This window comes from Natronococcus amylolyticus DSM 10524 (assembly GCF_000337675.1).
Taxonomy (GTDB): Archaea; Halobacteriota; Halobacteria; order Halobacteriales; family Natrialbaceae; genus Natronococcus; species Natronococcus amylolyticus.
Genome location: NZ_AOIB01000021.1, coordinates 1 through 54,628, shown reverse-complemented (window position 1 = coordinate 54,628; position 54,628 = coordinate 1). Strand labels below are relative to the sequence as shown.

The window sequence follows — 54,628 nt, the reverse complement described above, 5'->3', positions numbered from 1 at the left end:
TTGAGTTCGTTCAGGAAGACGACGTAGTCGTCCGGATTCGATCGCTCGAGGCGATCGGCCGTGTCGACGATCAGGAGCCGCTCCTCGTCCAGGTCGGCGACGGTTCGGGTCGCGTCCTCGAGTCGTTCGGCCGAGAGCCGCTCGACCTGCGTCTCGGAGACCGTTGCGGGGGCGGCCTCGAGCGACGACCGGACGGCCCGGATCGACCGTTCGGTGGAGAGGTACCGTGTCTCGCACGCAGCCGTCAGTTCGTACAGCAGGCGTTCGGACTGGCTGGCCGGCTCGGCGGTGTAGGCGACGAGCGCTCCCCTCGGAAGGCCGCCCTCGAGTCTGCGATCCAGCGCGTCGATTCCGGTCCGAAGCCGATCGACCATACGATCGGCGACGTTGTCACAGCCACGGCATAACTCTTTATCCGCTGACGAACCCACCTTCGGCGAACAGGGAGATTCAAGGGGGTTGCAGGCCCCGTATCCAACGAGATGCGCCACGACCACGTGATCACGAGCAAACACCTCTCGCGGGCGGACGTCGAGACCGTTCTCGACCGAGCGGCCGAGATCGCCGCCGATCCGTCGGCCGTCGCAGATCGCCACGCCGGGGCGTTGCTCGGCCTGCTCTTTTTCGAGCCGAGCACGCGAACGAAGCTGAGCTTCGAGACGGCGATGAAACGTCTGGGCGGGGACGTCGTCGACATGGGTTCGGTCGAGTCCTCGAGCGTCACGAAGGGCGAAACCCTCGCTGACACCGTTCGAGTGATCGAAGGCTACACAGACGCGCTCGTCCTGCGCCACCCCAAGGAGGGCGCCGCGACGATGGCCAGCGAGTTCGTCGACGTCCCGTTGCTGAACGCCGGCGACGGGGCCGGACAGCATCCGACACAGACCCTACTCGATCTGTACACGATCCGGGAGAACGCCGGCCTCGACGACCTCACGATCGGAATCATGGGCGATCTAAAGTATGGCCGAACCGTCCACTCGCTTGCCTACGCGCTGTCAAACTTCGACACCCGCCAGCACTTCATCAGTCCGGAGAGCCTGCAGCTTCCCCGGGAGGTCGTCTACGACCTCCACCAGCAACAGGGCGGTCGGACGGGAATCCGCGAACACCAGCGCCTCGAGGCGGTGCTCGGCGACCTGGACGTCCTCTACGTGACCCGGATCCAGCGCGAGCGGTTCCCCGACGAATCGGAGTACCGAAAGGTTGCAGGCGAGTATCAGATCGACAGGGAGACGCTCGAGGCCGCGAGCGACGACCTGACGGTGATGCACCCGCTGCCGCGGGTCGACGAGATCGCGCCCGAGGTCGACGACACGGAGTACGCGGCCTACTTCGAGCAGGCCCACAACGGGGTCCCGGTCCGGATGGCGCTGCTCGATCTCCTGCTGAGCGAGGGAGGTGTGAGCGATGAGTAACAGTGGTGACGACCGCAGCGAGCACGAACTGCGAGTCAGCAAGATTCACAATGGAACCGTCATCGACCACATCAACGGGGGACAGGCGCTGAACGTCCTCGCGATCCTCGGGATCGACGGCAGCCAGGGCGAGGAGATCTCGGTCGGGATGAACGTCCCCTCCGATCGGCTCGCGCGCAAGGACATCGTCAAGGTCGAGGGGCGGGAGCTGAGCCAGGACGAGGTCGACGTGCTCTCGCTGATCGCGCCCGACGCGACGATCAACATCGTCCGGGAGTACGACGTCGTCGAGAAACATCGGGTCGAGCGCCCCGAGGTCGTCGTGGGCGTCCTCTCCTGTCCGAACGACGGCTGTATCTCGACCGGCGACGAGCCCGTCGACTCGCGGTTCGAGGTCGTCGACGACGGCGTCCGGTGTTCGTACTGCGGAACGATCGTCCGCGAGGGGATCGCGTCCCTGATCGAACACTGAGACGGTCCGCTGTAACCGGTTACCGGCGCACCCGACGGACCGCTCCCGGGCGCGTCGGTACCGACTGATAGCAGGCCGGCCGAGACGGTTGATGGATCACGAGCCGAACGCCCGAAATCGATAAGTGAGCACCGTTCGACCCTTGGGGTGAACATGTCCCGCGTACGCACCATCCTGATTGCCACGTTCGTCGCCGCGCTCGTCTGGAAGGTCGCCCTCGGCGGCTCCTCGGACGTCGAGTACGAGTACGAACCGGAGCGGTAGTCGATCCGAACGGCTTACGGCCCCGTAGCCGTACACCGTTCGTATGCACGGCGTCGTCACCCGAAACAAGGAGGAGGTACGGTGGCCGGAGTTCGACCGCGGCTTCTACGAGGTCAAAGACGTCACCGGGAGGTCCGCCGAACCGATCGAAGACGCGGTGAACATGGTCTCCTGTTTCGGCGACAACGCCGCGGCCGACGCGGATCCCTCGCTCGTCCCCGTCGACGACCTCGGTCGGCCGGCCACACGCGACCGGAAGTACTTCGACTGGGCGTACGTCTGTCCCTCCCGCGAGGACTACCGCGAGGGGCTGCTCGAGATCATCGACGACTGCGCCGCGGCCAACGAGGACGTACGGTTAGACGACATCGGCTTCCCACGGGAGGAGTACTGTCGCTGTGGCGTCTGCGAACAGAACTTTCAGGAGAGCGAGTACGACGATCGCCTCGAGTGGCGCGCCAGCGTCATTACCGAGTTCGTCGCGGAGGCGGTCGAGCACGTCCCCGGTCGGGTCTACATGACGCTGTATCCGGATCCCTACCCAGGCCACCTCTACGAGCGGGCCGGGATCGACCTCGAGGCCCTCGAGGAGTACGTCGACGAGTTCGTCGTCCCCCTGTACGACACCGCCTACGGGACGACCTACTGGCTCGAGACGATCGCGAAGGGGTTCGAGAGCGCGCTCGAGACGCCGTTTAGCATCGAGCTGTACGCCGTCGACGTCGACGTCGACAACCTGATCCACGCGACGGAGGTCGCCGAGGCCTACGGAGAGAACGTCTTCTTCGGCTATCAGGCGTCGAACGCCCGGGCCGCGTTGCGCCGCCGCAGCGCGGACGAACGCGACGGCGTCACCCACGGGGATCCCGACGGCACCTGATCGGACTCCGGGGAATCGACACCCGGCGACGGAAGCCGACGTCCGATTTCGAGACCGTACAGTGATGACAACTAACACACGACTTTTGGTCCTGGGAATCGAACCCGAGTCTGTGTACGAGCGCGTGTTGTTCCCGACCGACGTCGGCGAACCCCCGGAGCGGGCGCTCGAGGCCGCACTCGACATCGCCGAACGGTACGACGCGGAACTCCACGTCCTCACCGTCGTCGGCACGACGAGGGTCTCCGCGGACGTCGAGACGGGACCCGCGCTCGAGCAGGCCGAGCGAACCGGGTCGGCAACCGTCGATACCCTCGTCGAGCGACTCCGCGAGCGGGGCCACGAACGGACCGTCGGCGCGGTCGTCCACGGCCGCCCCCACGACGGCATTCTTTCCTACGCGAAGAACCACGACATCGATCTGATCGTGATGGGGACGCACGGTCGAACGGGGCTGGACCGATACCTGGTCGGGAGTGTTACGGAGAAAGTCGTTCGGCTCTCTGACGTCCCGGTGTTGACGGTTCGACACCGCCTCGAGGCGTGAGACGGCTATCCGTCCCCGGAACGCGGTTCTCGAGTTCGAAACGTCCCCTCTACTACTGATCGATACTCCGAACGGCGAGAGATCGGGAAAGTCGAGTCTTCGCTCGAGCGAAGAGTCGGCCAGCGGCGCTATCGCGTGTCGCGGGCGCCATCATCGTCGTCGCCGATGAGGTCGTCGTCGTCATCATCGCCGATGAGGTCGTCGTCGTCATCATCGCCGATGAGGTCGTCATCGTCGTCGTCACCAATCAGATCGTCATCATCGTCGTCACCGATGAGGTCGTCGTCGTCATCATCGCCGATTAGGCCGTCATCGTCGTCGTCGCCGATGAGATCATCATCATCGTCGTCGCCAATCAGATCGTCATCGTCGTCGTCGCCGATGAGATCATCATCATCGTCGTCGCCAATCAGATCGTCATCGTCGTCGTCACCGATGAGGTCGTCATCGTCATCATCGCCGATGAGGTCGTCGTCATCATCGCCAACGAGGTCGTCGTCATCATCGCCAACGAGGTCGTCATCGTCGTCGTCACCGATGAGGTCGTCGTCGTCATCGCCAATCAGATCGTCATCGTCATCGACGAACTCGTCGTCGTCGTCGCCGATGAGGTCGTCGTCGCCTCGATCCGCCGTGTCGGTAGCGCCAGTCGTCGATTCGGCACCCGCCGTCGTCCCGGCACTGGCCGCGCCGGTGTCGGCTCCGGAGCTGGATTCGAGGTCGCGCTCGAGGTGAATCTCGTCGTCGGTTACCTCGGCGACCGCGGGCTCCTGGAGGGGGTAGGCGTTCTCGTCGGTGTCGCCCCAGCCAAGTTTCGCCTTGATCGTGTCCGTGATTCCGGGGTCCGGTTCGACGTGTGCGGTGCCGTGTTCGACGTCGGCGACGAGACCGACCTCCTCGCCGTCGGCGTTGATTACGGTCTTTCCGATGTCGTCGTCGGTAAACTCTGGGGACATTGCGATTTGAAACACGACGAAGAACCGTACAATGGTGTTGCTTGCGGTGGCTTGCGACTCGAGTGTTCTCGCGGGCGAAATCGGGCGTCGGTCAACTACCTGACTCAAGGAGAGAGTCCCGCCCTTTAGGTCGGGCGTGAATCCGACACTCCACTTCACAATCCACGCTCGACGATTACTCCGGGGTATCCTCTCGGACTTTCTTTTCGCCCTCAAGGAGCAATCCCTTCCACGTTAATCCACGGTGCGTCTTCAGTTCTTTCAACCGCTCGTACTGTTCATCGTCATCGAACTCGATGCGAACTTCGACCATACAGTAACACATAAACCACATTTTTATGTGTGTTCCGATACAAACAGTAGCCGATGAAGCGAGCCAACACGTTCGAGGTGATTCCGCAGTCCGACGAGGACGAGGAGTTTCTTCGACGCCTGTTGGACGCTTCTGCCGCTCTCTGGAACGAACTCAACTACGAGCGCCGCGAGAACTATGAAGACCCAGACGCCGACGTGTGGGAAATCAGCGAGTATCGCGGTCGCTATGGCGGGGTTCTCGGCGCGTCCACGGTTCAGCAAATCGAACGCAAGAACCGCGAAGCGTGGAAATCGTTCTTCAGCCTCAAGAAGACGGGTGAAGCCAACGGTAAGCCCGGATTCTGGGGTAACGCAGATGAGGGGCGAGAACTCCGCACGTATATCCGAAACACATCGTACTCTGTCGAATGGGGTGAATACTCCCGCCTCGAAATTCTCGTCGGTCAAGACCTGAAAGACGAATACGGGTTGGGACACCGCGAACGTCTCCGCCTTGAAGTTTGAGGCGACCCCAATTGGAAGGAGTACGAGAAGCAGGGCCGGTTGGAGTTGTTCTACGACGAGCAAGCACAGGCATTCAGGGCCTTTCAGCCAGTCACCGTCGATGATTCTCGACTGGCACAACCACTGGCTTCGGAAGAAGCCGCTCTGGACATCGGTGCAAACACCCTCGTCGCCTGCACAACCACAACCGGCCAGCAATACCTGTACGAAGGACGAGACCTGTTCAAACGATTCCGCGAAACCACGCGAGAAATTGCCCGCCTCCAATCACTCTTGGAAGACGGTCGATACAGCAGTCACCGAATCCGACGCCTGTACGACCGGCGCACCAAGCGACGTGACCACGCTCAAGACGCACTCGCGCGTGACCTCATCGAACGTCTGTACGACGAGGGTGTTTCGACAGTGTACGTCGGGGCGCTGACGGACGTGCTTGAGACGCACTGGTCGGTAGAGACGAACGCCAAGACGCACAATTTCTGGGCGTTTAGAGCGTTCGTGAATCGACTGGCGTGTACCGCTGAGGAATACGGTATCTCGGTAGAAGTACGGTCTGAGGCGTGGACGAGTCAGGAGTGTCCGAACTGCGGTTCGACAGAGGACACGACACGTCACAGAGACACTCTGACGTGTCCGTGTGGCTTCGAGGGGCACGCCGACCTCGTGGCGTCAGAGACGTTCTTGAGACGGCAGACAGCGGTAACACGGTCGATGGCACGGCCTGTATGCCTCAAGTGGGACAACCACGAATGGTTGGAGTCATCACGCTCCCCCCGTCCCAACGAGGAGCATACGAACCCGCAAGTTGCCTCCGTGGGCCGGTAGTCGATACCCCCCAGCGCGAGGAAACCCCGCCGTTCACGGCGGGGAGGATGTCATTCGTTGAACTCCGGTTCACGCCCCTCGAGGAAGGCCGCGACCCCCTCCTCGTGGGAGTCCGACCCCCGGGCCTGAACCTGGAGGGTGTTCTCGTAGTCGGCGGCCTCCCGCCAGTGGCGGGCCATGTTCTCGTGGAGGGCCTGCTTGGTCATCCCGATCACGTCGGTCGGTCGGCGCCCGAGTCGGTCCACCGTCTCCCGAACCCGCTCGTCGAGCTCGTCCGCGGGAACGGCCTCGTTGACCAGCTCGAGGTCGGCCGCTCTGTCGGCGTCGAAGAACTCCCCGGTGAACGCGAGCTTCTTGGCGGCTCGCAGGCCGACGATGTGGGGAAGTATGAACGTCCCGCCGGTGTCGGGGATGAGCCCGACCCTGACGAACGCACAGGAGAAGGTAGCGTCCTCGCTGGCGTAGGCGATATCCGAGAGGGCGACGACGGCCAGCCCGGCCCCGATGGCGTCGCCGTTTACCTTCGCGACGATCGGCACCGGCGACTCGAGCATCGCCTCGACGACCCGACCGAACGTCTCGGTGACCTCCTCGTAGGACTCACGAGGTGGGCTGGGCGGTTCGGCCATCGCCTCGATATCCCCGCCGGCGCTGAAGGCGTCGCCCTCGCCGGTGATAACGATCGCGTGGTAATCGTCGGGATCGGCCCGCTCGATCGTTTCGGCCAGTTCCGTGGCGACCGCCTGACTCATCGCGTTGAGGACGCCGGGTCGATCGAACCTGATCTCGAGGACGCCGTCGTCGGTATCGACGTGCATACGCCAACACGTCGCGGACGGCTAATAACAGTACGCGGTGTGGTCGGTTCGGTACGCGGCGTGGTCAGTTGCGCGGCCGTTAGACAAAACGCGAGGAGTAGAACTCGAGAGCGGGCCGGGGACGGTGCTGTCGTCAGTCGGACGGGACCGGCGGGGCGGTCGCCTCCTCCTCGGCGACGTTGAGTTCGGAGGTGACCAGTGCCCGGTAGGCCCGGCGCAGGCGCTCGGAGAGCGCCTGGTGGGAGATGCCGAGCTCCTCGGAGAGCTCCTGCATCGAGACCTCGCGGGGGATCTCGAAGTAGCCGTGGTCGATCGCCGCGACCAGTGTCTCGTACTGGCGCTGGGTGAGACCACACTGGGAGTGGCTCTCGTCGGCGACGTCGAACAGGCGGACGATCGTCGGCGTCACGTCGTTGTCGACGAGGCGATCGTACAGCGAGCTCACGTCCTCGCGTTCGAGGACGCGGACGCTCAGAAGCCAGGAGCCGCCCGAGGCCGACGCGCTGAGGACGGTGCCGTCCTCCTCGAGGACGAGCTCGAGGGGGTCGACCGTCTCGGGGTCGAACTCGATGTCGTACAGCCAGCGGTCGTCGTCGCTGCTGATCAGCGAGTAGTTCTCGATCGCGCCGGCGCCGGTCATCGCGGCTTCGATCTCCTCCTTCGAGGGACCGGACAGCCACAGTCCGTGGCCGCTCGAAGCGATGACCTGCTCCATCTCGCAGGTGAGCGATGGGACGGCGTCGAACAGCTCGGCCAGTCCGGTTCCGTCGCCCGGAATCTCGAGGTCCGCAATGGATGTCATTGTTCTCACTCACGAATACAGGAGGAAACACAATAACCGCACTTCCAAATTTATCAGCATCTACTGTAGTGAAAATCAACTATAAGGAAGAGTCTGATTTATCTATAGGTTGCAGGACAGAACGAACGAAGCCGATCGACGACGGCTGCGAGCATGGCGGTCCATGAAAGCCAACAGCGGCGTTGGGACGTGCCACAGTACCATTTTCGGGATCGACGACCAGGCGAATCAGGACTCGTCCGCGTCCGAGGACTCCACACGCGTCGCGAGGGGGTCGAGTCCCAGTATCGTCTCGACGAGATCGGCGAGATCCTCGCTTCCCCTGCCGACGACCTCACCGCCGACCGCTTCGGGATCCCGATCGCCGACGAGGATCGTCGGCAGCGGCGCCGCCGAGAACCCCTCAACGACGACGATGTCGTAGCCGCGGCGCTCGAGTCGGCCGAGGGTACTCGAGAGCGCCCGGAGTTCGGGGTCGTCCGTCCGAAAGTACTCCCCGTCGGGTTCGTCGGGCGGATCGCGTTTCCCTCGAGCGGTGATGTCGAAGGTGAGCTCGGGCGTCACGCCGACGACCGCCTCGGCGCCCGCGGTTCGATGGCGGTGGGTGTCGGCACCCGGCGTGTCGATCTCGACGTCGTGGTGGATCGACTTGACGGTCGCGACTCGACCTCCCTCGGCCAGTCGTGGAACGAGCTTCTCGACGAGCGTCGTCTTCCCCGAGTCGCTCGGTCCCGCGAGAGAGACGACTCTCATAGCCGTCTCCTCGGTGGGAGTCGTTCGTGGGTGACAGCGTTCACGCGCGGACGTGGTCACCGTTCGACAATAGCCGTTCGGGTTCGATCCTCCTCGATCGCGGTTCGGTCGAGGAGACGATCACGGGCGACACCCGGGTGCCGGCAGCGTCAGTACGAACGCCGATCCTTCGCCGGGCTCGGAGTCGACCCGAATCTCGCCGCCGTGGCGCTCGGCGATCCGTTCGCAGATCGCGAGCCCGATCCCCGTCCCCCGCCGTTCGTGGTAGCCGTGAAGACGCTCGAAGACGTCGAAGATCCGCTCCTGGTTCGTCGGTTCGATCCCGATCCCCTCGTCGCGAACGGCGACGAGCCACTCGGAGCCGTCGCGTTCGGCCTCAATGCGAACGATCGGTCGGTCGTCGCCGCTGTACTCGAGGGCGTTCGAGACGAGGTTCTGAAAGAGCTGGCGCAGCTGCGTCTCGTCGCCCTCGACGCGGGGCAACGATCCGATTGTCACGTCCGCGTCGGTCTCCTCGATTCGAACCTCCAGGTCCTTGCACACGTCCTCGAGCACCGCCTCGAGGGCGACCGGTTCGAACGCGGTTCCTTGCGTCTCGATCCTCGAGTACGCGAGCAGGCCGTCGATCATCTCGCGCATCCGATCGGCGCCGTCGACCGCGTACGCGAGGAACTCCTCGCCGTCGGCGTCGAGTTCGCCCTCGTAGCGCCCCTCGATCAGCTGCAGGTACCCCGAGACCATCCGCAGGGGCTCCTGGAGGTCGTGACTGGCGGCGTAGGCAAACTGCTCCAAGCGCTCGTTCGACGCCTCGAGCGCCCGCTCGCGAGCGTTCTTGTCGTCACCCATGGACGGGTTCGACTCGGAATCGCCGGACTGTCCCTCGGGCCGTCGCTCGAGCGAGAGCGTCTCACCGCGTCCGCAGTCGTGACACTCGAGTTCGAGGCCGGCGTCCACGCGACCGCGGGTCACGTTGCGGCGGCCGCAGCTCGGACAGCACAGCCACGCCCCGAGCCGGCGCCCGTCGCAGGACTGCCCGTGGTCTCGATCCGTGTCGTATCCGGTATCGTCGTTGCACTCTCGAGCGTCCGTCGCCCGGACCACCCGACGTTCGCGGTTCCACTCCACGAGCCCGGAATCCGCCAGCTTCGGGAGGTAAACGTGAACGAGGGCGACTCGCATCCGCTCGCATATCCTGTCCTCGAGTTCGCACGATGGAGTCCTCGTGGCGAGACGCGTTGCGAGATCGGTCACGGACAGCGGTTCGTCCCTCGAGCGAAGGAGTCGGAGTATCCGTCGGCGAGGGTGGGAGACGGGCGGTTCGACGCCGACATCGGCGGGGTGGGTACCACTCATTCCGTACGAACGCGTCCGGCACAAACCGAAATAGTACGAGGGGTAGTCCGAACAACGGAACTATAACCGGGGGGCTATCTCGGGGCCCGATCGACCGAATCGAGCAACACCGTCGTGAGAACCTGCCTGGTCCCACCCCGGATCCGTTTGGACATCGCCTGCTGGGTGATGCCGAGTTCGGCACCGAGCTCCGACAGGGAGGCCTCGCTCGGTGTGTCGAAGTACCCCCGGTTGAGTGCGAGCACGAGCGCGGTGCGCTGTTCGGGCGTCAGCCCCAGCTGTCGCCCCGAGTTGACGTGTTCGGACAGCGAGTACACGCGCTCGAGGTGAACCGAAATCTCGTGATCCGTACAGAAGTTGTAAAAGCCCGCGAGCGCGTCGTGGTTCGGGAACCGAAGGCGAAAGAACCAGCTATCGGTGCTGTAGGCCTCGAGGATCACCCCGTCGGCCTCGCCGATCCCGTACAGCAGGTCGTGGACGTCGCCGTCCCAGGTCGCCCGGTAGAGCGCGTAGTCGTCGACCGAATCCAGCCGCGTCAGATCGTGGACCGCCGGATGCGTTCTGATCGCCCGCTCGACCTCCTCCGGGTCGTCACACCGAACCCAGAAGTACGGCATCATCGACCCCGTCGCCGGGACGATGCGCTCGAGTTCGATGGTGGTGTCTGGCGCCTCGGTGAAGACGTCACCGAAGACGAACTCCGAGGACGGGACGGTAAACTCCGCGATGATACTCATTCGTCCGTTACTCCGCCGGAACCGATATCGCTCTTGCGGAGCGCTCGAGGGATGGGGCTCGAGGGATGGGGCTCGAGGGGAGGGGGTCGGACGCGATTGTGAACTACGCCGAGACGTTCCAGTTCGCTCGCTGCGTTCGCTCACGGGCTGCGACTCGTCTACTTCAAACCGCGCTGGCCGCTTTGCTCCTCATGACATTGTTCGCCGTAAAAGCGGGCCGGGCGCGATTATGAACTACGCCGAGACGTTCCAGTTCGCTCGCTGCGCTCGCTCACGGGCTGCGACTCGTCTACTTCAAATCGCTCTAGCCGCTTTGCTCCTCGCGTAATTGCTCGGAGCAAAAGCGGGCCGGGCGCGATTTGAACACGCGACCGTCTGATTAAGAGTCAGACGCTCTGCCGGACTGAGCTACCGGCCCTGTACCTCCGAGTTTCGGACCTGGATAAATATACGTTTCCCTTGGGAGGCGCCGTGTCAGGCGTCTCCAAACGGCTTCTTCTCGAGCGTGCGCCGACGTTCCAATCTTCGGGACCGTTAAGTACGGTCGGTTCGACCACACTCTCACATGAGCACGGGGGTTACTATTTCGTCGATCTCGGACTATGCGATTCTCGGCTGCGGGAGCGTCGGCTACGCCGTCGCCGAAGAACTCGTCGAGCAGGGGAAGGACGTCGTGATCATCGATCGCGACGAGAGCCGCGTCGAATCCCTGCGCGACCAGGATCTGGACGCCCGCACCGCCGACATCCGCGAACCCGAGGCCGCCGACCTCGTCGCCGAGCGAGACGTCGTCCTGATTCTCGCCTCCGACGTCGAGGCGAACAAGGAGGCCGTCGAGCATATCCGCACGAAAAACGATGAGAGTCAGTTCCTCGTCGCACGCGCGAGCGACCCCGTTTCGGGCGACGAGCTCTCCGAGCTCGGTGCCGACATCGTCATCAATCCCTCGTCGGTGATCGCCGAGTCCGCCCTGCGGGCGCTCGAGTCGGGCGAGCTCGAGTACAACGCGGGGAAACTCGCCCGGCTGGTCGAGGAGACCGACTCGCGGATGGCGATCCTCACGCAGGACAGCCCGGATCCGGATTCGATCGCCAGCGCCGCCGCCCTGCAGGCGATCGCCGACCACCTCGAGGTCGAGGCCGACATCGTCTATCTCGGCGACGTCGGCCACCAGGAGAACAGGGCGTTCGTCAACCTGCTGGGGATCGATCTGGTCCAGTGGGACGAGATCGACGACACCGGGGTGTACGACACGGTCGCGCTGGTCGATCACGCGACCTCCTCCGAGATGAACCTCGATATCGACATCGTCATCGACCACCACGAGGCCGAGGAGACCTACGACCCCGAGTTCGTCGACATCCGCCCGAACATGTCCTCGACGTCGACGATCATGACGAAGTACATCCAGGAGTTCGATATGAACGTCTCCGAGGAGGTCGCTACTGCCTTGCTGTACGGGATCCGCGCGGAGACCCTGGATTTCAAACGCGACACGACCCCCGCCGACCTCACCGCCGCCGCCTACCTCTACCCCTTCGCGAACCACGACACGTTAGAGCAGGTGGAGTCGCCGTCGATGTCTCCCGAGACGCTCGATGTCCTCGCGGAGGCGATCACCAACCGGGACGTCCAGGGCAGTCACCTCGTCTCGAACGCCGGCTTCGTTCGCGACCGCGAGGCGCTGACCCAGGCCGCGGGCCACCTGCTCGACCTCGAGGGCGTGACGACGACCGCCGTCTTCGGCATCGCCGACGAGACGATCTTCCTCGCGGGTCGCTCGAAGGACATCCGTATCAACATCGGAAAGGTCCTCGACGACGCCTACGGCGAAANGATGTGTATAAGAGACAGCCTCGACGCAGGCCAGCGCGGAGATTCCGCTGGGTATCTTTACCGGGATCGAAATTTCGGAGGGGACTCGAGACACCCTGCTCGAGCTCACCGAAGAAGCGGTCAAGCGGACGCTGTTCGACGCGATGGGCGTCGACGGAAGCGAAGGATCGAACGGAAACTGATCAGGCGACGATCTCGTCCTCTTCCTCGTCATCGGGGTCGCGGACGCGCTCGACGACGTCGTTGATCAGGATGACGTCGCCGACCGACCGGACCCAGCGGTAGGGGACGATGACGCCTTTTCTGGCGCGAGACTCCTCCGGGAACAGCTCCTCGTTCAGCTGGCCGAGCGCGAGTCCTTCGATCGTCTCCTCGCTGATGTTGAGCTGGAGATCCTCGACCTCGCCGACGAAAACGCCGTTGTTCGAGTACACCTCGCGGCCGACGAGCGAGGTGACCTCCTGGTGCGTGTCGTCCATGGTAGGTGGGATGCAGGGGTGACTCTTAACTCTTGGTCAGACGAGTTGAGTGGCGCCGACCGGGGGCCTTACTCCTCGAGGAGCTCGTCGACGGTCGCGTGATCGGCCAACAGCTCCGCCATCCGCTCGACCGTCTCGGCGTCGCGGGTGCGTCCGCTCCTGACGACGTCCTCTGCACGTTCAACCGTCGTCAGGGTGTCCGTCTGGACCGAGAGGATCGGCATCTCCTTCTCGGTCGCCTGGCCGACGATCGCTCCCGAGGGGCGGTGTCCGCCCGTGAGGATGAGACAGCGGACGCCGGGCGCCTCGAGGGCGGCCGTGTGGATCTCGGCGCGGTCGCCGCCGGTGATGACCGCGGCGTCTTTCGTCCGGCGGAAGTGTCGCAGGGCGCTGTCGGCGCCCATCGCCCCGACGGTAAAGCGCTCGACGTAGGCGTCGTCGCCCGCGTCGACCAGCGTCGACGCGCCGAGCTCGTTCGCCAGCTCGGCGACGGTGACGCCCGCGAGCGTCCGCTCGCTCGGAATTACGCCGTGAACCGGGATCCCGCGTCCCTCGAGGAAGGGGACGACGTCGGTTTCGAGCCCGTCGTAGGCCGCGTCGGAAACGTCGTTGAAGACGACGCCCGCGAGTCGGTCGCCGAACGTCCGGGCCGCCGCAAGCACGTCGTCGGCGTCGCCGGGGATCTCGTAGGACGCGACCAGCAGCACGCGGGCGTCGAGCAGCTCTGCGAGGTCGGCGTCGGCGAGTTCGACGATCTCGCCCACGTCGTAGCTCCCGCCGCCCTCGAGGATCATTCGGTCGTGGTCGGCCGCGAGCGCGTCGAACGCCTCCCGGACGCGCTCGCGGATCTCCGCGGGCTGTTCGCGGCCGCGGATCGCCTGCTCGACGAACGTCGGCGAGTAGACCACGGGTTCGAGATCGTGGATCCCGGCCTCGAGCTCGAGCAGCTCCTTTGCGAGCATCGGATCCTCGTCTAAGGTTTTGCCAACGTTGCTCTGCAGGCGGGNTTCGAGATCGTGGATCCCGGCCTCGAGCTCGAGCAGCTCCTTTGCGAGCATCGGATCCTCGTCTAAGGTTTTGCCAACGTTGCTCTGCAGGCGGGTGCCCTTGGGTTTCATGTAACCGACGCTCTCGCCGCGTTCGCGGGCGAGGCTGGCGAGCGCCAGCGCGATCGCCGTCTTCCCGGTGCTCTCCTCGAGCGAGGCGACGAGGATCGGCGGCTGTGAGCTGTCGGCGGTCGGTTCGCTGTCCGTGTCGGTGTCGGTGTCGGTGTCAGTCATAGTTCGTCGGTGTCGACGGTGAGTCGGAGGTCGATCGCCTGTACGCCATCGGGGCCGGCCACGAGCGGGTTCACGTCGAGTTCGAGGATCGACGGGAAATCGGTCACGAGCTGGGAGAGCCGCTGGATCGTCTCGACGACGCCGTCGACGTCGGCCGGCTCGCGCCCGCGGGCGCCGCGCAACAGCGGCGCCGCCCGAATCTCGTCGACCATCTCGCGGGCCTGGCCGTCGCCGATCGGGGCGACCCGGACCGAGGTGTCCTCCAGGATCTCGACGAAGATGCCGCCCAGGCCGAAGAGCAGCAGCGGGCCGAACTGCGGATCGCGGTTCATGCCGACGATCGTTTCGGTCGACTCCTCGAGATCGAGCAACTCCTGGACCTGGACGCCGAGAATCGTCGCGTCGGGCTGGTAGTTGCGCGCCCGCGCGACGACATCTTCGTAGGCGTCGTAGACGTCCTCGTCGCTGACCCCGACCTTGACGCCGCCGATGTCGCTCTTGTGGGAGATGTCGGGGCTGACGATCTTCATCACGACGTCGCCCTCGATCGACTCGGCGACGTCCCGGGCCCGGTCGGGGTCGTCGACGATCTCCCCCTCCGGCGTCGGGATCCCGTAGGCCTCGAGCAGGTCCATCGACTCCACGCCGAGGCGGTTGTCGTCGCGGTCGCGGGCCCGCTCCAGGATCTCCCGGGCGCGCTCGCGGTCGACGTCGAACTCGGTCGGCTCGTCGAACGGTCGGTCGCTGATGTCGCGGTGGCGCGCGAGGGCGTCGAGTCCCGCGACCGCGCGGGAGGGGTCGAAGTAGTTCGGGATGCCGAACTCCCGCAGGACCTCCTCGGCGGCCCGTGCGCGGTCGCCGCCCATCATACAGGTGACGACCGGCTTGCCGTGTTCCTCCCGTTTCTCGATGACGACCTCGGCGAGTTTGTCGTACTGCAGTACGGCGGTCGGCGCGCTGACGACGACCGCGCTCCCGACGTTCGGATCCTCGAGCGCGATGTCGAGCGCCTCGCGAAAGCGCTCGATGTCGGCGTCACCGATGGCGTCGATCGGGTTGTAGACGTTGGCCTCGTCGGGCATCGCCTCGGCGAGCGCGTCGATCGTCTCGTCGGTGAAGCCGGCCATCCGCAGCGAGGAGTCCCCGACCGCGTCGGTCGTGAGTACGCCTGGGCCGCCAGCGTTGGTGACGACGGCGACGCCGTCGGTTTCGGGTTCAGGCAGCCCCGACAGCGCCCGGGCGTAGTCGAACAACTCCTGGACCGACGTCGCCCGCACGACGCCCGCCTGCTCGAGGCCGGCCTCGTAGGCGCGCTCGCTGCCGGCGATCGCCCCCGTGTGCGAGGAGGCGGCCTGCGCCCCGGCGTCGGTTCGGCCGGACTTGACGAGCACGATCGGCGTGTCGTCGGTCACCTCACGGACCGCACGGACGAACCCCTGCCCGTCGTCGATGTCTTCGAGGTAGCCGATGATGACGTCCGTGTCGGGGTCGTTGCCCCACTCGCGGACGAAGTCGGTCTCGTCGAGCACGGTCTTGTTGCCGAGCGAGACGACGTCCTGGAAGCCGATCCCCTGCTCGTTGGCCCAGTCGAGCACCGCCGTGATGAACGCCCCCGACTGACTCATAAAGGAGATCGAGCCCTCGAGGGCACCTTCCGGACCGAACGTGGCGTTCATGCTCGACGGCGTCGACATCACGCCGAGGCTGTTCGGACCGACGACGTTGAGATCGTGCTTCGCGGCGAGTTCGCGGAGGCGCCGTTCGCGCTCGGCGCCCTCACCGCCGGTCTCCGAGAAGCCGGCGGTGATGACGACGACGTCGTCGGTGCCCGCCTCGGCGATGTCCTCAATGGCGTCGATCACGACCGTCGGCGGAACGACGACCACCGCCAAGTCGATCGGCGGCGCGGCCTGTACGTCGCAGTAGCACTCGAGCCCGAGGACCTCGTCGCGGTTGGGGTTGATCGGGATCACCTCGCCTGCGAACTCGTCTCGCAGGTTCTCGAGGATCGCCCGACCGACGGCGCCCTCGCGGTCGGTGGCGCCGACCACGGCGACGGTCTCGGGTGCAAAGAGGTCGGATAACCGTCCCATCGCCCGAGTGTTCGCCGGGCAGCGGGTTAAACGTGTAGCGTGCTCCCGCAGTCCGGGAACCTAATGCATCGAGATCGCGCTACCGGCCCGGCTCGAGGCGAGGATCGCCAGCCCGTAGATCGCGATCGCGACGACGACGATCGAACCGCCAGGTGGCAGCCCCTGCGAGATCGCGAAGCCAAAGCCACCGAGCACCGAGGCCTGCCCGAACAGGATCGATAGCGCCAGCGTCTCGCGGAACCCGTGGGCGACCTGGGAAGCGGCCGCGACCGGGATGACGAGCATCGCGGCGACGAGGATCACGCCCATGATCTGCATCGCGCCGACGACGACGACGGCGGTCATGACGATGAGCAGCGTGTTGTACCAGGTGACGTTGAGGCGGGCGACCCGGGCGGCCTGCTCGTCGAACGTAATAAAGAGCAGCTGCTTGTAGGTGAGCGCGACGACGGCGACGACCGCGACGGTCAGGATCGCGACCAGCCGTGCGCCCTCGGCAGGGATGACGGCCGCGCTCCCGAACAGGTAGTCCTCGATGCTCACGCCCGAGAAGCCGCCGCGGCCGTAGCTGATGATCAGCGTCCCGACGGCGAAGCTGCCGGTGAGCATGATCGCGATCGGCACGTCGCCGTAGGTGTTCGTCCGTTCGGACAGAAACTGGACGAGCAGGGCGCCGACCACGGCGACAACGAGCGCTGAGGCGAGCAGGGAGCCGTCCCAGTCGGTCGTCGCGCTAAAGAGCAGTCCGATGGCGACCCCCGCGAACGCGGTGTGAGCGAGGGTTTCGCCGATCAGGGCCATCTCCCGGTGGACGAGGTAGGTGCCGACCAGCGGGGCGGCGATCCCGACGAGCACGCCCGTCGCGATCGACCGCAGCATAAACGAGTAGCCGAAGACGCTCGTGCCGAGGTAGTAGTCGAGCCACATTCCGGCGACCGTATACTGGTCGTACAGCGTCCCCGCGTAGGGGTACTCCTGGAGCCACTCGAGGGCCAGAAAGAGCATCATCACGACCGCGAACAGCCCCGTGAGGGCGATTCCGACCCGCTCGAGGTGGCGTCTGGTTGTCCGCTCCATCAGTGGTGGTGGTGGACGACCTGTCCGGTCGATCCGTACGCCTGCTCCAAGGCGTCGCTTTCGACGAACGATTCGGTATCCCCGTGGTGGAACAGCTCCGTGTTGATGCAGGCGACCCGATCAGCCCGGTCGGTGACGACGCCGATGTCGTGTTCGATCAGGACGATCGTGATCCCGGCGTCGTTGAGCGAGTCCAGCAGCTTGTAGAACGCGTCGCGGGACTCGGCGTCGACGCCGACGGTGGGTTCGTCGAGCGCCAGCAGGTCGGCTTCGGAGGCCAACGCCCGCGCGATGTAAGCGCGCTGGCGCTGTCCGCCCGAGAGCTCGTTGATCCGTCGGTCGGAGAGGTCGGTGATGCCGACCGTCTCGAGGGCGTCGTCGACGATCTCGCGGTCGTCGTCGGTCAGCCGCGAGTGGCCCGCGTGGGCGAACCGCCCCATCGTGACCGCCTCGCGAACGGTGACGGGCATCGTCCCGCCGCGGCTGGTGGCCTTCTGGGAGACGTAGCCGATTCGCCCGCCCTGGTCGAACTCGTCGACCGGCTGGCCGAACAGCTCGATCCGCCCGCTGTCGGGGCTGTGCAGGCCGAGCATCAGGTGTAACAGCGTCGTCTTCCCCGATCCGTTCGGCCCGACCAGTCCGAGGAAGTCCCCCGCCTCGATCGTCAGCGAGACGTCTCTGATGGCGACGGTCTCGCCGTAGGAAAACGTCACGTGCTCCATCTCGACGATCGAACTCACGGGACTCTCACTCGCGTATCGAACGCGGATATGCTTATGTCTTCCATTTCGCCGGCCTACTCGGCGCCGAGTGCTTTCGCGAGCGCCGGGATCGTGATCTCCGCTAACTGCTCGACCCAGCCGTACCCCTGTTCGTTCCACTCCTCGGTCGTCCCCTCCGCCGGCGTGACCGGCTCGGCGTCGGTCGCGTCGGTCTCGTCGAGTAAGACCTCGACCATCTGTGGAACGTCGCCGTCGGTGCTCTCGAAGGGATCGTAGAGGATCGTATCGATGTCTTCGTCCTCGATCGCCTCGATCAGCTCCGAGACGTCCTCGCTCGACTCGACGGCGTCCGGCGAGACGCCGACGGGGGTTCGGATTTCGAAGTCGTAGCGCTCCTCGAGGTAGCCGAACGAGTCGTGACCCGCGAGGACCGCGACGTCCCGGCTCGCGTTCTCGGCGACCTCCTCGAGCTCCCGGTGGACGTCGTCCATCCGATCGGCGTAGTCGGCGGCGTTTTCCTCGTACTGCTCGGCGTTGTCCGGATCGATCTCGCCCAGTTCGGCGGCGATCGTCTCGACCATCTCCTGGGCGAGGACGGGGTCGACCCAGACGTGGGGGTCGGCGAACTCCGTCGCTTCCTCGTCGTCGTCCTCGGCGACCGCGACCGAGAGGTTGTCCGCGCTCGTGTCCCAGACGACCTTGCCGTCGGCGACGAGTTCGAAGACCACCATCGTTCGACCCTCCTCGAGACCGTGGAACTCGACGTGGTCGCCCTGCGACTCGATCTCGATGGCGTCTTCATCCGCGCCGTCGGGGATCGTGGCCTCGAGTGCGAACGGCTCGTCCTCGCCTAACGGGAGGACGCGTCCCTCCGCGTCCTCGAAGACGCCCTCGATCGCGAGCTGTCCGTCGAGCGGGACGTCTGGAACCCCACCGTGCCAGTGGTCGTCGTGCCAGTAGGCGACCTCCTCGCCGGTGCGTCCGTCGTAGAGTTCGAACTCGGCGACCTCGACGGCGGCCGGGTCGTCGTCGTACTCCTCGACGGGGTCGCGATCCTCGTCGGTCTCGCGGTCCATCGGGATCAGCTGGTCCTCGACGGTCTCGAGGGCGTCGATCAGCTCGACGTCCTCGTTCTCGAGGTCGGCCGCGACGTCCTGTGCCCAGGCGAACTCGGGCGAATCGAGGTAGACGAAAAACGCCGACTCCGTGATCTCGCGCTGGAGGTCGACCGGCGGCTCCCAGCCGTGGCCCATCTCTCCGGTTTCGACCGGGTTCTCGATCGTCAGTTCGTCGCCGACGATCTGTTCCGTCCAGTCGGCGAGCGTGAAGAAGGCGGCGTACCCCTCGTCCGCGTCCCCACCCTCGTCGTCGGGCTCGCTCAGACAGCCCGCGAGAACGCCGAGGGAGAGCGCACCGGCGCTCGAGCGCAACACTGCGCGGCGTGACCGTGTCATACAGGGAGATACGAGCGGGTGGGTAAAAGAGTTATTATGTGGTCGAGGATGGTTAATAACTCGTTGCAGCGACCGGCTGTACGATAACAACGGGCGGCGATCTCGAGCGCAGATTAAAAGGGGATCGTGGGCGGGCGAAACGGGAAAGACACGAGAGTCGGTTGCGGATGCGGAGGGCGGAGCCGAGTCGCTAGTCGTCGTCGTGATCGTGGTCGTCGTGGTCGTCGTCGTGATCGTCGTGGTCGTGATCGTCGTCGTGGTAGTCGCCGTCGGCGTGGTTCTCTTCGGCGTCAAAGTCCTCGACAACCTCGGCCTCGAGCTCCGGTGAATCCCAGTCGGAGTGGTCGTCGTGCCAGATCTGGAAGATAACCTCGGTGATTCCTTCCTCCTCGCCGGTTAGCTCGACGTGGTCGCCGTGGGACTCGATCTCGACGTTCTCCTCGGCACCCTCGGCCACCTCGGCCTCGAGCTGGTACTCCTCGTCCTCGCCGAAGGCGATCTCCTCGCCGTCGGCGTCCTCGGCGTGTGCCTCGACGGCGACGCCGTCCTCGAGCGGGACGTACAGCGGGCCGTGATCCCAGTGGCCGTCGTGGACGTACGCGAGCTGCTCGCCGGACTCGTGGTCGAGTAGCTCGAACTCCTCGACGTCCATGTGTTGATCGTCGTCATCATCGTCGTGATCGTGATCATCATCATGATCGTCGTCGTGATCGTCATCATGATCGTCGTCGTGGTCATCATCGCCGTCGTCAGCGCCTGCCTCGTCGTCCTCGTCGTCGTCGCCGACACAGCCGGCGAGACCGAGTACCGCGAGGGAACTGGACGCAGCGAGCAGCTTTCGACGGGTCGGGCTGGTGCGATCGATCGTCATTGTTAGATACCACTCGTAGAGTGAGAGAGGTTGATAATGAACCTGACGATATTATTAATCGACGGGACGGCGATCGAACGATAGTGGTAGCGCGTGACAGAAGACACAAAGATCCGTGGAGTGCGACAAGGCACCCCCAGTCGGGCTTAGGGGAGACAGCGCCGACGAGCCGAACCGCTACGCAACCGGCCCTTCGAAGTCGTCGACGACTTCTACCTCGAGCGGCGGGGAGTCCCACCCGAACCGATCGCCGTCCCAGAGCTCGACGGTGATCTCGGTCTTTCCCGCCGATCGACCGACCAGACCGACGCGGTCGCCGTCGGGTTCGATCGCGACAGTTTCGTCACCCTCCTCGACGGCGACGGCACCGACGTGGTAACTCTCGTCCTCGCCGAGTGGCAACTCCCCGTCCGCGTCCTCGACTCGAGCGCCGACCGGAAGCCGTCCCTCGAGCGGGACGAGAAGCGGTTCGACCTCCCATCCGTCCCCCTCTATCGCGGTGAGCGACTCTCCCGTCTCGGGATCCGTGAGGGTAAGCGCCTCGACGGCCACGTACTCCTCGTCGTCTCCGTCGTCGCCGAAACAGCCGGCGAGACCGAGCGTCGCGAGGGAGCCGGACGCCGCGAGCACCGCTCGCCGGGTCCGTTCAGTCGCCATCGCTCGGGGCGTCTCGGCGGGGGCGATCGAGGGGCCGATCAGCTGGCGACGAATCCAGATTCATTACTAGATGCCTGAATTACCACCAACTCAAGTGCTTTCGGGTACGGCAACTCCGAACGGGTCGTACGCTCCGCTGAAATGACGAGTGCCCGGAGTAACTGCAGACGACTCGCGATCGCTGCGGAGATCGCAGACGGAAGTCCGTCTCAGTCGCCGACTGCGGCCGGCTCGGCGTCGGCATGCCGACGCAGTCGGTCGGGATCGATCGGGAAGACCGCCGTCGGCGTCCCTGCTGCCGCCCAGACGGTGTCGAACTCGAGCAGCGTTTCGTCGATCACGACGGGAACCTCCCGGTCGTGGCAAAAGGGTGGAACGCCACCGATCGACCAGCCGAGGGTCTCCCTGATTCGGTCGGGGTCGGCCATCTCGATGTCCTCGGCTGACACGTCGAAAACGGCGCCGAGAGCCGACTCGTCGACGCGGTTCGCGCCGCTGGTAACACAGACGACCAGCGAGCCGTCGACGTCGAAGGCCAGCGAGCTGGCGATCTGGGCGACGTCGCAGCCGACGGCGTCGGCTGCGTCCTCCGCAGTCTTCGTCCCTTCCGGAAACTCCTCGACGTCGGGCTCGAACCCGTAATCCTCGTGGGCCCGTTCGGCGAACGTCGCTGCGCGCGGGTGCATGCGCTACACCACCGAGACGCGCGACAAAAAGTCGTCGGACGGGGACCCGCTACTCGAGCGAGACGTCGAGGCGAACGCCGTCGAGCCGTCGGTAGGCGGGACCCGGGTCGCGGACGACCTCGAAGGCGTCGAACCGGATCACGAGACGTCCGGGATCGATCGTCGCCCGGAGGATCGGTCCCCGACTGGTGACGGTGACGTACGGCGGGGCGGGAACCGGGCTCGCGCCGAGTTCGCAGCCGGCCGCGTCGACGGCGTCGACCAGCAGGGCCGACAGCTGCTCGAGCAGGCCGGCCGACTCGAGGGCCGCTCGCAGTGGGACGACGACCCGATCGGCGTTCGTCGTCCGGGAGGTATCCCAGGGCTCGGCGACCAGATCCGCACAGTCGTCGACGCCCTCGACGACGGCTCCCCACTCGCGCTGGATCCGGCGTCGGGTCGCCCGGACGGGGTGAGACACGACCGTCACTGCCACGGGCTCCCACTAAGCTCTCACGACTTTCGCGTGCTACCGTCGTCGGTCGCGAACCGTTCCAACGTTGATCGTCTCGATTTGGGACGCCGCCGCCCGAACCGCCTGCCTCCACTCGGGCTCCTCGCGCACCTCAAGTTCCGCCCGGAGCCGTTCGTTCTCGTCCTCGAGGGTTCGGGCCCGGTCCTCGAGGTCGTCGACCCGATCCTCGAGGTCGTACCGTCGGCTCCGGTGGGCCTCGAGATCCTGGCGAAGCTTGGTTCGTTCGCGACGGAGCTCCTCGAGTTCCGAACGGAGGCGCTCGTTAGTACGTTGACTCCGGTCGAACTTCCGCTTCTGAACGGTGAGCTCGTCGTCGTCTTCGGCGAGGGCGACCTCGTCCGATCGGGTCGCGTTGACGACGGCGCCCACGAGCAGGATCATGCCGCCGAAGTACAGCCAGGTGAGCAACAGCAGGATGGCGCCGATCGCGCCCGCCGACTCGGAGTCGGCCGCCAGCGAGACGTACACCTGGAACAGCGACTGGAGCGCGGCCCAGCCGACTGCGGCGACGGCGACTCCGGGGAGGATCTCGCGGACGGTGACCTCCATCTTGGGGAAGAAGTAGTACATCGGCATGAACGCGATCGAGAGCCCCACGATCAGCAGGAGCGGGTTTATCAGCCCGAGAAACGGCACGTCCGGCAGGATCGCGAAGGCGATCGTCGCCGCCGACGCGGCCACCAGCGCCAGGGCGATCGCACCGAGGACGATGATCCCGTCACGAACCTCACCGAGCAGGGAGCTCTCCGCGGTCGTTCCGTAGATCTCGGAGAACGCGGTGTCGATCCCACGGAAGATCTTCAGCGATCCCCAGACGAGCGTGACGAGCCCGATGATCGACGCGCCGGCCGTCGCCGGCGACTCCGCGAGAGCGTCCTCGAGCATAATCTGACCGCTCTCGGGGAGGACGCCCTCGGTCGTTGCGGCGACGTCGGCCGCGAGCTGTTCGTCGCCGAGCAGCGAGACGAGAAAGAACAGTAGGACGAGCAACGGAATCAACGAGATGAACGCGTGGTACGCGATGCTCGCGGCCATGAACGGAACGTTCTTCTCCTGAATCCCCGTCACGACCGATTTCGCAAACGGGACAGCACCCTGGGTATCGCCGGACATACGGTACGAATCCGCTCGAGGGGTGAAAGATCACCCGCTTGCACTGACCGCCCGCGCTGTACGTAAGGGCCTCGAGCATCCTTATCGGCTCGATCCGAATCGCCTGGACCCTCCGTATGGAGGGGAAACTGGAAAGTTATCTTTTCTCAACCGCAAAAAATATTTTTGCATGGGTAAGCTTTAAGAGCGAGGCGCCTGTATCGTGTAGTACGATGAGCACCCAGAAAACCGTCCGTCAGCAGGCAGACGTCGTCGAGGAGAACGAGCTTCGGCTCGACCAGGAGAAGGCCGAGCAGGTCGTCGAGGCGCTGAACACGGAGCTGGCGAACGCGTATGTACTGTACCACCAGCTCAAGAAACACCACTGGGTCGTCGAAGGTGCGGAGTTCCTCCCGCTTCACAAGTTCCTCGAGGAGGCCTACGAACACGTCGAGGAGGGCGCCGACGTCATCGCCGAGCGCGCCCAGGCGCTGGGCGGCGTTCCCGTCTCCGGGCCGTCGAACCAGGAGGCCCGCGCGACTGTCGAGTTCGAAGGCGAGGACGTCTACGACGTCCGGACGATGTTCCAGAACGACCTCGAGATGTACGGCGACATCATCGAATCGATGCGCGACAGCATCGAACTCGCCGAGAACCTCGGCGACTACGCAACTGCCGAGATCCTCCGTGAGATTCTCGTGACCCTGGAGGACGACGGCCACCACTTCGAGCACTACCTCGAGGACGACACGCTCGTCCTCGAAGAGGCGACGAAGTAACGGTCGAACGGCGGAACGGCGACGGTACTCGCACTCGCGTTTTTTGCGCCCGTTAGAAGGAGAGTGCCCGCTCTCGACAGCTCGAGCGACGAGAGAGCCGGGGCCGTTATGGTTCGAGGTCGACGGCGCAGTCGGTCGCGATCCAGCCCTCCTTGTTGTCGCGTTCGGTGATTACGAGCTTGCCTGGGCGGGGTTCGTGACTGGAAACGACTGCGGCCGGCTCTTCGGTCGGTTCCTCGGTGTCCGTCTCCTCCCTGCGGGCGGGTACGTCCATTACGAGGGATTAGGTAGACCTAAATATAAAAGGTTTTGGTCGGCCTAAGACCGTGGGAACGACGACATCTCGAGACGCGTTCTCCCGGTCGGGCGTACTTTCAAGCCTGGTACCGTCGTAATCTCGCGTATGGAGTTCGACGTCGTTCAGGGTGACATCGCCGAACAGTCCGCCGACGCGCTCGTCAACGCCGCCGGCACGAGCCTCGAGATGGGGTCGGGCGTCGCCGGCGCACTCCGACGAGGGGCCGGCGAGGAACTCAACGAGGCGGCCACCGAGAAGGGGCCGATCGACCTCGGAGAGGCCGTCGCGACCGACGCCTACGATCTCGACGCCGACTACGTCGTTCACGCCGCGGCGATGCCCCACTACGGCGAGGGACGGGCGAGCGAAGCGAGCATCCGCGAGGCGACCCGCAACGCCCTCGAGACGGCCGACGACCTTGGCTGTACGTCGCTCGTGCTGCCGGCGCTCGGCTGCGGCGTCGCCGGCTTCGACCTCGAGGACGGCGCCGGGGTTATCGGCGAGGAGATCGGCGGCTACGACCCCGACTCGCTCGAGGAGGTCCGGCTCATCGCCTACAGCGACGAGGAGTACGACGCGATCCGGGCGGCGACCGGGTAGGCGATCGAGTCACAGCAGGGTGTGAGCGAAACCGACCGGTGAGGGGATTCCCTCTCGCTGAGAACCGTTGTCAGTCTTTACCAGACAGGACGTCGAAGTAACACATGGGTGAACGAAGATGTACGATACGATCCTCGTCCCGACAGATGGTAGCGAACAGGCGTCCCGCGGCGTCGATCACGGGCTGAACCTCGCCGAGCAGTACGACGCGTCGGTAGTGTGTCTCTACGTCGTCGACGAACGGCGTCACGGACGACCGCCGGCGCTCGGCAGCGTCGAGGCCGAACACGAGAAAGTCGAGGACGAGGCCGTCGAGATGCTCGAGGGAATCGCCGACCGCGCCCGCGAGGTCGGTCTCGAAGCGGAGTGTGAGTGTTGCCGCGGGCTCCCCTGGGAGGAGATCATCGGCTACGCGGAGCGGGACGACGCCGACCTGATCGTGATGGGACGACGAGGGGCGACCAACGATCGTCGAACGCCGCTTGGCAGCGTCACCGAACGGGTCGTTCGCCAGACCGAGATTCCAGTACAGGCGGTCTGAACGGTCGACGCGATCGTATCGCGGTCGGCCCGAGGCCTCGAGCCTCGAACTGCCCCCTCGAGAGCGGTTGCGTTCAGGACAGCGAGAGGCCGCGGATCTCGACGGCGTCGCCCTCCTCGACGCGTCCGATGAGCTGCCCGTCGGTTTCGGCGACCAGCGACTCGGCTCGCTCTTCGGGGAGCGCAACGACGAACCCGGTCCCCATGTTGAACGTGCGGTGCATCTCCTCGTCGGAGACCGCTCCTTCCTCCTGGACGAACTCGAAGATCGGCTGGGCCGGCAGCGGATCGTCGATCACGTACCGGCGCTCGCCCATCCGCGAGAGGTTGGTCCAGCCGCCGCCGGTGACGTGGGCCGCCGCGCGGACGTCGTGGTCGTGCATCGGCTCGAGCAGGTCGGTGTAGATCCGGGTCGGCCGCAGCAGCTCCTCGCCGATCGATACCTCGGGGTTCAGCGGGAACGGCTCCGCGTACTCGTGGTCGCGGGTGACGGCCTCCCGAGCCAGCGTCAGCCCGTTCGAGTGAATCCCGTTCGAGGGGAAGCCGACGAGCGCGTCGCCGACCTCCGCTTCGCCGTCGAAGATCTCGTCTTTTCCGGCGAGGCCGGCACAGGTCCCCGCGAGGTCAAAGCCCGTGACGACCTCGGGCATCACGGCCGTCTCGCCGCCGAGCAGCGTGAGGTCGGCCTGCTCGAGCCCCACCGCCAGCCCCTCGCCGATCTCGTTGGTCAGGGCGTCGTCGGGTTCGTCGATCGCGAGGTAGTCGACGAAGGCGACGGGCTCGACCCCCGCCGCGACCAGATCGTTGACGTTCATCGCGATGCAGTCGATTCCGATCGTCGAGAAGTCCTCGATCGCCTCGGCGACGAGCAGCTTGGTGCCGACCCCGTCGGTCGCCAGCGCGAGGTACCGATCGCCGATGTCGAGCAGACCGGCGTACTCGGTCGTCAGGTCGCTGCCAAAGGCCTCGAGCAAGGCGGCGGTGGCGTCCTCGCTGGCCTCGATGTCGACGCCGGTGTCGGCGTAGGTAAGTTCGTCCCCCTCGTTCCCGTCCTCGTCGTGGTCCGTCATGGCTCAACGACTGCGTGGGGCGAGCAAAAGATCACCGGTCCCCGGAAGGAAGGAGACTCATCCGAACAGCGCCGGAAAGCCGAAGACGAGGTAAAAGCCCATCAACAGCAACAGGCTCAGCCCGAAGACGGCCCCGAAGATCGGTTTGTGCCACTCGAGGACGGACTTCCCGTCCAGCGGACCGAACGGGATCATGTTGAACGCGGCCAGGAAGAGGTTGATGAGAACCCCGAGATGACCGACGAGTCCGATAATGCCCGGAAACAGCATCAGCGGGAGGAACAACAGCGCGAGCAGGTGGTTGGTCACCGGTCCCGCGAGCGCGATGAGGCCGTTCTCCCGGACCGTGATCCGGCCGCGGTGGTAGACCGCACCCGGCGCGGCGAAGAGGAAACCGACCAGCGCGCTCATGATCGCCAGGAATAGCATCTGGTAGTCGGCGCGAAACTCCGCGGTCTGGCCGTGTTCGATCGCGACGACCTTGTGGGCCAGTTCGTGCAGCAGGAAGGCGACGCCGACGGTGACGAAGCTCAACCCGATCATCGTGAGGAACCAGCCGAGTTCGATGTCGAAGCGGTGGATCGGTGCCAGCAACAGCGCGAACGCGACGCTCAGGGCGACCCACGCCACGGCGAGGTCGAACAGCTCCTTGTCGCTGAACGTCAGCTCGGACGTTCGACTCGAGTAGCTCACGTCACCACCCCGCGGATGAGCTCGAGGCTGTTCTCGGCGCCCCGAATCAGCTCGTTCATCAGGGCGTCGACGCCGCCGATCTCGGGCGCGAGCCACGGGATGACCACGATGAAGAACAGGAACGTGGCGATCATGCTCCCGATGTTCGTCAGTGCGACGATCATGATCAGCCGGAACAGCGGCACGTCGAACATCTCCTCGATCGCCTCGCCCATCGGGCGGTCAGCGTCGCCGATGATCTCGTTGAGCTGCTGGACGTCCCGGACGTTGACCGGACGGTACTTGAGCTCGACGTAGCCGGCGAACCAGCCCGGCGCCAGCAGCGGGTTGATGCTGGTGAGCCAGGCGACCGACCCCCCGACGCCGGCGCTGATCCAGCGGGCGCCCGCCAACCGAGCCAGCGCGAACGCGAAGATCCCATTGAACGCGAACCACGCCAGGAACAGCTGAAGCAGGAAGGTGTTCTGAACCCCAGCCATGATCAACAGGAAGAAGAAGCCGACGAAGGCGAACATCACCAGGTAGCCGACGACCTTCACCGGCGAGAACCGCCGTCCCGAGGCAGTCCCGGTCAGCGACTCCATCGGCGGCAGCTCTCCGGGATGCTCGAGGTAGCGCTCGATGCCGGCCTTGTGGCCCGCGCCGACGACGGCGACCACGTGGTACCCCTGCTCGCGGAGCCCGTGGAGCTTGTGGGCGATGTAGGCGTCGCGTTCGTCGATCAGGGCCTCGGCTCCGCGGGGGCTGAACCGGCGGAACTCCTCCATCATCGCGGCGACGACGTCGCCGTCGGTCATCTCCTCGATGTCGATCTCGTCTAACTCCTCGGTGTCCTCGGCGAGCCCGTCGAGGACGAAGCCGACGACGGCGCCGACCGAGACGCCGATCCCCAGCCCTGCCAGGGCGCCGACGCCGCCCCGGACGGCGTACCCGCCCCAGTTCTCGAAGCTCCCCGGGGAGAGCGGGCCGATCCCGGTCCCGGTCGCGACCAGCGCGAGACAGCCGACGACCCCGAGGACGGCTCCGGCGAGCAAGCGCAGCGAGAAGCCGCTGACGAGCCCGCCAGCCGAGCGACCGGCCGACTCGAGGGAAGGCAGGAAGATCAGCCCGACGAGCAGTCCGCCGACGATCCCGACTCCGCCAGCGCCGACGTACTGCAGGGTCGCGGGATCGGTGATCCCCAGGGCGAGCAGGTCACCGAGGCCGAACGCCGGTGCGAGAAAGGCGCCGAAGACGAGCCCGAAAAAGGCGCCGAGCGCCGCGCCGAAGGTGAGTCCGATCGTCCGCGGATCGGTGACGCCGAGCGCGAGCCCGCCGACCATCTTGAGCTTCTCGGCGAACGACAGCCGCGTCCAGAACCGCTGGATCGTGATCTGAATGTCCCGATCGACCAGCGCGACGCCGCTGGCGTTTCGCTCGGCGGCCTCGATCGCGGCCCGCATGTCCGCGCCGGGCTCGATGTCGAACCGGCTGCCGAGCCGCGACTGGACGTACGAGAGCATCCAGTAGGCCAGAAACTGAAAGACGGTGTTGCCCGAGAGCAGATCCTTCGCTTCGATATCGTCCGGGGCGCCGCCCTGCATCTGGCGGTACCGGTTCTCGTCGAGTTCGACGGCAACGACGTCCGGCTTCCGCTCGTCGACGGTCTCGTGGACCTCGTCGACGCTCGCCTTCGAGACGTGGGCGGTCCCGAGGACGTCGACGGAGCCCCGCCCCTCATCCGGGGTAGGGGGCTTCGGAACGTCGGCGTCGCCTGCATCACTCATTAGGAGTGCCAACTCGTCGCCGACTTTTACCAGTATCGAAGGCTCGAACGGGACGTGTTCACGGCCAGCAATGGGATCCCGGCACCCCTAACTGCGGACGCGGGCAACTCCCTCTCGATGACCGACCTACTGGAGACGCTGATCGAGAACCGCGAGATGGTCCAGCCCAACCACGCGAACATGCTCGAGGTCGCCCACGGAGGAAACGTGATGAAGTGGATGGACGAGGTGGGCGCGATGTCGGCGATGCGGTTTTCGGGTGAGACCTGCGTCACCGCACAGGTCAACCGGATGGACTTCGAGCGCCCGATTCCGGTCGGCGACACCGCCTACATCACGGCGTACGTCTACGACGCCGGTACCTCGAGCGTGAAGGTTCGCCTGATCACTGAGCGCGAGGATCTCCGAACCCGCGAGCGCGAGAAGACCACCGAGTCGTACTTCGTCTACGTTGCAATCGACGACGAGAACCGACCGACGACCGTCCCGAAGTTAACCGTCGACAGCGAGACCGGAGAACGGCTCCGGCAGGACGCGCTCGAGGGAGAAATCGACGGAAATAGCGACAAGAGCTAAACCGCTACTGCGCCAACCGCCCCCATGGTCGAGCTGGAGACGGTCTTCGAGCTTCTGCGAGAGGAGCGCCGCAGGTACGCACTGTACTATCTCTACGAACGGAACGGGCCCGTCCCGGTCGACGAACTCGTCGAGACGGTCGAGAAGTGGGAAGACGAAGGAACGGCTCCCGAGCTCGATTCCGTCGACGAGATCGCACTGGAGCTGCAACACGTCCACCTCCCGAAATCGGCCGAGGTGGAGTTCATCCAGTACGATCCCTCACGAAACCTCGTCCAGATCAACGGCTCTCCACCCGAGTTCGACGCGTTCGTGACGGTTGCGAAGCTTCTCGAGAGTCCGGGCGATTGAGACCAATCGGGTCGGGACGAGCTACCTTTCAACAGCAAGAGAGTCCCGCCGTTTACGGCGTCCTCAGAACGCGAAGCGTTCTGATGGGCATCGCAAACCTTCGGTTTGCTCAACGGGCGTGAATCGCGTCACTTGGGGTTTTGTCGGATACAAACAGACTGGATATTCCACACACTGTTCACTTTCACTCCAGTTGGGCTGCCTTTATATCAATATAGTATAATAGACTGTGTATGGCGAATCAGGCCACTCGCACCTATATTGCGACCATTCGCAACCACTGTCAGGTGTATGATAGCCTGGATTCGCTTGGGTTCGCTGCGTCGAAACTCTGGAACGTCGCTCGGTGGACTGTCGATCGAATCTGGAAAGAAACCGGCTACATCCCAGATCATTCCGAACTGTCCGCGTACCTCAAGAACCACGAACGCTACGCCGATCTCAATGCACAGTCGAGTCAGCGAGTTATTCAAGAGCTCGCTGAGGCGTTTCGTGGGTGGTACAGCAAGCGACAGAACGGAGACGAGATGGCGAACCCGCCCGGCTACCGCAAGCGTGGCGACGAACATCCGCGTTCGACAATCACGTTCAAAGAAGACGGGTTCAAACACGACTCGGAGCACAATCGTGTCCGCCTCTCGAAAGGTCGCAACCTCAAAGACCACTGGTCGGACTTCATCCTCTGCGAATACGATACCGACCCAGACGCGACCGTCGAAAACGTTCAACAGGTGCGTGCCGTCTGGAACGACCAGCGCGGAGAATGGGAACTGCACCTCGTCTGTCGCGTCGAATTCGAGGGCATCGATTCGCCCGGCGATCGAACCGCTGGGATCGATATCGGAATCAGCAATACCGCTGCTGTCTCATACGGCGACGAGGCTGTCCTCTATCCCGGTGGAGCGCTCAAAGAGGACGAGTACTACTTCGCGAAAGAACGCGCGAAGTGTGACGACACGACCTCCAACGAGGCTCGCCGACTCGATCACAAGTGGTCGAGCAGACGAACGCACTTTTTGCATACGCTTTCGAAGACGATCGTCGAAGAAAGCGAGAGACGTGGTGTCGGTACTATCGCCGTCGGCGACCTTACCGGAATCCGTGAGAATGGCAGCGGTGAAACGAAAGACTGGGGATCGAAAGGCAACCAGTCGTTGCACCGTTGGGCGTTCGATCGGTTCGTCACTATGCTCGAGTACAAGGCCGAGGAACACGGGATCATTGTCGAGACAGTCAACGAACGTAACACCTCGAAAACATGTGCCTGTTGTGAACACAAAGATAGTAACCAACGTGTTGAACGTGGTCTGTACATCTGTGACGAGTGCGGTACCGTTGCTAACGCTGACGTCAACGGAGCCGAGAATATTCGACGCAAGCTCGAGGACACACAAGTACCTCCAAGTCCTGACGACGAGGATAGGAGTACCGGCTGGATGGCGCAGCCAGCAGTCCACCTGTTCGATCGCGAGAGCGGACGGTTTACACCGAGAGAACAGGTCGTCAACTGCAAACCATAATATCCCAACGCTTGGGAAACCCCAGCGTTCACGCTGGGGTGGATGTCATAGCAGCCGCTCGACCTCGGCCAGCGACTCGAGGACGTGGTCAGGTTCGACGGTCGCGGACTCGACCGTCGCCTCGTCGGTGATCCCGGTGAGTACGAGCGCGGTCTCCATCCCAGCACGGTTGCCGAGTTCGATGTCGGTGTCGAGACGATCCCCCACGACGAGTACGTCCGCCGGGTCGACGCCGAGCCGATCGATGGCCGCCTCGGCCGCGACGCTCGAGGGCTTGCCAAGGATCGCGTCAGGTTCGCGGCCGGCGACGGCGCCCATCGCCGCGAGGATCGCTCCCGAACCCGGCATCAGTCCGTCGTCGACCGGGATCGTCGTGTCGGGGTCGGTTCCGTAGAACTCGGTCCCGTTCTCGAGCGCCCGCAGCGACTCCCACAGCGTCCCGTATGAGAAGTCGCTGTCGAACGAGCCGACGACGACGTCCGCCGACTCGGGGTCGTCGGCGAGCGCGACGTTCGCGTCGGCGAGGATCGACTCGAGGCGGTCGTCGCCGACCAGGTACACCGTCGCGTCGGGGTGGGTCGCGGCGAGGTACTCCGCCGAGACCGTCGCCGACGTCAGGACCTTTTCGGGCTCGACCGCGATTCCGTGGGGCTCGAGTTTCTCCCGGTAGTGGGCGCTGCCCCGGGTCGGGTTGTTCGAGAACAGCAACCGATCGCAGCCGGCCCGGTCGAGGGCCGTCAGCCCGTCGGTCGCGCCCGGAAGGAGCCGTTCCCCTCGAACGATCGTTCCGTCGACGTCGAGGATCGCCGCCTCGTAGCCTGTCATCACCGGGCGTACGGGAAGAGTGGGGTTGAGTGTTCGGATCCGCGGACTATCGGAATCGCGAAAAGTCGGTGGTGTGAACCGTTTCGGTTGGTACTACAACGGCAGGTACTTGACCGAAACGGGACGTACCTCCGAGAAGAGGCGTTCGAATGACGATTACACCGCTGCTCGTCGACGTCGGGACCGCCCTCGAGGAAGCGACGGGTATCGTCCAGTACGCGCTCGTGTTCCTGTTCGCGGCGATCCCGGTGGTCGAGATCCTCGTCGTCATTCCGGTCGCGATCGGACTCGGGCTGAACCCGGTGATGACGGCCGTCGTCGCCTTCATCGGCAACGTCGGCTCGGTGTACGCGCTGATCCTGAGCTATCGACGGCTGCTGGCGTGGTAGCAGAGCCGTACCGGGAGCGACGAGCCCAGCGACCGCTACGTACGAGCACGTCGGCTCTGGGATCAGTACGGGCTTCCGGGCGTCTCCCTCGCTGGTCCGGTGATGACCGGAGTCCATATCGCCGCCCTGGTAGCCCTGCTCGCCGGCAGCCGGGGTCGGCTCGTCGCGACCTGGATGACTGCCGGAATCGCCGTCTGGACCGTCGTGCTGACGGTCACCTCGGTCGCCGGCTTCTCCGCGCTCGGAATCGTCTGAAACGGCCTCTGTACCGGTCTTTTCCGAAGCGACCGCGAGCCGTCCCGAAGTTGCCAGAGAAGCGACGTGCGCGAGTCCGTACGATCGCTGTGGGAATCCTTATCCGACGACCGGCCGTACGGGCGGTTATGGCACTCGAGGTCGATCCGCCGGAGCCGCCGGAGCTGTCGTTCGTCGATCCAAACGAGTACGACGACGCGACGATCAGCGCCGAGGATCCGACCGAGATCGATTACCGACGGGAGGAGCTACAGGGGTTTCTCCGCGAGGGCGCCTGGGACGAGGCGTTCGCGGAGTGGCGCGAGGACACCGATCTCGACGACCGCGAGTACGGGATCGCCCGCGATCTCGACCTCTTCGCCGAGTTCGACTTCTTCTGGGACGACTTCGCCGACCGGGTCGGTTACCACGCCCCCGGCATCCCCGAGGACTGGCAGGAGCGAGAGTACCACCCCGAGCTGGATACCTGGGGCACCGTCTCGGCGATCAACGCCGAGCTGACCGAGTTCGGCCAGATCGTTTCGGTGATCCTCAAGGAGGAGTACATCGACTGGGAGGCCGAGTACGAACCACCCGAGGACCTGCCCGATTTCGACTGAAACGGTTTGCTGTAGCGGTTTACCGGTGGGACCGCGATCCGTCGTGCGACTCCACCGGAATGACTTCCAGCAGACAGTCTCCGTCTTAAGATGACGACCGACTACTCTCGAGCGACGGCGATGTTTCTAAGCTGTCCACCGCAGTCAGGGCAGAGCAGCCCCGAATCCGTATCGTCTCTGTACCCGCACCCGGGGCATTCGTAGGACGGTTCTGTCGGCGTGTATGGATCGATCCCCATACGAGCGAGCAGTCGGCTCTGGACGGAAAAGCACTCTGTATGGGCACATCAAGGAGGATGTGATGGTCTTATGGATTTTACTACCTCCTAGTCCTGGCCAGATGTCCAGTATCTAGTCACCGGACCGCGACCAGCGCGAACGTCTCGGGGCGGTCTCGAGCGGTCTCGACCTCGAAGCCGGCCGCCTCGAGCCCGTCGACGGCCTCCTCGAGCGAGAACCGCTCCTCGAGGGCGGGACCGTCCTCCCCGTCCCCATCGCCGGACCAGTCGACGGTAACGAGACGACCGCCGAGCCGGAGGACCCGCGCGAGTTCCTCGAGTGCGCCGTCCGACGAGTCGGATCCGGGCGGCGTCGCGTACTCGTGGTGGGTCATCGTCGAGAACGCCCCGTCGAGTTCGTCCTCGGCGAACGGCAGCGTCGACACCTCACTGGTCACGAACTCGACGTTCTCGGGCGTGCCCTTCTCCCGGTACCGGTCGTGCATCGCCGACTGGACGTCGACCGCGTACACCGTTCCGGCGAACGGCGCGACGTCGTCGGTGTAGAACCCGGTTCCCGAACCCAGATCGGCGACGACGTCCTCGGCGGTCGGCGCGAGCAGCTCGAGCAGCTCCTCGCGCGAGCAGTATCGGTATCGCGAGGAATCCTCGAGTTCGTCGGCGCGTTCGAGCGGAAACGTATGAAAACCCATGGCGGGAATTAGTGCCGCCGGTACTTCCCGGTTCCCCCGTTTCCGTCGGTTCCGATCAGTCGTAAAGAACGTCTCGAGCGTCGGTCTCGTGTGCGACGTCGGGGTGAATCGGCTCCTCGTTCATCACGATGACACAGCAGGAGAGACACAGCAGTTGGTAGTAGTTCGGCCCCTGCCACTGTCGGCGCTCGAGCCACCACCCCTCCGTCTCGTCGCCGTCGACGCGCGTCTCACACCGCTGGCAGGGTTTCGGGGCGCAGGGTGGGTTCGGACTGGGGAAGTACGGGTCCATACTCGACCTTCGACCCGAGAGGATATTGGTAACGTGGTCGCTACTCGAGTTCGGATGCCGACCCCCTCCGCAGGGCGATGCTAGGGGAGCGACACAGGGGCGTGTCCCCGCTGGCATCGGTTTTTTGCGTTCGGTCCTCGAACCGGCGGACATGTACTCGTTGATCGATCCCGAGAACGCCGACACTCGCGAGTTCGACGGAGAGGCGCCGACGCTGCTCGATATCGGCTCCAACCTCGACGCCGAACGGATGCGACCGAGCGTCTGGCGCTACCGGAAAGGCGAGGAGAACGCCTACCACCGCCAGGGCGAGCAAGAGGAGCTGTACGTCGTCCTCGAGGGGACCGTCGACGTTACGATCGAACGCGAGGACCGACGCGACGTCGTCAAACTCACCCCCGGCGAGGTGCTCGTCGTCCCGCCGGAGTCGTGGCGACAGCTCAGAGCTGCCGAGGAGAGCCGCGTGCTCGTCGTCGGCGCGCCGAACGTCGAGGACGACGGCATCCTCGAGGAGTAGCCGGGCGGCAACGAACCGAGGTTGGACCGCCGACCGACGAGCTTTTTCGATCGTCACTCCGCTAAGCTATCACTTTCGTCTCCACGAGAGTATCTCCGTTCGTAATCGAATCAGAATTACTTCTGAGGCGAGTTTACTTCTGCAATTATCTGGTAAGTGACTATTCTCCGGTCGTGTGGTATCCGGTAGCTTGACCAATAACACGTAGGTTTTGCCTATCATTCGCAGGTGTGAGATAGAAACTGACACGCCCGAATCAAAGGCCACCATGTTTATACATAAGGAAGATGATGACCGAACCGTATGTCCGAAACCGGGGCGGAGCCGCGTCCGCCGAGCCGAGCGCTTCCCGACCCAGCGACCGCATCGAACGTCCGGTACGATCCGTCGCTCGAGGAGCTGCGCGAGCTCGCCGAACACGAGGAGACGACGACGGAGTTCGGCTCGCCGTCGTACGTCAGCGACGTTCGCTCGCGGAGTTCCGATCGAACGAAAAACGCCGTCGATCACGCGTTCGGCGAGCGCGACCACGACCTGGTCGAGACCGCGGTCGAGGCGACTGAAACCCGCGAGCTGCTCTGTGTGGACCGCCTGATGGGACGTCACCCGGAGGCGGCGTTCTGCTGTCGGCTCTACGTCCCCGTCGAACACGCCCGGATCGCGTTCGCCTGGGCGAGCCTGTTCGAACCCAGCGACGGCCGCGAGCCGGACCTCCAGACCGTACAGCTGCCAGACCACAACGAGACTGCGATCCGGATCCTCCCCGACGAGGGGTTCACCGCGGTGCTGGGTAGCGACTACACCGGCGAGGCCAAGAAGTCGTTCCTCCGGCTGTTCATGTACCGGATCAAACAGCAGGGCGGACTCGGGCTCCACGCCGGGAGCAAACGCGTCCGCGTTCGAGACGCCGACGGCGACCTGCGCGACGTCGGCCAGCTCTTCATGGGACTGTCGGCGACCGGCAAGTCGACGCTGACCGCCCACGGCTGCTGGCTCGAGGACGAGGAGGGCGCGACCATGCTCCAGGACGACGTCTGCGCGCTGTTGCCTGACGGGACGGTTCCCGGCAGCGAGGGGAAGGGACTGTTCATCAAGACGATCGGACTCGGCGAGGACGAACAGCCCGCGCTGTACGAGGCCGCGACCGACGAGTCGGCGATCCTCGAGAACGTCGCCGTCGACGACGACGGGACGGTCGACTTCGACGAGCCTCGGTACACGACCAACGCGCGCGCGACCGTCCAGCGCGACGAGCTCTCGAGTGCGGCCGACGAGATCGACCTCGACCGGGTCGACCAGGTCTTTTTCATCACACGGAACCCGCTGATGCCGCCTGTCTCGAAGCTCTCGACCGCCCAGGCCGCTGCGGCGTTCATGCTCGGCGAGTCGATCGAAACCAGCGCCGGCGATCCATCGCGGGCCGGCGAGTCGATCCGCGTCGTCGGGACGAACCCCTTCATCGTCGGTCCCGAGGGCGAGGAGGGGAACCTGTTCAAGGACCTCATCGAGGCGCTCGGGGTCGACTGCTATCTGCTCAACACGGGGTATCTCGGCGACGACGCGAAGGATGTCGGGGTCACCGAGTCGGTGACGATCCTCACCGAGACCGCTCGGGGAACCGTCGAGTGGACCGACGACGAGACTACCGGGCTAACGATTCCCGAGTTGGTTCCCGGCATCGACGTCGAGGACTACTACGTCCCCGACTACGTCGACGACTACGACGCGGCCCTGGCGGAGCTACGACGGGAACGCCGGGAGTATCTCGCACAGTTCGACGAGCTCCGCGAGGAGATCCTCGAGTCGGTGTACTGAGCGTCGAACCGTCGTTCAGGATTCGGTATCCGTGTCGATACTGATCGACGTGAGTCGATGAAGGAAACGGGATCTGAGAGGCGTACTCGAGTAGTCAGGAAGGAGACACTAGGGATGCCGTTCGACGGTTCGTCACCGTACTGTCGCCCGAAATCTGTCGGTCGAGAAGGGTAAACGTAATTGGTATTTTCTGCGGCCAGTGGCCAATAGCGCCTGGGTTACCCGGCGGAACGGGATATTTATCACTGAAATGGCAGTCCCAGTTTAAGCGCCACGACTCCCCGTATCACGAACGCGGGACATGAGCGTACGTAACATACTCGTCGTAGTTGTCGCGCTGATGGTGCTGGGCTCGGGCGGAGCCGCAGCCGTTGCAGCGGGCCCCGCTGTAACCAGCGTCGACGACTACGAGAACGACGAAGCCGACGAGGAACCGACAGATGCGCCTGACGACGGAGCGTTACAGGTGACGATCGAACAGGCGACTATCTTCGTCCTGATCGAGGACGCCGACGAACTCGAGGAGGAGCCGGTTGACGAGGAAGACGAACTCGATGAGGACATCGACGAGACCGACGAAGAGAACGACGCCATCGACGAAGACGACGACGAACTCGAGGATGACTACGCGGACGATGACGAGGCCGACGAGGACGACGCTGCCGACGAAGACGACGAACTCGAAGACGACTACGCGGACGATGACGAGGTTGATGAGGACGACGCTATCGACGAGAACGACCTCGAAGAGAACGGTATCGACGAGAACGATCTCGAAGAGAACGGCGTCGACGAGAACGACATCGACGACGCCCAGGAGATCTCGATCGGCCAGGCGACCGCGCTCGTCCTCCTCGAGGAGGAGCCGGCCATGGATCCGGTCGATGAGGAACCGGTCGATGAGGAGGACGAACTCGAGGACGAACCAGTTGACGAAGCTGACGACTACGAGAACGACGAGGCCGACGACTACGAGAACGACGAGGCCGACGACTACGAGAACGGTGTCGACGAAGAGGATGAACTCGAGGACGACCCTGCCGAAGCACCTGACGGCCAGCAGGTGACGATCGATCAGGCGACCATCTTCGTTATCGTCGAAGACGTCGACGACCTCCCCGACGAGATCGACGAGAACGACATCGAGAACGACTACGCCGACGAGAACGATGTCGAAGACGACGAGCTCGAGGACAACGGCGTCGAGGACGACTACGCTGACGAGAACGACGAGGCCGACGACTACGACAACGATATCGACGAAGAAGACGAACTCGAGGACAACGGTGTCGAGGACGACTACGCTGACGACGAACCCGTTGATGATAACGGCGTCGACGAGGACGACGGCATGTTCGTCTACCAGGGAACGATCGAGGTAACCATCGAACAGGCGACCATCGTCGACCTCGGCGTCCACCAGGACGCACCGGTCGAGGATGAACCGGTGGATGAGGTCAACGACTACGAGAACGACGAAGCCGACGACTACGCGGATGACGAGGCTGACGACTACGAGAACGACGAGGCCGAGGAAGAACCCGTAGAGGAACCGGCTGAGCCCGAAGAACCGGTCGACCCGGAGGAGCCGGCGGATGAAGAGCCTGTAGAGGAACCGACCGACGAGAACGATGTCGATGACGAACCCGTCGATGCGCCCGACGAGGACGTGCTACAGGTGACGATCGAAGAGGCGACCATCTTCGTCATGATCGTCGACGCCGGTGAACTCGAGGAAGAGCCGGTTGAGGAAGAACCTGTAGAGGAAGAACCGGTTGAGGAAGAGCCTGTAGAGGAAGAGCCTGTAGAGGAAGAACCGGTTGAGGAAGAGCCCGCAGAGGAACCGGCAGATGACGACGCCGCCGAGGAGCCGATCGACGAGAACGACGACCTCGAGGAGCCCGTTAACGCGGACGACGAGAAGGCAGCCACCGCCTGCTGACGGCGCTCGAATTACAATTTTTCGACAACTACGACCTCGAGCCGCGGCTGTTCGCGACCCGCCTGCACTGCCCCGTGTTGACTCAGCCCAATCGTATAGTTACGGGGCTCGTACCGTCACGGCGTCGATACCGTCCGAGTTCGAAGCAAGTGGCAGCAATTGCCGCACAGAGACACCGTTATGTGCGTCGAGTTCGCACACCTGGTAATGAACGCACAGGTACGGAAACCGACGATGCGAGTATGCGAGGAGTGCGAACGAGCAGAACGATGGGACGAAGACCTCGGAGCGTGGCAGCTGGTTCTCGAGGACGGGGAGAAACGGGTCGGCAACCCCCACTGTATTCACGAGTGGGATATCACCGGAACGTTCAACCCGGTCGTCGGAAACGGCGACAGCTGAGCGCGTCTCGACCCCTCTCGACCAGCCGAATCGCCGATCGACCACGCTTTTGTCCGTCACCGACGTACTCGCGAGCATGCCGACCGTCTACGTCACGGCGCCGCCCGAGGCGGCCGAACGGATCGCCGAAACGCTGCTCGAGGAACGACTGGCAGCCTGCGTCAACGAGCTGTCGACGACGTCGACCTACCGGTGGGAGGGCGAGATCCATCGCGACGAAGAAGCAGTGTTGCTCGCCAAGACGACCGACGACGCCTACGACGACCTCGTCGACCGCGTTCGGGAGCTCCACCCCTACGACGTCCCCTGTATCGAGCGGTTCGACGAGGCCCACGTCCTCGAGTCGTTCGCCCAGTGGCGCGCCGACAGCGTCGAGTAGCGTGCGCCAGTCGGTGACAGGCTCGACTACCCGAAAAAGCAATCCTTAAAACTCGCGCACGGGTTGTGACGGGTATGGCTGGAACCATCGAAGTGCTCGTTCCGGGTGGCCAGGCGAACCCTGGCCCACCGCTCGGTCCCGAGCTCGGACCGACCCCCGTCGACGTGCAGGCGGTCGTACAGGAGATCAACGACCAGACCGAAGCGTTCGACGGCACTGAAGTGCCCGTCACCGTCGACTACGACGACGACGGCTCCTTCGAGATCGACGTCGGCGTCCCGCCGACGGCCGCACTGGTCAAAGACGAGGCCGGCTTCGACACCGGCAGCGGCGAACCTCAGAAGGACTTCGTCGCCGACCTCTCGATCGATCAGGTGAAGACGATCGCCGAGCAGAAACACCCCGACCTGCTCGCCTACGACACGCGAAACGCCGCGAAGGAGGTCGTCGGCACCTGCGCCTCGATGGGCGTCACCATCGAGGGCGAGGACGCCCGCGAGTTCAAGGAGAAGGTCGACGCTGGCGAGTACGACGACGCGCTGTCGGCGTAACGCGGCTCTTTCGTTTTGCGGCTTTCCGCTCGCCCTCGAGCGCCAGCTGTCCCCGACGGCTACCCGTGAGGTCGCTACGAGGGCGTCTACTCCGGTCGACGAGCGAGGAAGTCCAGGTTGTGCGCGACGAACACCAGCTCCTCGCACTCGAGTTCCTTCCGTCGTCGCTCGAGCCAGCGCCGTCGCTCGCCGGGCTCGAGGTCCGCAATCCCGGAGTCGCCCTCGTCGGCTTCGAGTTCGGCGAGCGCGCCGTCGATCGTCTCGAGCAGGCCCTCGAGGAACGTTTGTTCCTCGTTGGGATACCCGCTCCCCGTCTCCGTCCCTTCTCTTCCGGTACGGGGCCGAACCACCCAGTCCGAGCCGCCGGCCTCGAGCACCGACCAGTCGGCGTCGGGGAGCCGCCACAACAACTTGCGGCCGACCCGACTTCCGCCCGCCGATCGCACGGCGTCCATGTGACGGTGGTAGCGGCGCTCGACCCGGTCGTCGGCCCGGTCTCGCGGTGCGAACGTCGTTCCGCCGTCGAACGTGATCGGAGCGTACAGCAGGCCGCCGGGCTCGAGCAATCCCTCGATCGCCGGGATCGCCCGCTCGAGGTCGACGATGTCAAGCACCGCCGACGCGATCACGGCATCGGCCCGGCCCTCGATCTCGAACCCGTCTGCGACCTCGAGCGTGACCTCGATCTGAGTAGTGTCGGAGCGGGCGAGCACCGTCGTCCCTCCCCGCTCGTCCTCGAGTCGTTCGATCGCGTAGCCCGCGTCCTCGAGCCAGTCGGGGACGCGCTCGCGTGCGTGTCGAACACTTTCGGCGTCTTGGTCGACGGCGCGGTAGGCGACCTCCTCCGGAAGGCAGTTCCACGCCGCCAGCCGGGCGATCATCGTGCCGATCCCGGCGCCGATCTCGACGATCCGCACCGGACTCGAGCGCGCGTCGAGTTCCGAGACGAAGCGCTCGAGGACTCGATGATTCAGCGCCCGATCGTCGACGGTTCGCTTTACCTCGAGGTACGTTCGCTGGTCGGTCACGGGCTCATCCCCCTACTCTCGGTGCCGGACGACTCGAATTTTCCCTCGAGCCCGCGTTGCAGGAACGACCGAACCGTCGTCGCGGTCTCGGCCCACCGGGGGTGGGCGGCCGCGGTCTCGAGCGCTCGGACACCGAGGCTCGCCAGCCGATCCCGGTCGGCGGCGAGTTCCTCGAGACGGGCCGCGATGCGATCGGAGGCTTCGGGTGCGACGAGAAAGCCGTTCTCGCCGTCGGCGACGAACTCGCTCGCACCCCCGTTCCGGCTGGCGATCGGGACGGCGCCGTACTCCATTCCTTCGAGGTAGACCATGCCGAACGCCTCGTGTCGGGAGGGGACCGAGAGAACGTGGCTCCGTTCGTAGATCGACTCGAGGGTGTCTTCCGGGACGCGACCTGCGAACTCGACCCAGTCGGCGACGTCGAGCGTTCGGGCTCGCTCGCGCATCCGTGTCGCGTACACAGGGTCTGCGTCGGGGCATCCGACCACCGTCAGCTCCCAGTCGCCCTCGAGCCGGGAAACCGCCTCGAGTAGTGCCCCTGTCTCTTATACACATCTNNNNTGGCGACCCGCCGGTGGGGCGACCACCGTCGGCAGGTCGACCAGTGATCCGATCCGGCTGCGGGTATGGGCGCTCGTGCAGACGGCCGCGTCGACGGTTTCGAGGTAGCCTCGCTCTCGCTCACGGATCCGCTCTCGCTTCCGGTCCGCGAGCGAGGGGTCGTCGGACTGAAGGTTGTGGACGAGCGAGACGACGAGGTCGGGCGACTCGAGGTTCGGATTGTGGGCGGCGAGGCGGTCGTAGCAGAGTTCGTCCTGCAAGAGGACGTCGAACGGACTGTCGAGCCGGGAGCGGAGGTCGTCCCCGGTCGTCTCCGAGAGGACGATTACCTTGACGTCGTCTCCCAGAGCCCGGAGTTCGGCGACGAGCCGGCGATCGTACCGGTAGCCGCCGGAGGTCGTCTCGAGGTCGTCCGGGACGACGAGTCCGACCTCCATCTACAGCGCCCGCTCGTGGGCGACGCGGGCGACGTCGTCCTCGGCGATTTCGATACGGAGCTCGGTCGCGCCCTCGGGCTCGAGCTCGTCGAGCAGTCGGTCGCCGAACGCGCGGGCGAACCGCTCGGCGCTCGGGTTCGCGTCCTCGAACTCCGGCAGGTCGTTGAGCAGCCGATCCCGGTAGCGGTCGGCGACGGCGTCCATCGCGGCCGTCACCGCGTCGATGTCGACGAGGTACTCGAAGCGGTTCAGCTCCGGCCCCCGGAAGGTTGCCTCGACGGTAAAGTGATGGGAATGGGGTTCTCCTTCCGGTCCTGGATTGGGAACCGTCAGGTAGTGTTGGGCGACGAGCGACCGGTCGACGGAGACGGCGTACATGTGTCGGGGTACGGCGGCGATCCCGTAAACTGCTCGGCCGGCCGACGGCAGACCGAGTTCGGAAACTCAGCGGTAGGTCAACAGCACCTGGGTCGTCGACTCAGGACAGTTCTCGAGGCGCTCGTAGGCCTCGTCGGCGTCCTCGAGCGGGAACTCGTGGGTTATCAGTCCGGAGAGCTCGAGCTCCCGAAGTCGATCCCAGGTCGTCTCGTGGCGCCGGTCTCGGTTCCACCGCCCGGAGAGGTCGGGTGCGATGGTGCTTACCTGGCTGCTCCGGACGTCGATCCGATTGCGGTGAAAGCGACCGCCGAGGTCGACTGACGCCGGCTTCGTCCCGTACCACGAGCCGACGAGGACCCGACCGTCGAACCCCGTCGTCGAGATCGCGTCGTCGAGCGCGTCGGGGTTGCCCGACAGCTCGTAGGTGAGATCCGCCCGTCCGCCGGCGACCTCGTCGAACCGCTCGGCGGCGTCGCCTCCCTCGGGATCGAGCGCTCGATCCGCGCCGAACGTCGCTGCGAGTTCGCGCCGTCGCTCGTACCGGTCGAAGACGACGAGCTCCTCGAGGGGGAAGCGCGCGAGCAGCGCCGTCGTCAGGAGGCCGACGACGCCCTGTCCGAACACGACTACCCGTTCGCCCAGCAGCGGCCGGCCGTCGAGGACGAACGTGACCGCCGTCTCGAGGGTCGCGAAGAGCGCGGCCTCGCGGGAGTCGACCGTCTCGGGTACCGAAAGTAGTTCGTCGGGGGAGCGACAGAAGTGGCTCTCGTGGGGGTTGTACGCGAACACCTGGCGACCGAGCCAGTCGTCGTCGACTCGATTTCCGACCGCGGTCACGGTGCCGACGGCGGCGTAGCCGTACGAGAGGGGGTAAGAGAGATCATCGTCGAGGGCGTCGAGTTCGGCGTCGGATTCGAGATCGGCGGGTGCCTCGCCCCGGTAGAGCAGTCCCTCCGTGCCGGCGCTGATCGCCGAGACGGCCGTTCGGACCCGCACCTCGTCGGGGCCGGGTTCCGGAACCGGGTCGGTCCGAACGGCTACCGAGCCAGGGGCGGTAAAGGAGAGTCGACGCGTGTTCATCCGCCCCTCCCGGTGTCGGCGTCGACGTCAACGGAGGCATCCGGTTCGTGGTGGGGAGCAATCACGGTACGGGACGGTTCCGCGGGGAGATACTTGGTCGTTGTCCGTGCTACGGTAGGTCGTAGCCACAGACGGCGAGCCAGTCCCGACAGAAGTTCGCGAGGAACGGCACCGTGACGACCGCGGCGACCACGTAGGAGATCGACCGTCCGGGAACCGGTGCCAGCGCGAGCCAGACGGCGGCCATCGCCAGCGCGCCGAGCGGGCGCCGCACCCGGCTGGGTGGCAACTCGAGTACGGGCCGACCGCGTCGACGTCGCCACCACGAACCCAGCACGAACAGGTACCGGGCTGCACCCACGGCGAGGAACGCGAGCGGAACCGCGTCGGCCACGACGGCGACGACCGAGCCGACGAGGACGACCAGCCCGTCCATCTCGACGTCGAGTCGCGCGCCGAGTTCGGTCGCCGAGTCGGTCGCCCGCGCGATGAGGCCGTCGACGGCATCGAGCCCGGCTGCGAGCGCGAAGAGGACCGCCGGCGCCCACGCAGTGGGGCCGTCGGGCGTCGGGACGACGAGGAAACCGGCAAGAACCGCGACCGCCCCGCCACGTGTCAGGGTCACCCACGTCGCGGATGTAAGCGGCCGGGCGCTGGCGCGATCGATCGTTCGGAACAACAGTACGGATTCGAGGACGAGAACACCCGCGACGATCCCCAGAAAGGTGATCGTCGGTCCATCTGGCCAGATCGTCTCGAGGGCGAACAGCGCGAGGAGCGCAGCCGTGGCACAGCCCGCCGTGGCCCGTCCCCACTGGGGGACCGTCGGGCGTCGTCGCTCGAGGGGATCGGTCGTCACGGCTCTCGCTCCCCACGAGCCAGCAGAACGACGAGCGCGACGATCAACAGCGTCTGTGCGACCTTGTCGACCGCGCCGGCGACCGTGACGTCGGCGATTCCCGTCGGCTCGTTGACGACGTACCAGAGGACGATCTGGGCGCCGGTAAAGGGAATTCCGACGAGATAGACGAGACGGCGTCGACGGTCGGCGAGGACGAGCCAGATTCCCAGCAGGAACCCCGCGGTCGCGACCAGGAAGGCGCCGCCCATCCAGTGGGGCAGAAAGGAGAGTCCGAGTAGCAGGTGGACCGCGGCGGTCACCGCCGCCAGCCCGATCGCCGCCCAGTGGGTCGGCGTGAGCGACTCGAACTCGAGGTCGGCGGCGGGGTCGGCCATACCGAACGTACCGGAAGCGGGGAAAAACGCCTTTCGGCGCGCGGGCTCGTCGCCCGGCTACGGGCCGGAGACACACGGGCAGGACAGTTCGACGGGTTTAAGTCCAGCATCCCACTTCGTTCAACAGAGACAGGCGCAGCCTGTTTCACTGACCCGTAGGAGCACTCCTGCGTACTACGGAGGTGAACGATGGCAGATTCGGATATTCAAACAGCAGTCACTCGCGCACTCGAGGACGCACCCGATCGGAACTTCACCGAGACGGTCGACCTCGCGATTAACCTGCGCGATCTCGACCTGAACGAACCGTCGAACCGTGTCGATGAGTCGGTCGTCCTGCCGTCCGGAACCGGCCAAGAGACCAAGATCGTCGTCATCGCCGAGGGCGAGACCGCAGTCCGCGCCGAAGAGGTCGCGGACGAGGTACTCTCGGAGAGCGACGTGGCCGATCTGGACGACGACGAGGCCAAAGACCTCGCGGACGAGACTCAGTTCTTCATCGCCGAGGAGGCGATGATGCAAGATATCGCTCGATACCTGGGTACCGTCCTGGGTCCTCGAGGGAAGATGCCGGACCCGCTCGGTCCCGACGACGACGTCGTCGAGACCGTCAACCGGCTCAAAAATACCGTGCAGATCCGCTCCCGTGACCGCCGCACGTTCCACACGCGCGTCGGTGCCGAGGACATGGACGCCGAGGACATCTCGGACAACATCGACGTGATCCTCCGGCGCCTGCACGCCGACCTCGAGAAGGGCCCCCAGAACATCGACTCCGTCTTCGTAAAGACGACGATGGGCCCGTCCGTGGAGGTGGCCTGAGATGAGCGCAGAGGCCGAGCGTAAGACCCAGAACCTTCCCCAGTGGAAGAAAGAGGAGGTCGACGAGCTCAGCGAACTCATCGAGAGCTACGAGAGCGTCGGTATCGTCGGCATCGCCGGCATTCCGAGCAAGCAGCTCCAGGATATGCGTCGCGACCTGCACGGCAGCGCCGAGCTGCGAGTCAGCCGTAACACCCTGCAGGTCCGTGCGCTCGAGGAGGCCGACCTCGACGACCTCGTCGAACAGATCGAGGGACAGGTCGGACTCGTCGGCACGAACGACAACCCGTTCGCGCTCTACAAGGAGCTCGAGGCGTCGAAGACTCCCGCCCCGATCAACGAGGGCGAGGTGGCGCCCAACGACATCGTGATCCCCGAAGGGGACACCGGTGTCGACCCGGGGCCGTTCGTCGGTGAGCTCCAGAGCATCGGCGCCAACGCTCGGATCCAGGACGGCTCGATCAAGGTCATGGAGGACTCGACCGTCCTCGAGGCCGGCGAGGAGGTTTCCGCCGACCTCGCGAACGTCCTCAACGAGCTGGGTATCGAGCCCAAGGAAGTCGGGCTCGACCTTCGCGCCGTCGTGGCCGAAGGGACCCTCTTCGACCCCGAGGATCTCGACATCGACGTCGAGGCCTACGAGAGCGACATCCAGGCCGCCGCCGCCGGCGCCCGGAACCTCTCGATCAACGCGAGCTACCCGACCGAGGCGACCGCGCCGACCCTTATCGCCAAGGCCACGGGCGAGGCCAAGAGCCTCGGCCTGCAGGCCGCGATCGAGGACGAGGCGCTCATGCCCGACCTCGTCAGCAAGGCCGACGCGCAGCTTCGCGCGCTCGCGGCCCAGATCGACGACGAGGAGGCCCTGCCCGAGGAACTGCAGGGCGTCGAGGCACCCGCCGAGCCCGCGTCGGCTGACGACGCGGACGAGGCAGACGAATCGGCAGACGACCAGGAAGCCGAAGCCGAGGCCGACGGCGATGATGATGATGACGATGACGATGACGACAGTGCCGGCGGCGAAGGACTCGGCGCGATGTTCGGATAACTAACTCGAGGTAACTACAATGGAATACGTTTACGCTGCACTCATCCTGAACGAGACGGACGAAGAGATCAACGAAGACAACCTGACGAACGTGCTCGACGCCGCCGGCGTCGACGTCGAGGAGTCCCGCGTCAAGGCGCTCGTCGCCGCGCTCGAGGACGTCGACATCGACGACGCGGTCTCGGAAGCCGCAGCCGTCCCCGCCGCTGGCGGCGCCGCCGCGGGTGGCGCTGCAGCCGACGAGGGCGCAGCCGACGAGGAAGCCGACGAGGCCGACGAGGCCGAAGCGGAAGAGGAAGACGACGACGACGACGAAGACGAGGAGGCCGGCGGCGAGGGCCTCGGCGAACTCTTCGGCTAAGTCGCGACGCGACGATTTCGACCGATCCCGTATTTTTTCGAGCCGCTACGTTTCAGCGGTAGCGCCGCGCAACGGATCGGTCCTCGAGTTTAAATCCGAAGCCGCGGCCAATCGCGGCGATGGTCGAGTTCGTCGGAGATCTGGGGCTGGCGATACACCTGCTCGCCTGGATCCTCGCGGGCTCGGCGCTGGGCACGCTGAGCGGGCTCGTGCCCGGACTCCACGCCAACAACTTCGCGCTGTTGCTCGCCGGGATCGCCCCCGCGGTTCCCGGGCCGCCGCTGTTCGTCGGCGCGGGAATGCTCGCGGCCGGCGTCGTCCACACCTTCCTGAACGCCGTGCCCGCGATGGCGCTCGGCGTTCCCGACGCCGAGATGGCCGTCACCGCCTTGCCGGGCCACCGGATGGTGCTCGCGGGGCGAGGGTACGAGGCGATTCGCCTCTCGGCGCTGGGGAGCCTGCTCGCCGTCCTCGTCGCGATCCCGCTCGCGGTGCCGATCACCTGGGGCGTGACCGCGGCGTATCCGACGATCAGGAGCAACCTCTCCTTGCTGCTCGCGGCGATCGTCGTCGCGCTGATCGCCTCCGAACGAACCTGGCGCGGCCGAGCCGGCGGCACGCTCTCCTTTGCCCTCGCGGCGCTCCTCGGCGCGGTGACGCTTGACCTCTCGCCGGATGCGCCGCTCGAGGCCGGAGGGACCCTCGCGCCGCTGTTCGCGGGGCTGTTCGGGGCGCCCGTGCTGATCGACGCGATCCGTGGCAGCGGAATCCCGCCCCAGGAGTCGGCGACGGTCGCGATGCCGCGCTGGCTCGTCGGCGCGACCGCACTCGCCGGCGCCGTCGCGGGCGCGGTCGTCGGCTACCTGCCGGGAATCTCCGCCGCGATCGCCGCCGTCGCGGTGCTCGTGTTCGTCCCTGGCGACGCTGGCGATCGGGGGTACATCGTCGCTACCAGCGGGGTCGACACCGCAAACACCATTTTCGCACTGTTTGCCCTGCTCGCGATCGGCCAGCCTCGAACCGGGGTGATGGTCGCCTTCGAGAACGTCGGTGCGCCCCTCGAGCTTCCCGTCTTACTCTCGGGGGTGCTCATCGCCGGCGTCGTCGGCTTCGTCGTCGTGATCACGGCGGGGGATGCCTACCTCGAACTCGTCGGCCGGACGGAGTACTGGAAGATCTCGGTGGCGGTTCTCGGCCTGCTGGTCGTCCTCTCCTATCTCTTCACCGGCCTCCTCGGGATCCTGGTCTTCGTCGTCGCGGCGGCGATCGGGATGGTTCCTGTCCGACTCCGGGCTAGACGGGTTCATCTGATGGGGGTGCTGATCGGTCCGCTAATGTTCGGCGTCTAACGGTCAGCAGCGGTTCGACGTCGTCTTGAGCCGACGGCGGATACGTTTCCGGTTATGTAACTTATTAATAGTTAGGTATGGTGTCGTACGACTTGAGCATCCATGGTTGACGCTACTATCGACGTCCTGTACCGCGGCGGACTCGAGTGCGACCAGAACTACATGATCGAGGGGCAGACGCTCGCCAGTCACGACGAGCCGAACCCGGACCTCGACTACGATGAGATCCCGGTCTGGAACCTCGTCATCGACCATCCCGAGGGGACGATCCTCTGGGACACCGGCTCACACCACGACGCGCTGGACGGCCACTGGCCCGAGGGGCTCGCACAGGCGTTCTACCCGCACGACGCACACGAGCACCGGCTCGACGACGACCTCGAGGAGGCCGGCTACGGCCTCGACGATATCGACGCGGTCTTTCAGACGCACCTGCACCTGGACCACGCCGGCGGCCTCGAGTTCTTCGACGGCACCGACGTTCCGGTTTACGTCCACGAAAAAGAGATCAAGTTCGCCTACTACAGCGCCAAAACCGAGAAGGGCAGCAGCGCGTACATCCTCAAGGACTTCGACCACGACCTGAACTGGCAAGTCATCCACCAGGACCGCGAGCAACACTTCGAGGATGTCGAGTTCGTTCGGTTCCCGGGGCACACGCCGGGGCTGACGGGAACCGTGATCCACCTCGACGACGAGGGAACGATCGTCTTCACTGGCGATCAGGTGTACCAGGCGCCGAACTACGAGGACGAGGCCCCGCTGGGCGCCGGTCTGCTGTGGGGGAAAACCGAGTGGTTCAACAGCCTGCAGCGGATCAAGGAGATCGAGCGCCGCCACGACGCGACGGTCGTCTACGGTCACGACTCGGATCAGTTCGCCGAGATCGAGGACGGCTGGGGACGATGACGACGGGGTACGAACGCTCGGTCTCCGCACCCGAGCACGAACCCCGGCCGGAGACCGTCTGGCACCTCCAGATGCCACAAATTCGGTGTGGCCGCGACGCCGTCGAGGAGCTGGCGTTCCAGCTGGCCGATCTCGGCATCGACGCCAGCGACGATCCTCACGGTCTCGTCGTCACCGACGAGACCCTGGTCGAGATCGGCCACGTCGATCGAGTGACGGCTCACCTCGAGGACGCGGGCTACGACGTCACCGTCTGGGACGGCGCGGAACGCGAGCCCTCGATCGAGAACGTCGACGGCTGTATCGAGTTCGTCCGCGAGAACGAGGGTGAGGCGGGGTACGACTTCTACGTCGGTTTCGGCGGCGGGAGCTGTATCGACGTGGCGAAGGCGACCCGGGCGGTGATCGCCAACGGCGGGCAGGTACTCGATTACATCGCCGAACCCACGGGTAACGGCGAGGCGCTGACCGACTCGGGGCCGCCGCTGGTGCTCCTGCCGACGACGGCGGGGACGGGGGCGGAGATCTCGCCCGTCGCCATCCTCTCCGTCGAGGAAAAGGAGATCAAGGAGGGAATCTCGAGCAACCACGTGCGAGCCGACGCGGCGCTCCTCGATCCGACGTTCACGACGACGCTGCCGCCGGACGTGACGGGAAAGACGGCGATGGACGCGCTGGGTCACGCCATCGAGGGGTACACGACTCATCCGTTCGACGGGCTCCTGCGGGCCTCAGATCCGGAGTCCCGACCCGTCTACGCCGGCCGGACCGAGCTCACCGAGATGTTCTCCGAGAAGGCGATCGAACTGCTGTCGAGCAACGTTCGAACGGCCGTCCACAACGGGGACGATCTCGAGGCTCGAGAGGCGATGCTCAGAGGCGCCCTGTTCGGCGCGATCGCGGGTCTGACGGCCGGCGCGAGCCTCTGTCACGCGATGGCGTATCCTGTCGGAAACCGGTACCACACCTACCACGGCGAGACGATCGCCGTGCTGACGCCCGCCAGTACGCTCGGCTACAACGCCGCGAGCGATCCCGAACGGTTCGCCGAGGTCGCCGAGATGCTCGGCGCCGACACCGACGGCGTCGGAACGCGGGCGGCGGCCGACCTGGCCAGATCGGAGTATGTCCGGCTCCAGCAGGACCTGAACGTCATCCCGAGCGGGCTCGCCGAACTCGCCGACGTCGACGAGGAGGACGTCGACTGGCTCGCGAATCAGACGGTCGAGACCCAGCAGCGACTGTTGCGGTGTAACCCTCGACCCGTGACCACGGAGGACGCCACCGACATCTTCCGGGACGCACTGCACAACTGGGAGTGAGTCTGTACGGCCAGTCAATTGTTCGAGCAACGGACGATCGGTGTCAGAGAACCCTGGACGTCGTGGAACTGGCCGATACCACCGTTCGACGTCAACCGCTGAAAATTCGTCCAGTACTATAGGCACATACAGGAGTTATACCGTATCCCGATATGAGTGGATGATTTTTCCTTAATTTAGGCAGTATAATACTGATCGTCCAGTATTAGGGGAAATCATTATACGTAGTGATCTAACTTTGCGCTTGCAATGTCGGATAAAACCAGTCACGGTGATGGAGAATCGACCAATTTTAACGTCCCTCGTCGTCCTTTCTTGAAACTAACCGGCGCAGCCGGCGGAACAGCTGCCCTGTCTGGGATGGCAGCTGCGACTGAAGAGGAAGAGGAGGATGAATCCGGAGAGGAGACGTCTGATTCGGAGCTTCCACGTCTCGAGATCGTCGGCACGGGAGGGACGATTGCGAATCCGTCCGATCGAGACGGATACTTTTCGCCGGAAGAACTCGTCGAGGAGCGGCCCGAACTTGCGGAAATCGCGTCTATTTCGGTCACCGGTGTATCTGAGGTGGCCAGCCAGGACATCACGAGCGAGATCCTATTCGAAACTCACGACGCGATCATGGAGAGTGCGACGTCCGACGACTCCCCGGATGGGTTCGTCGTCACGACCGGCTCGAACGGAAACGCGGAGGTCGCCTATTTCTTGAATCTCGCACTAGATACGGATATTCCAGTCGTCCTGACGGCGGCCCAACGTGCGATAGGAACGCCGGGGACGGACAGCGATAAAAATCTCTACGACGCTGCGCGGGTCGCTGTTTCCGACAACGCCGAGGGACGAGGGGTTCTTCAGGTTGCAAACGACGAAATCCACCACTCGAGGGACGTCTTCAAGTCGGTTGCGAGTCGACCCGACGGATGGGACTCGCCGAATTTCGGGCGGATCGGTATCGTTGACGGTGATGAAGTACTGTTTTACTCTTCGAGGGAACGACTTTCGACGACGGATACGGAGTTCTGTGGAACGGACCTCTCCGCGGAAGAGTATCCTCTGTCCGATATCTACACCGTAACCTCAGTTCTAGAAGCGAACGGGGAGTTGGTCGATGCTGCAGTCGACGCCGGTGCGAAGGGAATCGTCGCTGGCGTCTATCCGACCGGATCTGCATCGGAACCGGAGGGGTTTTACTCTCAGGGAGAGGCACTCACCAAGGCTGCGGAGGCGGGCATCCCGGTCGTGTTCGCCAACCACGGCTGGGAAGGACGAATCAGCGGCGATGACACCTACATCGGTGGCGACACACTCCAGTTGCACAAAGCTCGCTTGCTCCTTGCGTTCGGCGTTATGGAGTCGACCGATCCAGAGTACCTCCAGGAAGTGTTCAATACGTACTAACAACCCGCATATCTAATCCTACCGCTGAGTTTCTCGAGCGCTCGAAACGAGCTCCTCGACCCGTTCGCCCGAGACCCGGTTCGTCGTCTCGCCGTCCTCCTTGAGCGCCGTGCCGACGACGACGCCGTCGGCGCCGGCTGCGAGACAGTCCCCAACCGTCTCGCTCGTCACGCCGCTACCGACGAACACCGGCACCTCGAGCCCGTGTTCTGAAAGCGTCTCGGCGACGCGTTCGACGTCCTCGAGGGCCGTCTCCGCGCCCGTTCCGGGTCCCGAGACGATCACGCCGTCGGCACAGCCCCGCTCTGCGGTCTCGAGGGCGGCCCGTCGGATGTCGTCCTCGTCGACGGGCGCCGCGTGCTTGACGTGGACGTCAGCGAGGATCGCGACGTCGGCAGCGATCCGCTCGCGGAGGCGCACGGTCGCGTGGGCCCGGCCCTCGAGGACGCCCTGATCCGTGGCGGCGGCTCCGACGTGGACGTTGACCCTGACGAAGTCGGCGCCGCTGGCCGCGGCGACCGACAGCGCGGCGTCGGCGTCGTTGCGAAGGACGTTGATTCCCACCGGGACGTCGGCCGCGTCGGTCAGTTCGGCCGCGATAGCAGTCAGCTCCGCGACGGTGTGGGTCGGCACGTCCTCGGGGTAGAACGGGGCGTCCCCGAAGTTCTCGACGACGATCCCGTCGATCCCGCCGGCCTCGAGTCGGCGGGCGTCCTCGAGGGCTCGCTCGCGGATCGCCTCCCGACCGCCGTCCGCGTCGTACCCCGGCGCGCCGGGGAGCGGGGGAAGGTGTACCATTCCGATAACGGGACGAGAGGCGTCGAAGCGCTCGAGGAAGTTCTTGGCCGTGCCGCAGTCGCTAGTCATACGGACTCCTGTCTCCGCGGGCGGGATAAGCGGTCCGTTGTCTCGTCCCACACCGGCAAGCGCGTCGGCCTCCGGGGTGGTTAACCCTCGAGAGACGTAACGACGACTGATGTCAGAGCTGTTCTCGACGCTGTCGCTGCGCGATCTGGAGGTACCGAACCGGCTCGCCGTCTCGCCGATGTGCCAGTACTCCTGTGAGCCCGACGGGCTGGCGACGGAGTGGCACCGGGTCCACCTCGGCAGCCGCGCCGTCGGCGGCGCGGGGATCGTGATGACCGAGGCGACGGCCGTCGAACCCCGCGGGCGGATCACGCCCGCCGACCTGGGGATCTGGAGCGACGAGCACGCCAAGGCGCTCGAGCCGATCGCCGAGTTCGTCCGCGAGCAGGGCGGCGTCCCCGCGATTCAGCTCGCTCACGCGGGCCACAAGGCGAGCAAGACCCGTCCGTGGGACGGCAACGTCCCGATCCGACCCGAGGAGGACGACGAGGCCTGGGAAGTGCTCTCGCCTTCGCCCGCGGGCTACCCGCCGTTCGACGGCGACGACCCCTCGATTCGGAAGGCGACTCCCGACGATATCGAGGGCGTAATAGACGCCTACCGGGCCGCGGCCGAGCGCTCGCTGTCGGCCGGTTTCGAGGTCGCCGAGGTCCACGCGGCCCACGGCTACCTGCTCCACGAGTTCCTCTCGCCGGCGACGAACCGCCGTGAGGACGAGTACGGCGGGAGTTTCGAGAACCGCACGCGGCTCGTCCGCGAGGTGACCGAGGTCGTTCGGGAGGTCTGGCCCGACGACAAGCCCGTGTTCGTGCGGATCTCGGGCACCGACTGGCTCGACGACCGTCCCTCGTGGGACATCGAGCAGTCCGTTCGGCTGGCCGGGGAGCTCGAGGAGCTCGGCGCCGACCTGATCGACGTCAGTTCGGGCGGGCTCCACCCCGACCAGAACCCGTCCGGCGGGCCGAACTTCCAGGTCCCTCTCGCCGAACAGATCCGGGCGGAGACCGGGATCGCCGTCGGCGCGGTCGGCGGAATCACCGAGCCCGAGCAGGCCGACGCGATCGTTCGGAACGGCCGCGCGGATCTTGTCCTCGTCGGTCGGGAGTTCCTGCGTAACCCGTACTTCGGGCTCCGGGCCGCCGACGAACTCGCCGACGAGCCCGAGTCCTGGCCGATCCAGTACCGACGCGCCGTCGAGTAGCTCGGATCGACTCGAGTACTCGAGTCGAACTCGGATCGCGATCGACCCGCTCCCGCTTTCCGGGAGTCATCGATAACGTTCTGGTTCCTCGATACCAAGGGTGGGTATCTGTCTCTTATACACATCTCTGAGCGGG

58 protein-coding genes, 1 tRNA gene and 4 pseudogenes (1 of these 63 cut by a window edge) are annotated in these 54,628 nt (G+C 65.1%); 28 read left to right on the top strand and 35 right to left on the bottom strand.

Annotated elements, in window-relative coordinates; translation table 11 throughout:
• Positions 1 to 374, bottom strand: the 5' portion of a protein-coding gene (locus C491_RS09205) for an RAD55 family ATPase (RefSeq protein ID WP_005555496.1). The gene continues 247 nt to the left of window position 1, outside the view; the window shows 374 of its 621 coding nt (coding positions 1–374); the start codon lies at positions 372 to 374; its stop codon lies off the left edge, out of view.
• A 108-nt stretch (positions 375 to 482) separates the two neighbouring features.
• Here C491_RS09205 and pyrB point away from each other — a divergent pair, with 108 nt between their 5' ends.
• The 4 genes from pyrB (at position 483) to C491_RS09185 (ending at position 3,581) form a co-directional block, all read left to right on the top strand.
• Positions 483 to 1,418, top strand: coding sequence for an aspartate carbamoyltransferase (gene pyrB, locus C491_RS09200; protein WP_005555495.1), 936 nt, complete (start codon positions 483 to 485; stop codon positions 1,416 to 1,418).
• Positions 1,411 to 1,890: an aspartate carbamoyltransferase regulatory subunit gene (pyrI, locus tag C491_RS09195; protein WP_005555493.1), complete on the top strand. Its 480-nt coding sequence runs from the start codon at positions 1,411 to 1,413 to the stop codon at positions 1,888 to 1,890. The genes pyrB and pyrI overlap by 8 nt, the downstream gene beginning before the upstream one ends.
• 307 nt (positions 1,891 to 2,197) lie before the next feature.
• The gene (locus C491_RS09190; RefSeq protein WP_005555492.1) at positions 2,198 to 3,034 is read left to right on the top strand and encodes a hypothetical protein; all 837 of its coding nucleotides are present in this window, start codon (positions 2,198 to 2,200) and stop codon (positions 3,032 to 3,034) included.
• A gap of 64 nt (positions 3,035 to 3,098) precedes the next feature.
• Positions 3,099 to 3,581, top strand: a complete 483-nt coding sequence (locus C491_RS09185) for a universal stress protein (protein WP_086009737.1) — start codon at positions 3,099 to 3,101, stop codon at positions 3,579 to 3,581.
• A 128-nt stretch (positions 3,582 to 3,709) separates the two neighbouring features.
• Here C491_RS09185 and C491_RS09180 read toward each other — a convergent pair whose 3' ends face one another.
• Both C491_RS09180 and C491_RS23205 read right to left on the bottom strand, forming a co-directional pair.
• Positions 3,710 to 4,537, bottom strand: a complete 828-nt coding sequence (locus C491_RS09180; protein ID WP_005555490.1) for a hypothetical protein — start codon at positions 4,535 to 4,537, stop codon at positions 3,710 to 3,712.
• Positions 4,538 to 4,712: 175 nt separating this feature from the next.
• Complete coding sequence (locus C491_RS23205) at positions 4,713 to 4,850, bottom strand: hypothetical protein (protein ID WP_008528727.1); 138 nt, start codon at positions 4,848 to 4,850, stop codon at positions 4,713 to 4,715.
• 53 nt (positions 4,851 to 4,903) lie between these two features.
• Here C491_RS23205 and C491_RS09175 point away from each other — a divergent pair.
• Positions 4,904 to 6,181 (top strand): annotated as a pseudogene (locus C491_RS09175) (RNA-guided endonuclease InsQ/TnpB family protein).
• 50 nt (positions 6,182 to 6,231) lie between these two features.
• Here C491_RS09175 and C491_RS09170 read toward each other — a convergent pair.
• The 6 genes from C491_RS09170 to C491_RS09145 all read right to left on the bottom strand — a co-directional run bounded on the left by C491_RS09170 (position 6,232) and on the right by C491_RS09145 (position 11,062).
• Positions 6,232 to 6,999 (bottom strand): enoyl-CoA hydratase/isomerase family protein, encoded by a 768-nt coding sequence (locus C491_RS09170; protein ID WP_005555488.1) that lies wholly within the window; start codon positions 6,997 to 6,999, stop codon positions 6,232 to 6,234.
• 133 nt (positions 7,000 to 7,132) lie between these two features.
• Positions 7,133 to 7,801, bottom strand: coding sequence for a helix-turn-helix domain-containing protein (locus tag C491_RS09165; protein WP_005555487.1), 669 nt, complete (start codon positions 7,799 to 7,801; stop codon positions 7,133 to 7,135).
• 228 nt (positions 7,802 to 8,029) lie between these two features.
• Positions 8,030 to 8,554, bottom strand: a complete 525-nt coding sequence (gene mobB / locus C491_RS09160) for a molybdopterin-guanine dinucleotide biosynthesis protein B (RefSeq protein WP_005555486.1) — start codon at positions 8,552 to 8,554, stop codon at positions 8,030 to 8,032.
• A gap of 120 nt (positions 8,555 to 8,674) precedes the next feature.
• Positions 8,675 to 9,907, bottom strand: coding sequence for a sensor histidine kinase (locus C491_RS24370; protein WP_083909298.1), 1,233 nt, complete (start codon positions 9,905 to 9,907; stop codon positions 8,675 to 8,677).
• Between the two features lie 74 nt (positions 9,908 to 9,981).
• Complete coding sequence (locus tag C491_RS09150; RefSeq protein WP_005555483.1) at positions 9,982 to 10,644, bottom strand: helix-turn-helix domain-containing protein; 663 nt, start codon at positions 10,642 to 10,644, stop codon at positions 9,982 to 9,984.
• Positions 10,645 to 10,988: 344 nt separating this feature from the next.
• Positions 10,989 to 11,062 (bottom strand) — tRNA-Lys (locus C491_RS09145).
• 147 nt (positions 11,063 to 11,209) lie between these two features.
• Here C491_RS09145 and C491_RS09140 point away from each other — a divergent pair.
• Positions 11,210 to 12,662: pseudogene (locus tag C491_RS09140) on the top strand (NAD-binding protein).
• Here C491_RS09140 and C491_RS09135 read toward each other — a convergent pair.
• The 11 genes from C491_RS09135 to C491_RS09085 form a co-directional block, all read right to left on the bottom strand.
• On the bottom strand, positions 12,663 to 12,959 hold the full coding sequence (locus tag C491_RS09135; RefSeq protein ID WP_005555479.1) for a PRC-barrel domain-containing protein: 297 nt from the start codon (positions 12,957 to 12,959) through the stop codon (positions 12,663 to 12,665).
• A gap of 68 nt (positions 12,960 to 13,027) precedes the next feature.
• Positions 13,028 to 14,239: a phosphotransacetylase family protein gene (locus C491_RS09130; protein WP_005555478.1), complete on the bottom strand. Its 1,212-nt coding sequence runs from the start codon at positions 14,237 to 14,239 to the stop codon at positions 13,028 to 13,030.
• Positions 14,236 to 16,332, bottom strand: coding sequence for an acetate--CoA ligase family protein (locus tag C491_RS09125; protein ID WP_005555475.1), 2,097 nt, complete (start codon positions 16,330 to 16,332; stop codon positions 14,236 to 14,238). The genes C491_RS09130 and C491_RS09125 overlap by 4 nt, the downstream gene beginning before the upstream one ends.
• Before the next feature lie 60 nt (positions 16,333 to 16,392).
• The gene (locus tag C491_RS09120; protein WP_005555473.1) at positions 16,393 to 17,409 is read right to left on the bottom strand and encodes a metal ABC transporter permease; all 1,017 of its coding nucleotides are present in this window, start codon (positions 17,407 to 17,409) and stop codon (positions 16,393 to 16,395) included.
• A complete protein-coding gene (locus tag C491_RS09115) occupies positions 17,409 to 18,131 on the bottom strand; it encodes a metal ABC transporter ATP-binding protein (protein WP_394295449.1) in 723 nt (240 codons plus the stop codon). Before C491_RS09115 ends, C491_RS09120 begins: the two co-directional genes overlap by 1 nt.
• Positions 18,132 to 18,205: 74 nt before the next feature.
• A complete protein-coding gene (locus C491_RS09110; RefSeq protein WP_049891671.1) occupies positions 18,206 to 19,585 on the bottom strand; it encodes a metal ABC transporter substrate-binding protein in 1,380 nt (459 codons plus the stop codon).
• Positions 19,586 to 19,775: 190 nt separating this feature from the next.
• Positions 19,776 to 20,456, bottom strand: a complete 681-nt coding sequence (locus C491_RS09105; protein WP_049891669.1) for a hypothetical protein — start codon at positions 20,454 to 20,456, stop codon at positions 19,776 to 19,778.
• A 177-nt stretch (positions 20,457 to 20,633) separates the two neighbouring features.
• Positions 20,634 to 21,113: a hypothetical protein gene (locus C491_RS09100; RefSeq protein WP_005555462.1), complete on the bottom strand. Its 480-nt coding sequence runs from the start codon at positions 21,111 to 21,113 to the stop codon at positions 20,634 to 20,636.
• 209 nt (positions 21,114 to 21,322) lie between these two features.
• The gene (locus C491_RS09095) at positions 21,323 to 21,799 is read right to left on the bottom strand and encodes a YbaK/EbsC family protein (protein ID WP_005555460.1); all 477 of its coding nucleotides are present in this window, start codon (positions 21,797 to 21,799) and stop codon (positions 21,323 to 21,325) included.
• 49 nt (positions 21,800 to 21,848) lie between these two features.
• Complete coding sequence (locus tag C491_RS09090; protein ID WP_049891728.1) at positions 21,849 to 22,259, bottom strand: hypothetical protein; 411 nt, start codon at positions 22,257 to 22,259, stop codon at positions 21,849 to 21,851.
• A 48-nt stretch (positions 22,260 to 22,307) separates the two neighbouring features.
• Positions 22,308 to 23,426, bottom strand: a complete 1,119-nt coding sequence (locus tag C491_RS09085) for a YihY/virulence factor BrkB family protein (protein ID WP_005555457.1) — start codon at positions 23,424 to 23,426, stop codon at positions 22,308 to 22,310.
• A 212-nt stretch (positions 23,427 to 23,638) separates the two neighbouring features.
• On the opposite strand from C491_RS09085, the gene dpsA reads away from it, so the two are divergent.
• Positions 23,639 to 24,184 (top strand): DNA starvation/stationary phase protection protein DpsA, encoded by a 546-nt coding sequence (gene dpsA, locus C491_RS09080; RefSeq protein WP_005555455.1) that lies wholly within the window; start codon positions 23,639 to 23,641, stop codon positions 24,182 to 24,184.
• Positions 24,185 to 24,290: 106 nt separating this feature from the next.
• Here dpsA and C491_RS23200 read toward each other — a convergent pair whose 3' ends face one another.
• Complete coding sequence (locus C491_RS23200; RefSeq protein WP_005555452.1) at positions 24,291 to 24,458, bottom strand: hypothetical protein; 168 nt, start codon at positions 24,456 to 24,458, stop codon at positions 24,291 to 24,293.
• A 129-nt stretch (positions 24,459 to 24,587) separates the two neighbouring features.
• Between C491_RS23200 and C491_RS09075 the strand changes: the two genes are divergently transcribed.
• Positions 24,588 to 25,082: a macro domain-containing protein gene (locus C491_RS09075; protein WP_005555450.1), complete on the top strand. Its 495-nt coding sequence runs from the start codon at positions 24,588 to 24,590 to the stop codon at positions 25,080 to 25,082.
• A 118-nt stretch (positions 25,083 to 25,200) separates the two neighbouring features.
• Complete coding sequence (locus C491_RS09070; protein ID WP_005555448.1) at positions 25,201 to 25,623, top strand: universal stress protein; 423 nt, start codon at positions 25,201 to 25,203, stop codon at positions 25,621 to 25,623.
• Between the two features lie 73 nt (positions 25,624 to 25,696).
• Here the strand turns inward: C491_RS09070 and purM are convergent, their stop codons facing one another.
• Genes purM through C491_RS09055 form a run of 3 tightly spaced genes read right to left on the bottom strand, consistent with a single transcriptional unit; the run spans position 25,697 to position 29,151 of the window.
• Entirely contained in the window at positions 25,697 to 26,692 is a 996-nt protein-coding gene (purM, locus tag C491_RS09065) for a phosphoribosylformylglycinamidine cyclo-ligase (RefSeq protein ID WP_005555446.1), read from the bottom strand.
• A 57-nt stretch (positions 26,693 to 26,749) separates the two neighbouring features.
• Positions 26,750 to 27,385: a zinc metalloprotease gene (locus tag C491_RS09060; RefSeq protein WP_005555444.1), complete on the bottom strand. Its 636-nt coding sequence runs from the start codon at positions 27,383 to 27,385 to the stop codon at positions 26,750 to 26,752.
• On the bottom strand, positions 27,382 to 29,151 hold the full coding sequence (locus C491_RS09055; protein WP_005555442.1) for a TraB/GumN family protein: 1,770 nt from the start codon (positions 29,149 to 29,151) through the stop codon (positions 27,382 to 27,384). The genes C491_RS09060 and C491_RS09055 overlap by 4 nt, the downstream gene beginning before the upstream one ends.
• Before the next feature lie 117 nt (positions 29,152 to 29,268).
• Between C491_RS09055 and C491_RS09050 the strand changes: the two genes are divergently transcribed.
• The 3 genes from C491_RS09050 (at position 29,269) to C491_RS09040 (ending at position 31,598) form a co-directional block, all read left to right on the top strand.
• Entirely contained in the window at positions 29,269 to 29,727 is a 459-nt protein-coding gene (locus C491_RS09050) for an acyl-CoA thioesterase (RefSeq protein WP_005555439.1), read from the top strand.
• A gap of 24 nt (positions 29,728 to 29,751) precedes the next feature.
• A complete protein-coding gene (locus C491_RS09045; protein WP_005555438.1) occupies positions 29,752 to 30,078 on the top strand; it encodes a DUF7344 domain-containing protein in 327 nt (108 codons plus the stop codon).
• Between the two features lie 233 nt (positions 30,079 to 30,311).
• Complete coding sequence (locus C491_RS09040; RefSeq protein WP_049891668.1) at positions 30,312 to 31,598, top strand: RNA-guided endonuclease InsQ/TnpB family protein; 1,287 nt, start codon at positions 30,312 to 30,314, stop codon at positions 31,596 to 31,598.
• A gap of 45 nt (positions 31,599 to 31,643) precedes the next feature.
• On the opposite strand, the gene C491_RS09035 is transcribed toward C491_RS09040, so the two are convergent.
• Positions 31,644 to 32,423: an HAD-IIA family hydrolase gene (locus tag C491_RS09035; protein WP_005555433.1), complete on the bottom strand. Its 780-nt coding sequence runs from the start codon at positions 32,421 to 32,423 to the stop codon at positions 31,644 to 31,646.
• 149 nt (positions 32,424 to 32,572) lie between these two features.
• On the opposite strand from C491_RS09035, the pseudogene C491_RS09030 reads away from it, so the two are divergent.
• A pseudogene (locus tag C491_RS09030) lies at positions 32,573 to 33,067 on the top strand (small multi-drug export protein).
• A gap of 128 nt (positions 33,068 to 33,195) precedes the next feature.
• Positions 33,196 to 33,666: a hypothetical protein gene (locus C491_RS09025; RefSeq protein WP_005555431.1), complete on the top strand. Its 471-nt coding sequence runs from the start codon at positions 33,196 to 33,198 to the stop codon at positions 33,664 to 33,666.
• Between the two features lie 101 nt (positions 33,667 to 33,767).
• Here C491_RS09025 and C491_RS22440 read toward each other — a convergent pair whose 3' ends face one another.
• The 3 genes from C491_RS22440 to C491_RS09015 all read right to left on the bottom strand — a co-directional run bounded on the left by C491_RS22440 (position 33,768) and on the right by C491_RS09015 (position 34,889).
• Positions 33,768 to 33,905 (bottom strand): rubrerythrin-like domain-containing protein, encoded by a 138-nt coding sequence (locus C491_RS22440; protein WP_005555428.1) that lies wholly within the window; start codon positions 33,903 to 33,905, stop codon positions 33,768 to 33,770.
• Positions 33,906 to 34,021: 116 nt separating this feature from the next.
• Positions 34,022 to 34,597, bottom strand: a complete 576-nt coding sequence (locus C491_RS09020; protein ID WP_005555426.1) for a class I SAM-dependent methyltransferase — start codon at positions 34,595 to 34,597, stop codon at positions 34,022 to 34,024.
• A 55-nt stretch (positions 34,598 to 34,652) separates the two neighbouring features.
• Positions 34,653 to 34,889 carry a hypothetical protein gene (locus C491_RS09015; protein ID WP_005555424.1) on the bottom strand — a complete coding sequence of 79 codons (237 nt, stop codon included), beginning with the start codon at positions 34,887 to 34,889 and terminating at the stop codon, positions 34,653 to 34,655.
• Positions 34,890 to 35,040: 151 nt separating this feature from the next.
• On the opposite strand from C491_RS09015, the gene C491_RS09010 reads away from it, so the two are divergent.
• The 6 genes from C491_RS09010 (at position 35,041) to C491_RS08985 (ending at position 40,495) form a co-directional block, all read left to right on the top strand.
• Complete coding sequence (locus C491_RS09010) at positions 35,041 to 35,406, top strand: cupin domain-containing protein (RefSeq protein ID WP_005555422.1); 366 nt, start codon at positions 35,041 to 35,043, stop codon at positions 35,404 to 35,406.
• A gap of 303 nt (positions 35,407 to 35,709) precedes the next feature.
• Positions 35,710 to 37,221, top strand: coding sequence for a phosphoenolpyruvate carboxykinase (ATP) (locus C491_RS09005; RefSeq protein WP_005555420.1), 1,512 nt, complete (start codon positions 35,710 to 35,712; stop codon positions 37,219 to 37,221).
• 301 nt (positions 37,222 to 37,522) lie between these two features.
• A complete protein-coding gene (locus tag C491_RS22920) occupies positions 37,523 to 39,163 on the top strand; it encodes a hypothetical protein (protein WP_160167146.1) in 1,641 nt (546 codons plus the stop codon).
• Positions 39,164 to 39,370: 207 nt separating this feature from the next.
• Positions 39,371 to 39,565 (top strand): HEWD family protein, encoded by a 195-nt coding sequence (locus tag C491_RS08995; RefSeq protein ID WP_005555416.1) that lies wholly within the window; start codon positions 39,371 to 39,373, stop codon positions 39,563 to 39,565.
• A gap of 76 nt (positions 39,566 to 39,641) precedes the next feature.
• Positions 39,642 to 39,944, top strand: a complete 303-nt coding sequence (cutA, locus tag C491_RS08990; protein WP_005555414.1) for a divalent-cation tolerance protein CutA — start codon at positions 39,642 to 39,644, stop codon at positions 39,942 to 39,944.
• 74 nt (positions 39,945 to 40,018) lie between these two features.
• Positions 40,019 to 40,495 carry a 50S ribosomal protein L11 gene (locus tag C491_RS08985; RefSeq protein ID WP_005555412.1) on the top strand — a complete coding sequence of 159 codons (477 nt, stop codon included), beginning with the start codon at positions 40,019 to 40,021 and terminating at the stop codon, positions 40,493 to 40,495.
• An 86-nt stretch (positions 40,496 to 40,581) separates the two neighbouring features.
• On the opposite strand, the gene C491_RS08980 is transcribed toward C491_RS08985, so the two are convergent.
• The 6 genes and pseudogenes from C491_RS08980 to C491_RS08955 all read right to left on the bottom strand — a co-directional run bounded on the left by C491_RS08980 (position 40,582) and on the right by C491_RS08955 (position 45,215).
• On the bottom strand, positions 40,582 to 41,523 hold the full coding sequence (locus C491_RS08980) for a class I SAM-dependent methyltransferase (RefSeq protein WP_005555410.1): 942 nt from the start codon (positions 41,521 to 41,523) through the stop codon (positions 40,582 to 40,584).
• Positions 41,520 to 42,044 (bottom strand): annotated as a pseudogene (locus tag C491_RS23650) (glycosyltransferase family 4 protein); the annotation flags it as partial. The pseudogene C491_RS23650 and the gene C491_RS08980, both read right to left, overlap by 4 nt.
• 477 nt (positions 42,045 to 42,521) lie before the next feature.
• Complete coding sequence (locus tag C491_RS08970; protein ID WP_005555407.1) at positions 42,522 to 42,899, bottom strand: 6-pyruvoyl trahydropterin synthase family protein; 378 nt, start codon at positions 42,897 to 42,899, stop codon at positions 42,522 to 42,524.
• Between the two features lie 66 nt (positions 42,900 to 42,965).
• Positions 42,966 to 43,979: a zinc-binding dehydrogenase gene (locus tag C491_RS08965; RefSeq protein WP_005555405.1), complete on the bottom strand. Its 1,014-nt coding sequence runs from the start codon at positions 43,977 to 43,979 to the stop codon at positions 42,966 to 42,968.
• Between the two features lie 109 nt (positions 43,980 to 44,088).
• Positions 44,089 to 44,838, bottom strand: coding sequence for a CDP-alcohol phosphatidyltransferase family protein (locus C491_RS08960; RefSeq protein ID WP_005555403.1), 750 nt, complete (start codon positions 44,836 to 44,838; stop codon positions 44,089 to 44,091).
• Positions 44,835 to 45,215 carry a hypothetical protein gene (locus C491_RS08955; protein ID WP_005555401.1) on the bottom strand — a complete coding sequence of 127 codons (381 nt, stop codon included), beginning with the start codon at positions 45,213 to 45,215 and terminating at the stop codon, positions 44,835 to 44,837. Before C491_RS08955 ends, C491_RS08960 begins: the two co-directional genes overlap by 4 nt.
• Positions 45,216 to 45,404: 189 nt before the next feature.
• On the opposite strand from C491_RS08955, the gene C491_RS08950 reads away from it, so the two are divergent.
• From C491_RS08950 to C491_RS08920, 7 genes are all read left to right on the top strand, one after another.
• Complete coding sequence (locus C491_RS08950) at positions 45,405 to 46,037, top strand: 50S ribosomal protein L1 (RefSeq protein ID WP_005555399.1); 633 nt, start codon at positions 45,405 to 45,407, stop codon at positions 46,035 to 46,037.
• 1 nt (position 46,038) lies between these two features.
• The gene (locus C491_RS08945; protein WP_005555398.1) at positions 46,039 to 47,085 is read left to right on the top strand and encodes a 50S ribosomal protein L10; all 1,047 of its coding nucleotides are present in this window, start codon (positions 46,039 to 46,041) and stop codon (positions 47,083 to 47,085) included.
• 19 nt (positions 47,086 to 47,104) lie between these two features.
• Positions 47,105 to 47,446 carry a 50S ribosomal protein P1 gene (gene rpl12p, locus C491_RS08940; RefSeq protein WP_005555396.1) on the top strand — a complete coding sequence of 114 codons (342 nt, stop codon included), beginning with the start codon at positions 47,105 to 47,107 and terminating at the stop codon, positions 47,444 to 47,446.
• Between the two features lie 119 nt (positions 47,447 to 47,565).
• Positions 47,566 to 48,795: a tripartite tricarboxylate transporter permease gene (locus tag C491_RS08935; RefSeq protein WP_005555394.1), complete on the top strand. Its 1,230-nt coding sequence runs from the start codon at positions 47,566 to 47,568 to the stop codon at positions 48,793 to 48,795.
• Positions 48,796 to 48,897: 102 nt separating this feature from the next.
• Positions 48,898 to 49,704 carry an N-acyl homoserine lactonase family protein gene (locus C491_RS08930; protein WP_005555392.1) on the top strand — a complete coding sequence of 269 codons (807 nt, stop codon included), beginning with the start codon at positions 48,898 to 48,900 and terminating at the stop codon, positions 49,702 to 49,704.
• Positions 49,701 to 51,026, top strand: coding sequence for a hydroxyacid-oxoacid transhydrogenase (locus tag C491_RS08925; RefSeq protein WP_005555390.1), 1,326 nt, complete (start codon positions 49,701 to 49,703; stop codon positions 51,024 to 51,026). The genes C491_RS08930 and C491_RS08925 overlap by 4 nt, the downstream gene beginning before the upstream one ends.
• A 360-nt stretch (positions 51,027 to 51,386) precedes the next feature.
• Positions 51,387 to 52,424, top strand: a complete 1,038-nt coding sequence (locus tag C491_RS08920) for an asparaginase (protein WP_005555387.1) — start codon at positions 51,387 to 51,389, stop codon at positions 52,422 to 52,424.
• Positions 52,425 to 52,442: 18 nt separating this feature from the next.
• Here the strand turns inward: C491_RS08920 and C491_RS08915 are convergent, their stop codons facing one another.
• Positions 52,443 to 53,291, bottom strand: coding sequence for a BtpA/SgcQ family protein (locus C491_RS08915; RefSeq protein ID WP_152421300.1), 849 nt, complete (start codon positions 53,289 to 53,291; stop codon positions 52,443 to 52,445).
• A gap of 109 nt (positions 53,292 to 53,400) precedes the next feature.
• Here C491_RS08915 and C491_RS08910 point away from each other — a divergent pair, with 109 nt between their 5' ends.
• Positions 53,401 to 54,492 (top strand): NADH:flavin oxidoreductase/NADH oxidase, encoded by a 1,092-nt coding sequence (locus C491_RS08910; protein ID WP_005555382.1) that lies wholly within the window; start codon positions 53,401 to 53,403, stop codon positions 54,490 to 54,492.
• Positions 54,493 to 54,628: the final 136 nt, after the last annotated feature.

Excerpts from the sequence above, each read along its gene's own strand:
- pyrB (WP_005555495.1), top strand. The coding sequence starts at position 483 with ATGCGCCACGACCACGTGATCACGAGCAAACACCTCTCGCGGGCGGAC.
- pyrI (WP_005555493.1), top strand. The coding sequence starts at position 1,411 with ATGAGTAACAGTGGTGACGACCGCAGCGAGCACGAACTGCGAGTCAGC.
- C491_RS09190 (WP_005555492.1), top strand. The coding sequence starts at position 2,198 with ATGCACGGCGTCGTCACCCGAAACAAGGAGGAGGTACGGTGGCCGGAG.
- C491_RS09185 (WP_086009737.1), top strand. The coding sequence starts at position 3,099 with ATGACAACTAACACACGACTTTTGGTCCTGGGAATCGAACCCGAGTCT.
- C491_RS09180 (WP_005555490.1), bottom strand. The coding sequence starts at position 4,537 with ATGTCCCCAGAGTTTACCGACGACGACATCGGAAAGACCGTAATCAAC.
- C491_RS23205 (WP_008528727.1), bottom strand. The coding sequence starts at position 4,850 with ATGGTCGAAGTTCGCATCGAGTTCGATGACGATGAACAGTACGAGCGG.
- C491_RS09170 (WP_005555488.1), bottom strand. The coding sequence starts at position 6,999 with ATGCACGTCGATACCGACGACGGCGTCCTCGAGATCAGGTTCGATCGA.
- C491_RS09165 (WP_005555487.1), bottom strand. The coding sequence starts at position 7,801 with ATGACATCCATTGCGGACCTCGAGATTCCGGGCGACGGAACCGGACTG.
- mobB (WP_005555486.1), bottom strand. The coding sequence starts at position 8,554 with ATGAGAGTCGTCTCTCTCGCGGGACCGAGCGACTCGGGGAAGACGACG.
- C491_RS24370 (WP_083909298.1), bottom strand. The coding sequence starts at position 9,907 with ATGAGTGGTACCCACCCCGCCGATGTCGGCGTCGAACCGCCCGTCTCC.
- C491_RS09150 (WP_005555483.1), bottom strand. The coding sequence starts at position 10,644 with ATGAGTATCATCGCGGAGTTTACCGTCCCGTCCTCGGAGTTCGTCTTC.
- C491_RS09135 (WP_005555479.1), bottom strand. The coding sequence starts at position 12,959 with ATGGACGACACGCACCAGGAGGTCACCTCGCTCGTCGGCCGCGAGGTG.
- C491_RS09125 (WP_005555475.1), bottom strand. The coding sequence starts at position 16,332 with ATGGGACGGTTATCCGACCTCTTTGCACCCGAGACCGTCGCCGTGGTC.
- C491_RS09120 (WP_005555473.1), bottom strand. The coding sequence starts at position 17,409 with ATGGAGCGGACAACCAGACGCCACCTCGAGCGGGTCGGAATCGCCCTC.
- C491_RS09115 (WP_394295449.1), bottom strand. The coding sequence starts at position 18,131 with ATGGAGCACGTGACGTTTTCCTACGGCGAGACCGTCGCCATCAGAGAC.
- C491_RS09110 (WP_049891671.1), bottom strand. The coding sequence starts at position 19,585 with ATGACACGGTCACGCCGCGCAGTGTTGCGCTCGAGCGCCGGTGCGCTC.
- C491_RS09105 (WP_049891669.1), bottom strand. The coding sequence starts at position 20,456 with ATGACGATCGATCGCACCAGCCCGACCCGTCGAAAGCTGCTCGCTGCG.
- C491_RS09100 (WP_005555462.1), bottom strand. The coding sequence starts at position 21,113 with ATGGCGACTGAACGGACCCGGCGAGCGGTGCTCGCGGCGTCCGGCTCC.
- C491_RS09095 (WP_005555460.1), bottom strand. The coding sequence starts at position 21,799 with ATGCACCCGCGCGCAGCGACGTTCGCCGAACGGGCCCACGAGGATTAC.
- C491_RS09085 (WP_005555457.1), bottom strand. The coding sequence starts at position 23,426 with ATGTCCGGCGATACCCAGGGTGCTGTCCCGTTTGCGAAATCGGTCGTG.
- dpsA (WP_005555455.1), top strand. The coding sequence starts at position 23,639 with ATGAGCACCCAGAAAACCGTCCGTCAGCAGGCAGACGTCGTCGAGGAG.
- C491_RS23200 (WP_005555452.1), bottom strand. The coding sequence starts at position 24,458 with ATGGACGTACCCGCCCGCAGGGAGGAGACGGACACCGAGGAACCGACC.
- C491_RS09075 (WP_005555450.1), top strand. The coding sequence starts at position 24,588 with ATGGAGTTCGACGTCGTTCAGGGTGACATCGCCGAACAGTCCGCCGAC.
- C491_RS09070 (WP_005555448.1), top strand. The coding sequence starts at position 25,201 with ATGTACGATACGATCCTCGTCCCGACAGATGGTAGCGAACAGGCGTCC.
- purM (WP_005555446.1), bottom strand. The coding sequence starts at position 26,692 with ATGACGGACCACGACGAGGACGGGAACGAGGGGGACGAACTTACCTAC.
- C491_RS09055 (WP_005555442.1), bottom strand. The coding sequence starts at position 29,151 with ATGAGTGATGCAGGCGACGCCGACGTTCCGAAGCCCCCTACCCCGGAT.
- C491_RS09050 (WP_005555439.1), top strand. The coding sequence starts at position 29,269 with ATGACCGACCTACTGGAGACGCTGATCGAGAACCGCGAGATGGTCCAG.
- C491_RS09045 (WP_005555438.1), top strand. The coding sequence starts at position 29,752 with ATGGTCGAGCTGGAGACGGTCTTCGAGCTTCTGCGAGAGGAGCGCCGC.
- C491_RS09040 (WP_049891668.1), top strand. The coding sequence starts at position 30,312 with ATGGCGAATCAGGCCACTCGCACCTATATTGCGACCATTCGCAACCAC.
- C491_RS09035 (WP_005555433.1), bottom strand. The coding sequence starts at position 32,423 with ATGACAGGCTACGAGGCGGCGATCCTCGACGTCGACGGAACGATCGTT.
- C491_RS09025 (WP_005555431.1), top strand. The coding sequence starts at position 33,196 with ATGGCACTCGAGGTCGATCCGCCGGAGCCGCCGGAGCTGTCGTTCGTC.
- C491_RS22440 (WP_005555428.1), bottom strand. The coding sequence starts at position 33,905 with ATGGGGATCGATCCATACACGCCGACAGAACCGTCCTACGAATGCCCC.
- C491_RS09020 (WP_005555426.1), bottom strand. The coding sequence starts at position 34,597 with ATGGGTTTTCATACGTTTCCGCTCGAACGCGCCGACGAACTCGAGGAT.
- C491_RS09015 (WP_005555424.1), bottom strand. The coding sequence starts at position 34,889 with ATGGACCCGTACTTCCCCAGTCCGAACCCACCCTGCGCCCCGAAACCC.
- C491_RS09010 (WP_005555422.1), top strand. The coding sequence starts at position 35,041 with ATGTACTCGTTGATCGATCCCGAGAACGCCGACACTCGCGAGTTCGAC.
- C491_RS09005 (WP_005555420.1), top strand. The coding sequence starts at position 35,710 with ATGTCCGAAACCGGGGCGGAGCCGCGTCCGCCGAGCCGAGCGCTTCCC.
- C491_RS22920 (WP_160167146.1), top strand. The coding sequence starts at position 37,523 with ATGAGCGTACGTAACATACTCGTCGTAGTTGTCGCGCTGATGGTGCTG.
- C491_RS08995 (WP_005555416.1), top strand. The coding sequence starts at position 39,371 with ATGAACGCACAGGTACGGAAACCGACGATGCGAGTATGCGAGGAGTGC.
- cutA (WP_005555414.1), top strand. The coding sequence starts at position 39,642 with ATGCCGACCGTCTACGTCACGGCGCCGCCCGAGGCGGCCGAACGGATC.
- C491_RS08985 (WP_005555412.1), top strand. The coding sequence starts at position 40,019 with ATGGCTGGAACCATCGAAGTGCTCGTTCCGGGTGGCCAGGCGAACCCT.
- C491_RS08970 (WP_005555407.1), bottom strand. The coding sequence starts at position 42,899 with ATGTACGCCGTCTCCGTCGACCGGTCGCTCGTCGCCCAACACTACCTG.
- C491_RS08965 (WP_005555405.1), bottom strand. The coding sequence starts at position 43,979 with ATGAACACGCGTCGACTCTCCTTTACCGCCCCTGGCTCGGTAGCCGTT.
- C491_RS08955 (WP_005555401.1), bottom strand. The coding sequence starts at position 45,215 with ATGGCCGACCCCGCCGCCGACCTCGAGTTCGAGTCGCTCACGCCGACC.
- C491_RS08950 (WP_005555399.1), top strand. The coding sequence starts at position 45,405 with ATGGCAGATTCGGATATTCAAACAGCAGTCACTCGCGCACTCGAGGAC.
- C491_RS08945 (WP_005555398.1), top strand. The coding sequence starts at position 46,039 with ATGAGCGCAGAGGCCGAGCGTAAGACCCAGAACCTTCCCCAGTGGAAG.
- rpl12p (WP_005555396.1), top strand. The coding sequence starts at position 47,105 with ATGGAATACGTTTACGCTGCACTCATCCTGAACGAGACGGACGAAGAG.
- C491_RS08935 (WP_005555394.1), top strand. The coding sequence starts at position 47,566 with ATGGTCGAGTTCGTCGGAGATCTGGGGCTGGCGATACACCTGCTCGCC.
- C491_RS08930 (WP_005555392.1), top strand. The coding sequence starts at position 48,898 with ATGGTTGACGCTACTATCGACGTCCTGTACCGCGGCGGACTCGAGTGC.
- C491_RS08925 (WP_005555390.1), top strand. The coding sequence starts at position 49,701 with ATGACGACGGGGTACGAACGCTCGGTCTCCGCACCCGAGCACGAACCC.
- C491_RS08920 (WP_005555387.1), top strand. The coding sequence starts at position 51,387 with ATGGCAGCTGCGACTGAAGAGGAAGAGGAGGATGAATCCGGAGAGGAG.
- C491_RS08915 (WP_152421300.1), bottom strand. The coding sequence starts at position 53,291 with ATGACTAGCGACTGCGGCACGGCCAAGAACTTCCTCGAGCGCTTCGAC.
- C491_RS08910 (WP_005555382.1), top strand. The coding sequence starts at position 53,401 with ATGTCAGAGCTGTTCTCGACGCTGTCGCTGCGCGATCTGGAGGTACCG.